The 55645-nt window shown below is 65.5% G+C and carries 57 protein-coding genes and 1 tRNA gene (2 of these 58 running past the window's edge); 32 read left to right on the forward strand and 26 right to left on the reverse strand.

All coding sequences use genetic code 11. From position 1 onward, the window contains the following. From LC083_RS06850 to LC083_RS06860, 3 genes are all read right to left on the reverse strand, one after another. Positions 1-1505, reverse strand: the 5' portion of a protein-coding gene (locus LC083_RS06850) for an alpha/beta hydrolase family protein (RefSeq protein ID WP_226699728.1). Its footprint begins 523 nt before the window's first position; only the first 1505 of its 2028 coding nucleotides appear in the window; its start codon is at positions 1503-1505; its stop codon lies off the left edge, out of view. 74 nt (positions 1506-1579) lie between these two features. Then, on the reverse strand, positions 1580-3961 hold the full coding sequence (gene clpA, locus LC083_RS06855; protein ID WP_226699729.1) for an ATP-dependent Clp protease ATP-binding subunit ClpA: 2382 nt from the start codon (positions 3959-3961) through the stop codon (positions 1580-1582). Positions 3962-4103: 142 nt separating this feature from the next. Beyond that, on the reverse strand, positions 4104-4304 hold the full coding sequence (locus LC083_RS06860) for a DUF1192 domain-containing protein (RefSeq protein WP_160608639.1): 201 nt from the start codon (positions 4302-4304) through the stop codon (positions 4104-4106). Positions 4305-4428: 124 nt separating this feature from the next. Here LC083_RS06860 and LC083_RS06865 point away from each other — a divergent pair, with 124 nt between their 5' ends. From LC083_RS06865 to LC083_RS06890, 6 genes are all read left to right on the forward strand, one after another. Next, a complete protein-coding gene (locus tag LC083_RS06865) occupies positions 4429-5415 on the forward strand; it encodes an NAD(P)H-quinone oxidoreductase (protein ID WP_226700027.1) in 987 nt (328 codons plus the stop codon). Continuing rightward, positions 5408-6022 carry a glutathione S-transferase family protein gene (locus LC083_RS06870; protein ID WP_226699730.1) on the forward strand — a complete coding sequence of 205 codons (615 nt, stop codon included), beginning with the start codon at positions 5408-5410 and terminating at the stop codon, positions 6020-6022. The genes LC083_RS06865 and LC083_RS06870 overlap by 8 nt, the downstream gene beginning before the upstream one ends. A gap of 96 nt (positions 6023-6118) precedes the next feature. Beyond that, positions 6119-7024, forward strand: coding sequence for a UDP-2,3-diacylglucosamine diphosphatase (locus LC083_RS06875; RefSeq protein WP_226699731.1), 906 nt, complete (start codon positions 6119-6121; stop codon positions 7022-7024). Between the two features lie 50 nt (positions 7025-7074). Then, positions 7075-8100 (forward strand): glycosyltransferase family 1 protein, encoded by a 1026-nt coding sequence (locus LC083_RS06880; RefSeq protein WP_319003427.1) that lies wholly within the window; start codon positions 7075-7077, stop codon positions 8098-8100. A 117-nt stretch (positions 8101-8217) separates the two neighbouring features. Continuing rightward, positions 8218-8934: a DUF1013 domain-containing protein gene (locus LC083_RS06885; RefSeq protein ID WP_160608642.1), complete on the forward strand. Its 717-nt coding sequence runs from the start codon at positions 8218-8220 to the stop codon at positions 8932-8934. Between the two features lie 97 nt (positions 8935-9031). Then, complete coding sequence (locus tag LC083_RS06890) at positions 9032-10705, forward strand: AMP-binding protein (protein WP_226699732.1); 1674 nt, start codon at positions 9032-9034, stop codon at positions 10703-10705. A 78-nt stretch (positions 10706-10783) separates the two neighbouring features. On the opposite strand, the gene LC083_RS06895 is transcribed toward LC083_RS06890, so the two are convergent. Then, the gene (locus LC083_RS06895) at positions 10784-11173 is read right to left on the reverse strand and encodes a bactofilin family protein (RefSeq protein WP_226699733.1); all 390 of its coding nucleotides are present in this window, start codon (positions 11171-11173) and stop codon (positions 10784-10786) included. Positions 11174-11192: 19 nt separating this feature from the next. Further along, the gene (locus LC083_RS06900) at positions 11193-12278 is read right to left on the reverse strand and encodes a M23 family metallopeptidase (RefSeq protein ID WP_413469451.1); all 1086 of its coding nucleotides are present in this window, start codon (positions 12276-12278) and stop codon (positions 11193-11195) included. Positions 12279-12593: 315 nt separating this feature from the next. Between LC083_RS06900 and LC083_RS06905 the strand changes: the two genes are divergently transcribed. From LC083_RS06905 to wecC, 10 genes are all read left to right on the forward strand, one after another. Beyond that, positions 12594-13265 (forward strand): nicotinate-nucleotide adenylyltransferase, encoded by a 672-nt coding sequence (locus LC083_RS06905; RefSeq protein ID WP_226699735.1) that lies wholly within the window; start codon positions 12594-12596, stop codon positions 13263-13265. Positions 13266-13322: 57 nt separating this feature from the next. Continuing rightward, positions 13323-13739: a ribosome silencing factor gene (gene rsfS, locus LC083_RS06910; protein WP_160608647.1), complete on the forward strand. Its 417-nt coding sequence runs from the start codon at positions 13323-13325 to the stop codon at positions 13737-13739. A 133-nt stretch (positions 13740-13872) separates the two neighbouring features. Then, positions 13873-14295: a 23S rRNA (pseudouridine(1915)-N(3))-methyltransferase RlmH gene (locus LC083_RS06915; protein WP_160609200.1), complete on the forward strand. Its 423-nt coding sequence runs from the start codon at positions 13873-13875 to the stop codon at positions 14293-14295. A gap of 18 nt (positions 14296-14313) precedes the next feature. After that, complete coding sequence (locus LC083_RS06920) at positions 14314-15537, forward strand: murein hydrolase activator EnvC family protein (protein WP_226699736.1); 1224 nt, start codon at positions 14314-14316, stop codon at positions 15535-15537. A 103-nt stretch (positions 15538-15640) separates the two neighbouring features. Next, positions 15641-16981: a S41 family peptidase gene (locus LC083_RS06925; RefSeq protein WP_226699737.1), complete on the forward strand. Its 1341-nt coding sequence runs from the start codon at positions 15641-15643 to the stop codon at positions 16979-16981. A gap of 18 nt (positions 16982-16999) precedes the next feature. After that, positions 17000-17479: a disulfide bond formation protein B gene (locus LC083_RS06930; RefSeq protein WP_226699738.1), complete on the forward strand. Its 480-nt coding sequence runs from the start codon at positions 17000-17002 to the stop codon at positions 17477-17479. Continuing rightward, the gene (locus LC083_RS06935; RefSeq protein ID WP_160608651.1) at positions 17476-18003 is read left to right on the forward strand and encodes a demethoxyubiquinone hydroxylase family protein; all 528 of its coding nucleotides are present in this window, start codon (positions 17476-17478) and stop codon (positions 18001-18003) included. Before LC083_RS06930 ends, LC083_RS06935 begins: the two co-directional genes overlap by 4 nt. 88 nt (positions 18004-18091) lie before the next feature. Continuing rightward, a complete protein-coding gene (locus LC083_RS06940; RefSeq protein WP_226699739.1) occupies positions 18092-18685 on the forward strand; it encodes a hypothetical protein in 594 nt (197 codons plus the stop codon). Between the two features lie 42 nt (positions 18686-18727). Beyond that, positions 18728-19852, forward strand: a complete 1125-nt coding sequence (gene wecB, locus LC083_RS06945; RefSeq protein ID WP_226699740.1) for a non-hydrolyzing UDP-N-acetylglucosamine 2-epimerase — start codon at positions 18728-18730, stop codon at positions 19850-19852. 73 nt (positions 19853-19925) lie between these two features. Continuing rightward, positions 19926-21191, forward strand: a complete 1266-nt coding sequence (gene wecC / locus LC083_RS06950) for a UDP-N-acetyl-D-mannosamine dehydrogenase (RefSeq protein WP_226699741.1) — start codon at positions 19926-19928, stop codon at positions 21189-21191. Between the two features lie 16 nt (positions 21192-21207). Here wecC and fabI read toward each other — a convergent pair whose 3' ends face one another. The 3 genes from fabI to LC083_RS06965 are packed head-to-tail and all read right to left on the reverse strand — an operon-like array spanning position 21208 to position 23980. Beyond that, the gene (gene fabI, locus LC083_RS06955) at positions 21208-22017 is read right to left on the reverse strand and encodes an enoyl-ACP reductase FabI (RefSeq protein ID WP_226699742.1); all 810 of its coding nucleotides are present in this window, start codon (positions 22015-22017) and stop codon (positions 21208-21210) included. 22 nt (positions 22018-22039) lie between these two features. Beyond that, positions 22040-23035: a YihY/virulence factor BrkB family protein gene (locus LC083_RS06960; RefSeq protein WP_224831626.1), complete on the reverse strand. Its 996-nt coding sequence runs from the start codon at positions 23033-23035 to the stop codon at positions 22040-22042. A gap of 6 nt (positions 23036-23041) precedes the next feature. Beyond that, positions 23042-23980 carry a DnaJ C-terminal domain-containing protein gene (locus LC083_RS06965; protein WP_222554810.1) on the reverse strand — a complete coding sequence of 313 codons (939 nt, stop codon included), beginning with the start codon at positions 23978-23980 and terminating at the stop codon, positions 23042-23044. 205 nt (positions 23981-24185) lie between these two features. On the opposite strand from LC083_RS06965, the gene pdxH reads away from it, so the two are divergent. From pdxH to LC083_RS06980, 3 genes are read left to right on the forward strand one after another with little or no spacing between them, the layout of a single operon-like run. Then, positions 24186-24809 (forward strand): pyridoxamine 5'-phosphate oxidase, encoded by a 624-nt coding sequence (gene pdxH, locus LC083_RS06970; protein WP_226699743.1) that lies wholly within the window; start codon positions 24186-24188, stop codon positions 24807-24809. Then, positions 24782-25741: a cation diffusion facilitator family transporter gene (locus LC083_RS06975; protein WP_226699744.1), complete on the forward strand. Its 960-nt coding sequence runs from the start codon at positions 24782-24784 to the stop codon at positions 25739-25741. The genes pdxH and LC083_RS06975 overlap by 28 nt, the downstream gene beginning before the upstream one ends. After that, positions 25738-26541: a PhzF family phenazine biosynthesis protein gene (locus tag LC083_RS06980; protein ID WP_226699745.1), complete on the forward strand. Its 804-nt coding sequence runs from the start codon at positions 25738-25740 to the stop codon at positions 26539-26541. The genes LC083_RS06975 and LC083_RS06980 overlap by 4 nt, the downstream gene beginning before the upstream one ends. On the opposite strand, the gene LC083_RS06985 is transcribed toward LC083_RS06980, so the two are convergent. Beyond that, a complete protein-coding gene (locus LC083_RS06985) occupies positions 26520-27653 on the reverse strand; it encodes a serine hydrolase domain-containing protein (RefSeq protein ID WP_226699746.1) in 1134 nt (377 codons plus the stop codon). The two genes, LC083_RS06980 and LC083_RS06985, sit on opposite strands and share 22 nt — an antisense overlap. Positions 27654-27687: 34 nt before the next feature. Here LC083_RS06985 and LC083_RS06990 point away from each other — a divergent pair, with 34 nt between their 5' ends. Continuing rightward, positions 27688-28026, forward strand: a complete 339-nt coding sequence (locus tag LC083_RS06990) for a hypothetical protein (protein ID WP_226699747.1) — start codon at positions 27688-27690, stop codon at positions 28024-28026. Here LC083_RS06990 and mnmA read toward each other — a convergent pair whose 3' ends face one another. Further along, complete coding sequence (gene mnmA, locus LC083_RS06995; RefSeq protein ID WP_226699748.1) at positions 28027-29181, reverse strand: tRNA 2-thiouridine(34) synthase MnmA; 1155 nt, start codon at positions 29179-29181, stop codon at positions 28027-28029. Positions 29182-29286: 105 nt separating this feature from the next. Between mnmA and LC083_RS07000 the strand changes: the two genes are divergently transcribed. The 6 genes from LC083_RS07000 (at position 29287) to LC083_RS07025 (ending at position 36497) form a co-directional block, all read left to right on the forward strand. After that, a complete protein-coding gene (locus LC083_RS07000; protein ID WP_226699749.1) occupies positions 29287-29580 on the forward strand; it encodes a hypothetical protein in 294 nt (97 codons plus the stop codon). Then, positions 29581-29880, forward strand: coding sequence for a DUF1153 domain-containing protein (locus LC083_RS07005; RefSeq protein ID WP_160608664.1), 300 nt, complete (start codon positions 29581-29583; stop codon positions 29878-29880). It abuts the gene before it with no gap. A gap of 139 nt (positions 29881-30019) precedes the next feature. Then, positions 30020-30286 (forward strand): GlsB/YeaQ/YmgE family stress response membrane protein, encoded by a 267-nt coding sequence (locus tag LC083_RS07010; RefSeq protein ID WP_226699750.1) that lies wholly within the window; start codon positions 30020-30022, stop codon positions 30284-30286. A gap of 215 nt (positions 30287-30501) precedes the next feature. Continuing rightward, the gene (locus LC083_RS07015) at positions 30502-31686 is read left to right on the forward strand and encodes an efflux RND transporter periplasmic adaptor subunit (RefSeq protein WP_226699751.1); all 1185 of its coding nucleotides are present in this window, start codon (positions 30502-30504) and stop codon (positions 31684-31686) included. Positions 31687-31699: 13 nt separating this feature from the next. Beyond that, positions 31700-35203 carry an efflux RND transporter permease subunit gene (locus tag LC083_RS07020; protein ID WP_226699752.1) on the forward strand — a complete coding sequence of 1168 codons (3504 nt, stop codon included), beginning with the start codon at positions 31700-31702 and terminating at the stop codon, positions 35201-35203. A gap of 82 nt (positions 35204-35285) precedes the next feature. Further along, the gene (locus LC083_RS07025; protein WP_226700029.1) at positions 35286-36497 is read left to right on the forward strand and encodes a DUF445 domain-containing protein; all 1212 of its coding nucleotides are present in this window, start codon (positions 35286-35288) and stop codon (positions 36495-36497) included. Between the two features lie 10 nt (positions 36498-36507). Here the strand turns inward: LC083_RS07025 and LC083_RS07030 are convergent, their stop codons facing one another. From LC083_RS07030 to sucC, 5 genes are all read right to left on the reverse strand, one after another. Then, on the reverse strand, positions 36508-37404 hold the full coding sequence (locus LC083_RS07030) for an energy transducer TonB (RefSeq protein WP_226699753.1): 897 nt from the start codon (positions 37402-37404) through the stop codon (positions 36508-36510). A gap of 153 nt (positions 37405-37557) precedes the next feature. Further along, the gene (locus tag LC083_RS07035) at positions 37558-38439 is read right to left on the reverse strand and encodes a TonB family protein (protein ID WP_226699754.1); all 882 of its coding nucleotides are present in this window, start codon (positions 38437-38439) and stop codon (positions 37558-37560) included. A 96-nt stretch (positions 38440-38535) separates the two neighbouring features. Next, the gene (locus tag LC083_RS07040; RefSeq protein WP_226699755.1) at positions 38536-39465 is read right to left on the reverse strand and encodes an electron transfer flavoprotein subunit alpha/FixB family protein; all 930 of its coding nucleotides are present in this window, start codon (positions 39463-39465) and stop codon (positions 38536-38538) included. Positions 39466-39491: 26 nt separating this feature from the next. Further along, positions 39492-40238 carry an electron transfer flavoprotein subunit beta/FixA family protein gene (locus LC083_RS07045; RefSeq protein ID WP_226699756.1) on the reverse strand — a complete coding sequence of 249 codons (747 nt, stop codon included), beginning with the start codon at positions 40236-40238 and terminating at the stop codon, positions 39492-39494. A gap of 193 nt (positions 40239-40431) precedes the next feature. Continuing rightward, the gene (gene sucC, locus LC083_RS07050) at positions 40432-41631 is read right to left on the reverse strand and encodes an ADP-forming succinate--CoA ligase subunit beta (protein WP_226699757.1); all 1200 of its coding nucleotides are present in this window, start codon (positions 41629-41631) and stop codon (positions 40432-40434) included. A 121-nt stretch (positions 41632-41752) separates the two neighbouring features. Between sucC and LC083_RS07055 the strand changes: the two genes are divergently transcribed. Beyond that, positions 41753-42535, forward strand: coding sequence for a 3'(2'),5'-bisphosphate nucleotidase CysQ (locus tag LC083_RS07055; RefSeq protein WP_160608672.1), 783 nt, complete (start codon positions 41753-41755; stop codon positions 42533-42535). 73 nt (positions 42536-42608) lie between these two features. Here the strand turns inward: LC083_RS07055 and LC083_RS07060 are convergent, their stop codons facing one another. Next, the gene (locus tag LC083_RS07060; protein ID WP_226699758.1) at positions 42609-43301 is read right to left on the reverse strand and encodes an OmpA family protein; all 693 of its coding nucleotides are present in this window, start codon (positions 43299-43301) and stop codon (positions 42609-42611) included. A 167-nt stretch (positions 43302-43468) separates the two neighbouring features. On the opposite strand from LC083_RS07060, the gene LC083_RS07065 reads away from it, so the two are divergent. Continuing rightward, positions 43469-44794 carry a hemolysin family protein gene (locus LC083_RS07065; protein ID WP_226699759.1) on the forward strand — a complete coding sequence of 442 codons (1326 nt, stop codon included), beginning with the start codon at positions 43469-43471 and terminating at the stop codon, positions 44792-44794. Positions 44795-44836: 42 nt separating this feature from the next. Here LC083_RS07065 and LC083_RS07070 read toward each other — a convergent pair whose 3' ends face one another. From LC083_RS07070 to LC083_RS07115, 10 genes are read right to left on the reverse strand one after another with little or no spacing between them, the layout of a single operon-like run. Continuing rightward, positions 44837-45247 (reverse strand): DUF3035 domain-containing protein, encoded by a 411-nt coding sequence (locus tag LC083_RS07070; RefSeq protein ID WP_160608675.1) that lies wholly within the window; start codon positions 45245-45247, stop codon positions 44837-44839. Continuing rightward, a complete protein-coding gene (gene lspA / locus LC083_RS07075) occupies positions 45244-45786 on the reverse strand; it encodes a signal peptidase II (RefSeq protein ID WP_226699760.1) in 543 nt (180 codons plus the stop codon). The genes LC083_RS07070 and lspA overlap by 4 nt, the downstream gene beginning before the upstream one ends. Further along, positions 45783-48677, reverse strand: coding sequence for an isoleucine--tRNA ligase (ileS, locus tag LC083_RS07080; RefSeq protein ID WP_226699761.1), 2895 nt, complete (start codon positions 48675-48677; stop codon positions 45783-45785). Before ileS ends, lspA begins: the two co-directional genes overlap by 4 nt. 41 nt (positions 48678-48718) lie before the next feature. Beyond that, entirely contained in the window at positions 48719-49774 is a 1056-nt protein-coding gene (locus LC083_RS07085; RefSeq protein WP_226699762.1) for a glycerophosphodiester phosphodiesterase family protein, read from the reverse strand. Next, positions 49771-50697: a bifunctional riboflavin kinase/FAD synthetase gene (locus tag LC083_RS07090; protein ID WP_226699763.1), complete on the reverse strand. Its 927-nt coding sequence runs from the start codon at positions 50695-50697 to the stop codon at positions 49771-49773. Before LC083_RS07090 ends, LC083_RS07085 begins: the two co-directional genes overlap by 4 nt. Then, positions 50694-51173 (reverse strand): dihydrofolate reductase, encoded by a 480-nt coding sequence (locus tag LC083_RS07095; protein WP_226699764.1) that lies wholly within the window; start codon positions 51171-51173, stop codon positions 50694-50696. The genes LC083_RS07090 and LC083_RS07095 overlap by 4 nt, the downstream gene beginning before the upstream one ends. After that, complete coding sequence (locus LC083_RS07100) at positions 51170-52228, reverse strand: 5-(carboxyamino)imidazole ribonucleotide synthase (RefSeq protein WP_226699765.1); 1059 nt, start codon at positions 52226-52228, stop codon at positions 51170-51172. Before LC083_RS07100 ends, LC083_RS07095 begins: the two co-directional genes overlap by 4 nt. After that, the gene (gene purE, locus LC083_RS07105; protein WP_226699766.1) at positions 52228-52710 is read right to left on the reverse strand and encodes a 5-(carboxyamino)imidazole ribonucleotide mutase; all 483 of its coding nucleotides are present in this window, start codon (positions 52708-52710) and stop codon (positions 52228-52230) included. The genes LC083_RS07100 and purE overlap by 1 nt, the downstream gene beginning before the upstream one ends. 1 nt (position 52711) lies before the next feature. Next, complete coding sequence (gpmA, locus tag LC083_RS07110; protein WP_226699767.1) at positions 52712-53398, reverse strand: 2,3-diphosphoglycerate-dependent phosphoglycerate mutase; 687 nt, start codon at positions 53396-53398, stop codon at positions 52712-52714. 33 nt (positions 53399-53431) lie between these two features. After that, positions 53432-53575 carry a hypothetical protein gene (locus LC083_RS07115; RefSeq protein ID WP_170290017.1) on the reverse strand — a complete coding sequence of 48 codons (144 nt, stop codon included), beginning with the start codon at positions 53573-53575 and terminating at the stop codon, positions 53432-53434. Between the two features lie 112 nt (positions 53576-53687). Here LC083_RS07115 and LC083_RS07120 point away from each other — a divergent pair. The 4 genes from LC083_RS07120 to LC083_RS07135 all read left to right on the forward strand — a co-directional run. After that, a tRNA-Thr gene (locus LC083_RS07120) sits at positions 53688-53762 on the forward strand. Positions 53763-53938: 176 nt separating this feature from the next. Then, positions 53939-55108: an acyl-CoA dehydrogenase family protein gene (locus LC083_RS07125; RefSeq protein WP_226699768.1), complete on the forward strand. Its 1170-nt coding sequence runs from the start codon at positions 53939-53941 to the stop codon at positions 55106-55108. A 32-nt stretch (positions 55109-55140) separates the two neighbouring features. Further along, positions 55141-55608, forward strand: a complete 468-nt coding sequence (locus tag LC083_RS07130) for a PH domain-containing protein (RefSeq protein ID WP_226699769.1) — start codon at positions 55141-55143, stop codon at positions 55606-55608. Beyond that, positions 55608-55645 carry the start of a PH domain-containing protein gene (locus LC083_RS07135; RefSeq protein WP_226699770.1) on the forward strand. The gene runs 1492 nt beyond the window's last position, so 38 of the gene's 1530 nt are visible here — the first part of the coding sequence; the start codon lies at positions 55608-55610; its stop codon lies off the right edge, out of view. The genes LC083_RS07130 and LC083_RS07135 overlap by 1 nt, the downstream gene beginning before the upstream one ends.

The following is a 55645-nucleotide window of genomic DNA, read 5'->3' on the forward strand; positions in this document are numbered from 1 at the left end:
TTGCCCTCGATCCGGTCGGCAAAAGCCTGGCCGTAGCCGGTCGAACCGCCCGGATTGGTGTAGAGCGTGGCATAACCGGCTGAGGCGTAGATCTGGTAGTCCGAGGAGAAGCTCGGGCCGTAACCGGCATAGGGGCCGCCGTGGATTTCGAGGATCATCGGCAGCGGCTTGCCTTCCTGCCAGTCGGCGGGAAGCACGATCCAGCTGGGGATCTTCGTCCCGTCGGCCGCCGTTACCTGCAGTTCCCGCACCTGTGCGAGGCGCTTGCCCGACAGTTTCAGGTCGTTGAGCGAGGTCAGGCGCGTGGCCTTGCCGCCGCGCAGCACCGATACGTCGGAGGGCCTCAAAGTGCTGCCGCTGGTGTAGGCGAGCACGCCGCCATCGGACACGCTCCACTGCCCGCCCGCATAGGGGCGCGTGTAATAGGTATCGACCAGCTCCGCGCCGAGCGGGCTGACGCTGCCGCCCAGCGATACCTTGGCGACCTTGTAGGTGCCTTGGTCCTCGTAGCCTGCGAAGAGGCCTGCGGCGTTCCATTCGAGCGAGGTCACGTCGCGGTCGAAACCGCTGGCGATCCGGCGCTTGTTCGACCCGTCGCGGTCCATCACGTAGATGCCGTTCTGGACATAGGCCATCGCCTGGTCGTCATAGCCAAGGTAGGCGATCTGCCGTCCGTCGGGCGAAACTTGCGGATTGGCATCGGGACCGTCGCGGTCGGTCAGCGCGGTAATCGCGCCAGAGGTCACGTCGATCGCATAGACCTCGCTGTCGACGCCGCTCAGCTCCCAGTCCTCGTCGCGATTGCCGCTGATAAGGATGGTGCGCCCGTCGGGCGTCCATTCGAGGCCGCCGCCGTGATTGCGGTCGCCATGGGTCAGCTGGCGCGGCGCGCCGCCGACTGCATCGACGAGGAAGACCTGCGTGAAGCCCGGCGTGAGATAGCCGGCCCCGTCATAGCGATAGGTAACGCGGTCGATAATCTGCGGCCCCGGTTTCCACTTGGCGCCTTCGGGCGGCGAAAGCGGCGAGCCGAGCTTGAGCGGTTCGGACGGGATATCGGCCGAATAGGCGATGCGCTTGCCATCGGGCGACCATGCCAGCGATTGCGGCGCGCCGGGCAGGGCCGTGATGTTCGCGCTCTGCCCGCTGGCCATCCAGCGCACGTGCAGTTCAGGCCCGCCGCCGCTGTGGGTCGAGACATAGGCGAGGCGATCGCCGCCCGGTGACCAGCGCGGGCTGGAGTGCGAGCCTTCTCCCGTTACCAGCGGCGTTTCCGCCCCGCTCGCCACGTCGATCATCCAGATCGAGGAAACCGCGGCATCGGTCATGATATCGTTGGTCCGGCGCACATAGGCGATGCGCTTGCCATCCGGGCTGATCTGCGGATCGGCCGCCACGCTGAGGCCGAACAGGTCCTCTGCGGTAAAGGCCGGGCTGGGCGCATCCTGCGCATAGGCCGGTGCGGCTAGCGCGAGGCCGAGCGCGGCGAAACAGGCGTATCTCATGAAAAAACCTCCCCTGCGGCAACAGGGGAGGTTCAATCACACGGAAGCGATTCTGGCTAGAGCGGGCGGGCCGCTCAGCTTTCGCCCTTGGTTTCGCTGGCGTCGGCCTCGGGCTTCTTCTTGGGCGCGGCCTTCTTCTTGGCAGCAGGCTTGCGCTTGGGCTTGGCCTTGGCCTTGGGCGGTGCCGGGGTCAGTTCGAAGCTCGGCCTGCCTTCCTTCAGCGTCACCGCGACCTCGCCGCCGTCGGCCAGCTTGCCGAACAGCAGTTCCTCGGCCAGCGGCTGCTTGATCTTTTCCTGGATCAGGCGGCCCATCGGGCGCGCGCCGTAGAGCTTGTCGTAACCCTTGTCGGCGAGCCAGGCGCGGCTTTCCTTGTCGAACTGGATGTCGACGTTCTGTTCGGCCAGCTGCAGCTCGAGCTGGAGGATGAACTTGTCGACCACGCGCGCGACGGTCTGCTTGCCGAGATAGGCAAACGGCACGATCGCATCGAGACGGTTGCGGAATTCGGGGGTGAACATGCGTTTCACCGCCTCTTCGCTCGCATCTTCCTTGCTTACGTCGCCGAAGCCGATGCCCTGCCGTGCCATGTCGGACGCGCCGGCATTGGTCGTCATGATGAGCACCACGTTGCGGAAATCGACCGTCTTGCCGTGATGGTCGGTCAGGCGGCCGTTATCCATCACCTGCAGCAGGATGTTGAACAGGTCCGGATGTGCCTTCTCGATTTCGTCGAGCAGGAGGACGCAGTGCGGGTTCTGGTCAACCGCATCGGTTAAAAGACCGCCCTGGTCGTAACCAACATAGCCCGGAGGCGCACCGATCAGGCGGCTCACCGAGTGGCGTTCCATGTATTCCGACATGTCGAAGCGCTTGAGCTCGATGCCCATGATGCTGGCGAGCTGGCGGGCGACTTCGGTCTTGCCGACGCCGGTCGGGCCGGAGAACAGGAACGAGCCGATCGGCTTGTCCGGATCGCGCAGGCCCGCGCGGCTCAGCTTCATCGCCGTCGACAGCCTCTCGACCGCGGCATCCTGGCCGAAGACCACGTGCTTCAGGTCGCGCTCGAGGTTTTCGAGTGCCTTCTTGTCGTCGCTCGACACCGACTTGGGCGGGATGCGCGCCATGGTCGCGATCACGGCCTCGATTTCCTTGGCGGTGATCTTCTTCTTGCGGCGGCTGGGCGGCACCAGCATCTGCATCGCGCCGACCTCGTCGATCACGTCGATCGCCTTGTCGGGCAGCTTGCGGTCGTTGATGTAGCGCGCCGACAGCTCGACCGCGGTCTTGATCGCATCGGGCGTGTACTTGACCTTGTGGTGGTCTTCGAACGCGCTGCGCAGGCCCTGAAGGATCTTGATCGTATCCTCGATGGTGGGCTCGTTCACGTCGATCTTCTGGAACCGGCGCAGCAGCGCGCGATCCTTTTCGAAGTGGTTGCGGAATTCCTTGTAGGTGGTCGAACCAATGCAGCGGATCGCGCCGCTCGACAGCGCAGGCTTGAGGAGGTTCGAGGCGTCCATCGCCCCGCCGCTGGTCGCACCTGCGCCGATCACCGTGTGGATTTCGTCGATGAAGAGGATCGCGTCGGGCATGCCCTCGAGCTCGTTCACGACCTGCTTCAGCCGCTCCTCGAAATCGCCGCGATAGCGCGTGCCGGCCAGGAGCGCGCCCATGTCGAGCGAGTAGATCACTGCATCGAGCAGCACTTCGGGCACGTCGCCTTCGACGATCTTGCGTGCAAGACCTTCGGCAATGGCGGTCTTGCCGACGCCCGGATCGCCCACGTAGAGCGGGTTGTTCTTCGACCGGCGGCACAGGATCTGCACGGTGCGATCGACTTCCGGCCCGCGGCCGATCAGAGGATCGATGCGCCCGTCCTCGGCCTTCTTGTTGAGGTTGACGGTGAACTGGTCGAGCGCGGTTTCCTTCTTGTCGGCGGGCTTGGCCTGTTCGGCTGCCTCGTTGCCCTGCGCTTCTTCCGCGCCCTGCGGCGGGCGCGCCTCGACCTGCTTGCCGCCCTTGCCGATGCCGTGGCTGATAAAGCTCACCGCGTCGAGGCGGCTCATGTCCTGTTGCTGCAGGAAATAGACGGCATAGCTGTCGCGTTCGGAGAACAGCGCCACCAGCACGTTGGCGCCGGTCACCGTGTCCTTGCCCGAAGACTGGACGTGGAGGATGGCGCGCTGGATCACGCGCTGGAAACCGGCGGTCGGCTGCGGGTCGGCGCCGTCGTCGGACTTCAGCGACTGGTATTCCTGTTCCAGGTACTGGGTCACCACTGCCGTCAGCTCGCCCAGGTCGACACCGCAGGCGGTCATGACCTGCGCTGCGTCCTCGTCGCCGATCAGCGCCAGCAGCAGGTGTTCGAGCGTCGCATATTCATGGCGACGTTCGCCCGCATCGCTCAGCGCGGCGTGGAGGGTCTTTTCGAGATTGGCAGCGAAACTTGGCATTCGGATCCTACTTTCGAGGGACTCGCAGAAGGGCGAGACAGGGTGAGCCTAGGGTATCAAGCTTGACGAATGCTGACCGGACGGCAGCGTGGGAAAGCGATATGGGAAGCGGGCGGCGCAATTTCAGCCCCCCGCGCACGCCCTAGCCCTTTCGCCCGAACAGGGCGTCGGCCGCATCGCGGTGTGCGGCGGCTTTCAGGCGGTGTTTCTCGACGCGGGCGATTTCGTCCTCGAGCAGGCGGATCCGCTCTTCCAGTTCGTCGATCGAATAGGGGGACAGGTCCTCTGCGGCGAGCTTGCTCGCGGCGTCGCCCTTGGGGCGCGGACGGTCGTCGTCATCCATGCGGCCATGCTCTTCCTTTGGGCGGTTGCTGTCAACACGCCCAGACGGTAATGCACCGCCGCGTGGCGCAGGGGCCACGATTTTGCGACGGGGGCGATACTTGGCCGACAATCCGCCGGAAACGATGACCGCGATGGGTTTCGATGCACCCGGCGGGCCGGAGGTCTTCCGCCCCGAAACGCTGCCCGTACCGGTCCCCGGTCCGATGCAAGTGCTGATCAAGGTCGACCATGCCGGTGTGAACCGCCCCGACGTGATCCAGCGGCAGGGCTTCTACCCGCCGCCGCCGGGCGCCTCGCCCATTCCCGGGCTCGAGGTGTCGGGCACCGTCGTCGCCATCGGCGAGGGCGCTGCCCCCGAAATGCTCAACCGGCGCGTCTGCGCACTGGTGTCGGGAGGGGGCTATGCCGAATACTGCCTCGCCCATGCCGGCCACTGCCTCCATGTCCCGCACGGCATGGACATGGCCGCCGCGGCCGCCATTCCCGAAACGCTGTTCACCGTGTGGCACAATGTGTTCGAGCGCGGCTGGGCGCGCGATGGCGAGACCCTGCTGGTTCATGGCGGGACCAGCGGCATCGGCACCATGGCGATCCAGCTGGCCAAGGAATTCGGCCTCAGCGTAGTCACTACCGCCGGCAGCGAGGACAAGTGCGAGGCTGCCCGCCGGATCGGAGCGGACCTTGCGATCAATTACAAGACCGAGGATTTCGTCGAGCAGGTCAATGCCTTTACCGACGGGCGCGGTGCCGACGTGGTGCTCGACATGGTTTCGGGCGACTACGTGCAGCGCAATCTCGACTGCCTCGCAGTGGACGGGCGGCACGTGACCATCGCTGTGCTCCGCGGGCTCAAGGCCGAAATCAACATGGCCAAGCTGATGAGCAAGCGGCAGACCATGACCGGCTCGACGCTGCGCCCGCGTTCGGACGAGTTCAAGGCGCTTCTCGCCGACGAGATCTACAACCACGCCTGGCCGCTGTTCGAGGACGGAACCATCGCGCCGGTGATGGACGAGATTTTCCCGCTGGCCGAGGTCTCCGCTGCCCATGCGCGGATGGAAGCGGGCGATCACATCGGCAAGATCGTCCTCAAGGTCGGCAATGGCTGAGTACACGCTCCACGAGGATCCGCGCAGCGGCAATTGCTACAAGATCAAGCTGACCGCCGCGCTGGTGGGCGTGCCGCTGGCCCTGCGCCAATACGACATCATGGCAGGCGAAACGCGCACCGCTGAATTCCTCGAACAGGTCAATCCCAACGGGCGCATCCCGGTGCTCCAGGTGGACGATCGCTTCCTGCCCGAAAGCAATGCCGCCTGCTGGTACCTCGCCGAAGGCAGCGCGCTGGTTCCCGAAACGCGGTTCGAACGTGCCGACATGCTGCGCTGGATGTTCTTCGAACAGTACAGCCACGAACCCAATATCGCGACCTTGCGCTTCTGGCTTCATTTCGTGGGCGAGGACAAGCTGACCGAACAGCAGGATGCGCAAATCATGGCCAAGCGTATCGCCGGATGCGAGGCGCTGGCGCTGATGGACGCACATCTCGCCGCGCGCGACTGGTTCGTGGGCGACAGCGTCACGCTCGCCGACATCGCGCTCTATGCCTATACCCATGTCGCGGGCGACGGCGGCTTCAAGCTGGACGAATACCCGGCGATCCGCGCATGGCTGGCACGGGTAGAGGGTTTGCCCGGCTACATCGCGATGGCCTGACTCCGAACGGTAGCAAAGACGCGCAAGTGTAACCGCGCTGCGATGCCGGTGTCATAATGGAATGGCATGGAGCTTCCCGAACAGGGGAGGCCTTGCATGACCGAACTGACGCCCGATCTCACCGCTTTTGCCAATGTTTCCAGCTTCCTGCCCGTCCGGCCGAAGGTGCCCGAGCGCACCAGCCTCGACGAGCGGCGGCGCTTCCGCACGATCTGGATCAGCGACATCCACCTCGGCACCAAGGGCTGCAATGCAGAGCTGCTGATCGACTTCCTCGACCACACCGACAGCGACACACTCTACCTCGTCGGCGACATCATCGACGGCTGGCGGCTGAAGAAGAAGTTCTACTGGCCGGCTGAGCACAACGACATCGTCTGGCGCATCCTCAAGCGCGCGCATCGCGGCACGCGGATCGTCTATATCCCGGGCAATCACGACGAGATGGTCCGCCCCTTTGCGGGGATGAATTTCGGCGGAGTGGAGATTGCGCGTGCCGCGTTCCACGACACGGCCGACGGGCGCCGCCTGATGGTGCTGCACGGGGACGAGTTCGACACGATCATGCTGGCGCACCGCTGGCTCGCCTTCGTGGGCGACGCGCTCTACCACGCGATGATGCGGCTCAACACATGGGTCGCCTCGGTCCGCAAGCTGTTCGGCCTACCCTACTGGTCGATTTCCAAGGCAGCCAAGCACAAGGTCAAGAACGCCGTCGAGTTCATCTCGAAATTCGAAGCGATCGTCGCCCGCGCGGCTGGCGAGCGCGGGGTGGACGGCGTCGTGTGCGGCCACATCCACACTGCCGATATCCGCGACTTCGACCACGGCGGGACTTCGATCGCCTATTATAACGACGGCGACTGGGTCGAAGGCTGCACCGCGCTGGTCGAGCATTTCGACGGCAGCATGGAAATCCTCCACTGGCCGGAAGAGATCGCGAAACGCGAGGCGGAAAAGGCGGCCGTGATGGAGGCCGGGACCGCGCTGGAGGCTGCGTGAACGCGCACATCGCTCTCGATCCCTTGGCGGCGACCGGCACGGGCAAGGCCTTGCGCATTGCCATCGTGACCGATGCCTGGCTGCCGCAGATGAACGGGGTCGTGCGCACGCTGACCACGACCTGCGACCTGCTGCGCGCAAGCGGGCACGAGGTGATGGTGATCTCGCCTGACCTGTTCGCCAGCATTCCGTGCCCGACCTATCCGGAAATCCGCCTGGCGCTCGCAAGGCCCGGCGTGGTTGCGCGGATGCTGCGCGAGTTTTCCCCCGGGGCCATCCATGTCGCGACCGAAGGCCCGCTGGGGCTTGCCGCACGCCGCTATTGCGCGTCTGCAGGAGTGAGCTTCACCACCGCCTATCACACGCAGTTTCCCGATTACGTCGCCCGGCGGACCAGCCTGCCGAGCGAATGGTTCTGGCGCTACATCAGCTGGTTCCACCGCCCCGCCAGCAGGGTGCTGGTCGCGACCGGCAGCATCCGCGAGGAACTGCGCGCTCATGGCCTCGAAAAGCTGCACCACTGGAGCCGCGGCGTGGACCTTGCTTGCTTCACGCCCGACGCGCCCGTTCCTGCCGAATTCGCCCACCTGCCGCGGCCGGTCCAGCTTTACGTCGGCCGGGTCGCAGTGGAGAAAAATCTCGAGGCGTTCCTCGATTGCGCGCATCCGGGCAGCAAGGTCGTGGTGGGCGACGGGCCTGCGCTGGCAGGTTTGCGCGCCCGCTATCCCGATGCCCTTTTCCTCGGCCGCAAGAGCGGGCGCGAGCTGGCTGGATGCTATGCCGGCGCAGACGTGTTCGTCTTTCCCAGCCTCACCGACACTTTCGGACTGGTCATGATCGAGGCGCTGGCCTGCGGCACGCCCGTCGCCGCTTTCCCGGTTGCGGGCCCGCGCGATATCGTGACGGACGAGGTGGGTGCGCTCTCTTTCCAGCTCGACCGGGCGATCGACGCGGCGCTCTATTGCGAGAGCGCGGCCTGCGTGGCACTCGCCCGGCGGTATTCGTGGGAAGCGGCGACCGCGCAATTCCTCGACGGGCTCGCCGCACTGCCGCCCGACGCGCTGCCTGCCGCCTGAGCCGGCGGGCGCGCGTTGCGCCTTGCCGAATCCGCGCCTCTCGCCTACATGGGCGGGGCAATGGCCGCTCCGCGAGGGGCGGCCCTTCTATTTTCAAGTCTGAGAAAAGGCGCTTTCATGGCCGACCAACCCACTCCGCTGATGCCGCACGCGACCGCCACCTGGCTGGTCGACAACACCGGCCTCTCGTTCGAGCAGATCGCCGAATTCTGCGGCCTCCACATCCTCGAAGTGCAGGCCATGGCCGACGACCTGGCAGGCAGCAAGTACACCGGCCGCGACCCGCTCCACTCGGGCGAACTGACGCAGGCCGAAATCGACCGCGGCCAGGCCGATCCGGAATACCGCCTCAAGATGCAGCGCGCACCCGTCGCCGTCAGCCGCACCAAGGGCCCGCGCTACACGCCGGTGTCCAAGCGCCAGGACAAGCCGGACGGCATCGCCTGGATCCTGCGCAACCACCCCGAAGTCTCGGACGCGCAGGTGTCCAAGCTGATCGGTACCACGCGCAACACGATCACCGCGATCCGCGAGCGTAGCCACTGGAACATCCAGAACATCAATCCCAAGGACCCGGTCACGCTGGGACTGTGTTCGCAGCGCGAACTCGACGCCGTTGTCGCCAAGGCCGCCAAGAAGGCCGGCATCGAAGGCGCTGCAGCCGTGGCGGATTCGGGCAGCGACCGCGAAAAGCTGATCGAGGAACTGCGTGCCGAACGCGACGCCAATGAAAAGGCCGCCGCCGAAGCCGCACAGGAAGCCGAGGCCGAGGAATGGCTCCGCGCCAAGCGTGCCGCCGAGGAAGAAGGCGAAGCACCCGCCGAAGAAGCCTGACGGCACAAGGCATAGCCAATTCGAAGGGCGGGCGAGGCAGATGGCTTCGCCCGCCCTTTTTGCTTGCGTTTAGGGGCAGATAGGCCATGCTACTGACATGGATGTAAGCAAGCTGCCCAATTACCATCCCGTCCCCTGGGACACGCGTTTCGAAGCCATCGCGCTGCCCGACATGTTCGCGCGCACGGCGACCGCCGCGCCGGATGCCCCGCTGCTGCATTTCCTCGGCCGCACCTATCCCTATTCCGAACTGCACGAGCAGGCCCGCCGGTTCGCGCTCGGCCTGATCGCCCGCGGCATTGCGCCCGGCGACCGGGTCGGCCTGTTCCTGCCCAACGTGCCGAGCTACGTCGCCGCCTATTACGGCGCGATGCTGGCAGGCGCCGTCGTGGTGAATTTCTCGCCGCTCTACTCGGTCGACGAACTCAGCACGCAGGTCGCCGACAGCGGCACGCGCCTGCTGGTGACGGTGGACGTGCCCGAACTCTACGGCACGGCGGAAAAGGTGCTCCACGCCTCGCAGCTCGAAACGCTGGTGGTGAGCTCGCTTTCGGGCATGCTGCCGAAGCTCAAGGGCCTCGCGCTCAAGCTGTTCGCGCGCAGCAAGATCGCGAAGGTCGCTTATGGCGACGGGGTGATCGCGTGGGACGATCTCCTTTCGCAAGGTGCTGCCAGCAAGGCCGCATTGCCTCCGCTCGATCCGCAAGGCCTCGCCCTGCTGCAATATACCGGCGGGACCACGGGCACGCCCAAGGGCGCGATGCTGACCCATGCGAACTTGTCGATCAATGCGCAGCAGACCGCGGGCCTCAACCCCTTCGGCGACCCCGCGGGCGAGGTCTTCATGGGTGCGCTGCCGTTCTTCCATGTCTTCGCCAACACCGCGCTGCTCAATCACGCGGTGGTGACCGGCGCATCGATCGCCATGGTCCCGCGCTTCGATACGAAGCAGGTGCTGCAGACGATCGAGAAATACGGGGCCACCGGCTTCCCAGGCGTGCCGACCATGTTCCAGGCGCTGCTCGACCATCCCGATCTTGCGAAGACCGACCTCTCGACGCTCAAGGTCTGTATTTCGGGCGGAGCGCCGCTGCCCGGCCCCTTGCGCGAGAAGTTCGAGGCAGCCACCGGCGTGCGATTGGTAGAGGGCTACGGCCTCACCGAAAGTTCGGGCGTGGTCTCGGCCAACCCCTACGAAGGCAAGCGCAAGCCCGGCACCATCGGGCAGGTCGTCATGGGGACCGAAGTCCTGCTGCTCGACAAGGAGAATCCCGAGGTGATCGCCCCGGGCGGCGAACCGGGCGAACTGGCGCTGCACGGCCCGCAGGTCATGCAGGGCTACTGGAACAGGCCCGACGCGGCGAAGGACGTGTTCTTCGAACATTTCGGCAAGCGCTGGCTGCGCACCGGCGACGTTGCCACGGTGGACGAGGAAGGCTTCCTCGCCATCGTCGACCGGATCAAGGACATGATCGCGGTGGGCGGGTTCAAGGTCTTCCCCAGCCAGGTGGAAGACGTGCTGCTCGAACACGAGGCGGTCAAGGAAGCGCTCGTGATCGGCGTTCCGGATGAATACCTCGGCGAATGCCCCAAGGCCTATGTCACGCTGAACGCCGGTGAAGGCGCCACCGGCGATGCCCTGCGCGAATGGCTCAACGCCCGCATCGGCAAGCACGAGCGCGTGTGCGACGTCGTCATCCGCGAAGAGCTGCCCAAGACCATGATCGGCAAGCTCGACCGTAAGGCCCTGCGCGCCGAAGTCCTCGACTGAGGCGCACACAAGAAGAAGGCCGCCCTGCGCCATGCGCAGGACGACCTTCGTCCTCTCCTAGCTTGTCAGACGCGCCGCTCAGTTGGCGACGGTAAGCTCCGGCTGCTTGGCCTGCTGCGCGGGGGCGGCGGCCTTCACCGACTTGTCGCGGTGGGCGAAGCGGCCTTCGACCTGTGCGCCCTGTTCGATGGTCAGCGCGTCGTAATAGACGTCGCCGGTAATCTTCGCGCTCTTCAGGATGACCAGTTCGCGGGCCGTGATCGAGCCGTTGACCGTGCCGGCCAGGCGAGCGGTTTCTGCCTTCACGCCGCCGGTGATCGTGCTGGTTTCGCCCTGCACGAGGCTGGAGCAGGCGATGTCGCCTTCCACGCTGCCGTCGATGTGCAGGTCGGCCGAAGCCTTGATATCGCCCTTGATGGCGAGATCGGAACCGAGAACGGAGAAGGTCGAGTTGCTCTTGCTGGCCATGGGAATGCTGCGTCCGGAATTAGTTGGCGTCGGCGAGCTCAGGGGCTCGGCGGATTTCTTCGAGAACATGGGGGGCGGTCTCCAGGAAAGTACGCGGGTTGACCGCGCGATTGTTGATCCGGACCTCGAAGTGGAGGTGCGGACCGGTCGAGCGACCCGTGCTGCCGATGGCACCGATGGTCTGGCCCGGCAAAACCTGCTGGCCGACCTTGGCATTGAACTTCGACATGTGCGCATAGCGCGTCATCAGGCCGTTGCCGTGGGTGATTTCGACCGTGTTGCCGTAGCCGCCCTTGCGGCCGACGAAAGTGACGCGGCCCTTGGCGGCGGCGTAGATCGGGGTGCCGGTGGCGCCCTTGAAGTCGAGGCCGCTGTGCATTGCGGCGCGGCCGTTGAACGGGTCGCGGCGATAGCCGAAGCCCGACGAGATCAGGTCCTTGCGGGCCGGGGCGAACTGCGGGACGCCTTCGAGCGCCTGTTCGAGCGCGGCCATGCGCGCCATCGACAGGCCGAGGCGTTCGAAGCGCGGATCGATCGAGCCGTCGGCATCGGTGGCAAGCCCTTCGAGCGGACCACCCATCGCCTGGTTGCGGCTGGAACGGATGACCTGGGCGGGATTGAGCTGGAGCTGCTTGAGCGCTTCGGCGGCACGCTGGGCGCGCCAGTCGGCATAGCGGGTGAGGCCTTCGACCACGGCCAGCTGGCGGGCTTCGATGCGGGCGAGTTCTGCGGCCTGCGGGAAGGCGGCGCTGACCTTCTCGACCGTGGCGGCGGCTTCGCCGGTGCTGTCGGACACGGCGGTGTCGACCTTCATTTCCTCGGGCAGCAGTTCGGCCACGCCCTCGATGAATTCCATGCGGCGGTCGAGGTCGGCGCTGACTTCCTCGAGATTGTCGCCATAGGCGGCGAGGCGTTCTTCCGAGGTCGCGACCTTGGCTTCGCGGTCGAGCAGCGAGAGGCGGTCCGAAGCGGCACGGTACTGCGCCCAGCCGGCGACCGCCATCGACACCGCCCACACGAACAGCACCGCCACGGCGATTGCCGCAGCGGTCATCTGCACACGCGAGGAGATGGTGATGAAGCGGACCTGGCCTTCGGAGCGCATGAAGAACTCGCGATCCGGGAACCAGCTCTTGATACGGGCGATGCGACCGCCCTGTGCGATGTTGTTATCCAAAACGACCCGTCCCTTGGTCTTTGACCCTTGGGTGGGATCGCTAACAACAGTTCCCGGCAAAGGCGAATCCTGACCCCACCGAATCCACGAGTCGAAGAGTAAGCGGGACGAGTCGTTTCATCTGCGCGAAATTTCCGAACTTTTGCGGGAACCATTCCCTAAGTCGTTGTTTACCATGCGTCCACCGATTCGGCCCGATTCCGTCCCAATGACAAGGGTTTATGCGCCTGCTAGGGCCGATTCATGAGCGGCTCGGGAACAGCGTGGCGAATCGGTCTGTTGGGTGGCAGTTTCAACCCGGCCCATGGCGGGCACCGGCGCATCTCGCTGTTCGCGCTCGAAGCGCTCGGCCTCGACGAGGTGTGGTGGCTGGTTTCGCCGGGTAACCCGTTGAAACCCAAGGCGGGCATGGCCCCGCTCTCCGCGCGGCTCGCCTCTGCGGCGCAGCAGGCGAGGCGCGCCCCGATCCGCGCCACCGCGATCGAGCGCGAGCTTGGCACGCGCTACACGGTGGACACGCTGGGCGCGATCCAGCGGCGCTATCCCAAGTTCGAATTCGTCTGGCTGATGGGGTCGGACAATCTCGCCCAGTTCCACCTGTGGCGCGACTGGCGGCGAATTGCACGCAGGATGCCGATTGCGGTGATCGCGCGGCCCGGCTATGATGCGGATGCTGTCGCGAGCCCCGCGATGGCCTGGCTGAGGCGCTACCGCGTCCCGCTCGCCAGCTTTGCAAATGGGGGCGAATGGAGCGCACCGGCACTGGTGACATTGCGTTTCGATCCCGACCCGCGTTCGGCAACGGCCATCCGCCGCGCCGACCCCGACTGGGCATCGCACCACGCCGGTTTTTCCCCGCGAGACCAGGTGACACACCGCCTCATTCCTCACGAGGAGGAAACGACTGCGCCATGATGCGCGTTGTCCTTTCCATGGCCTCAGCCCCTGCATCTTGGAGTACAGTGCACGCCTATGACACAGGCGCATACCGACCCGGCGCGTACCGGGACCGACACGGCGAAGGTCGTCCGCATGGCTGATGCCGGCGACGCCCTGCTTTCGCTCGTGCTCAAGCAGCTCGACGACGACCAGGCCCAGGAGGTCGTGACCATCGACCTCGAGGGGAAGACCTCGATTGCCGATCACATGGTGATCGCATCGGGCCGTTCGACCCGCCAGGTGGCCTCGATGGCGCAGAAGCTGGCTGAAGAGATCAAGAAAAACGGCTTCGGCCCGGTGAAGCTCGAAGGGCTTCCGGCCGCGGACTGGGTCCTGATCGATGCCGGCGATGTCGTGGTGCATCTCTTCCGCCCCGAAGTCCGCAGCTTCTACAACTTGGAGCGCATGTGGGCCTTCGGTGACGCGCCGCCGGTAGCCGGTACGGCCTGACGGTTTCGCGCAGCCGCATCCGCGGCTGCGTCCTCGGCGCTGTTCCTCCGCTGCGCTTCGGGCGCCTGCGGGCGGGCGGTCGCCCTTGCCGGGCCTGCAGCCCGGTCTGTCACTGTCTGTCGAGGTTCGCGCTTTGCTGCTCCACGTCATTGCTCGCGGAAAGATTGCCCGCTCGCCCGAGGCGGAGCTGGTTGCGCGCTATGAGAAGCGGCTCACGTGGCCGGTGAAATTCACCGAGCTGCCCGATACGGGCGGGCGGATTCCCGAACCCCAGACCCCGTGCAAGACCGTCCTGCTCGACGAGCGGGGCAGGGACCTTCCGTCCGAGGAACTGGCCGCGATTCTCGAACGCTGGCGCGACGACGGGATGCGCGAATGCCGCTTCGTGCTCGGCGCGGCGGACGGGCATTCGGAAGAGGAGCGGCGCGAGGCGGACCTGCTGCTTGCTTTCGGCAAGGCGACCTGGCCGCACCTGCTTGCCCGCGCGATGCTGGCCGAACAACTCTACCGTGCGACGACGATCATCGCCGGACACCCCTATCATCGCAGCGGCTGATGCGGCAGGAGTGACGCCATGATCCGTGTCGCCCTCTCGCTCATGGCCGCGTCGCTGGCGCTTGCTGTCGCGCTGCCCGGCATCGCCATGCCCGGAAGCAGCGATGCGGCGCGCTTCGCCGATGCCGCCGATGCGCGCGAGGCGCTGGAAGCCGCCCGCCAGCAGCAGCGCAATGCCCGTGCCCGCGCCGAGCGGCTGGAGCGCCAGTCCGTCCGCTCGGAAGCTACGGCGGAAAAAGCGCAGGCCGATGCCGCCGCGCTGGCCGCGCGCGTGCAGCAGTCCGAAGCGGCTATCACTGCCGCCGAGGCGGAGCTGGCGCTGGTGGAAGGCCAGCGGCTCGCACTCGACCGCCAGCTGGCCCGCAAGCGCGAACCGCTGATGCGCCTGACCGCCGCGCTCCAGACCATGGCGCGCCGTCCGCTGGCGCTGGCGGCCTTGCAGCCCGGTTCCCTCGAGGACGTCGTCCACACCCGCGCCGCGCTGGCGTCTGCCATGCCGGTGGTGAGGGAGCGGACCCGCGCGCTGCGGGGCGATCTCGACCGGGCCCGCGCGCTCGAGAAAAGCCGCGCCGACACGCTCGGCAGCCTCCGTTCGGCGCAGGCAAACCTGACGTCACGCCGCAAGGAACTCGTGGCGCTGGCGGAGAAAGAGCGCGTGCTGGCCCGACGCGCTGCTGGCGGCGCATCGCGCGAGGCGGAACGCGCGCTGGTCCTTTCGGAAGAAGCGCGCGATCTCGACGCGCTGGTCGGCGAGCTCGAACTGGCGGGCGCCCTGCGCGTACGCCTCGCGGCGCTTCCCGGTCCTGTCCTGCGCCCCGAAGAGGGCAAAGTCGCTGCGCCGCAGCCCGTCGCCGTGCCCAGTCCCGATTCGACCGAAGCGCCCTCGCGCTACCTCCTGCCGGTGGCAGGCCGCGTGGTGGCAGGTTTCGGCGAAGCGAGCGTCGCCGGCTCGCGCACCTCGGGCATCGCCATCGCCCCGCGTCCGCGCGCGCAGATCGTGTCGCCGGGTGCCGGGCGCGTCGCTTTTGCGGGGCCCTATCGCGGCTTCGGCTCGATCGTGATCGTCGAGCACGGCAATGGCTGGACCAGCCTCGTCACCGGCCTCGGCAATGTGGCGGTCGAGGTGGGCCAGCAGGTCACAGCCGGTTCGCCATTGGGGCAGGCACCGCTGCGCAGGCCCGAAATCGCGCTGGAATTGCGGCGCGAGGGGGAGCCGGTCAATCCGCTCGACCACCTGCGCTAGGCCGTCGGTCGAAAACCGTGCCTTGAAGCGACACAAAACGGCTCATCTTTCATTCACGCCCCGCGCGCTATAGAATGGTCGCAGCTTGCAAGGATTTGGTTTGATGAAGATTGCCGAACTGGCCCGTTCCGCCGCCCTCGTGACCGCCGTCGCGCTCATTCCCGCGACGACCGCCGGTCTCGCGCAGGTCGATGGCAAGGCAGGCCCCGAATTCGGCAAGCTGTTCGCAGTCTACCAGCGCATCAAGGCAAGCTATGTCGAGCCGGTATCCGACGACGTGCTGATCAACGGCGCGATCGACGGCATGCTCGCCGCGCTCGACCCGCATTCGGCCTATCTCGACGGTTCCGACCTCCAGCGGCTGGAGACGATGATCGACGGCAATTATTCCGGTCTCGGCCTGTCGGTCGTGAGCGAGGATGGTGCGGTCAAGGTCATCTCGCCCTTCCGCGGCAGCCCGGCCGACCAGATGGGCGTGAAGGCGGGCGACTACATCACCCACCTCGACGGCGAGCTGATCTACGGCCTCGAACTCGACGAGGCAGTGGCGCGCATGCGCGGCAAGGCCGGCACCGCGATCAAGCTAACCATCTTCCGCCCGGGCCGCGAAGAGCCGTTCGACGTCAGCGTGACGCGCGGCGTGATCGAGCTCGAACCGGTCACCTGGGAGCTGGAAGACGGCCGGATCGGCCACATCATGGTCAACGAATTCTCGCGCGATGTCGGCGCCGACGTCTACGGCGCGTGGAAGGATTTGCAGAAGCAGGCCGCCGGCCGCCTCAACGGCCTCGTGCTCGACCTGCGTTCGAATCCCGGCGGCTCGCTCGACGAAGCGGTGGCGCTGTCCGACCTGTTCCTCTCGCAGGGGCAGATCGTGTCGCAGCGCGGCCGTGCCCGCGGCGAATCGATCAGCTATGACGCGGAAACCGTGTTCCGCGGCGATATCGCGGAAGGCATCCCGATCGTGGTGCTTATCGACGCAGGCTCGGCCTCGGCCAGCGAAATCGTCGCCGGCGCGCTGCAGGACCATCGCCGCGCGGTGGTCATGGGCGAACGCAGCTTCGGCAAGGGCAGCGTCCAGTCGCTGCTCCCGCTCGGCCGCGAAGCCGCGCTGAAGCTGACGACGGCGCGCTATTACACGCCCAAGGGCCATTCGGTGCAGGAAGGCGGCATCAACCCCGACATCACCGTGCCCCAGCTGTCCGATCCCGACCTTGCCAAGCGCAACAAGTTCATCATGCGCGAAAGCGATTTGCGCGGCCACCTGATCAACGAGCTCGGCCTCAAGGACGAGGACCTGGAAAGCGACAAGCGCGCCGATCCGCGCTTCCAGCAGACCGCTGCCGAGCTTGAAGAGCAGGGCATCAAGGACTTCCAGCTGCACTATGCGCTGCAGACGCTGCGCCGGACCTCGCCGAGCTCGGTTGCCGTGCGCAAGAAGTAGGGCTAGCACCCGCCCGGTATGACCGACACGTCCCCGACGCAGCTGGCCCAGCGGCTGGCGCTGGCGATCCCCGCAGCCCTGCTGGCAGGCGCCTATATCTCGCAATACGGCTTCGGCCTGTTCCCGTGCGAAATGTGCTGGTGGCAGCGCTGGCCGCACTTCGCCGCGCTCGCGCTGGCGCTGGTGTCCTTTGTCGCCCCGCCGAAGAAGCTCTGGATCGCGCTGGCGGCAGGCGGCATCCTCACCTCGGGCGCCATCGGCTTCTTCCATGCCGGCGTCGAATACGGCTGGTGGGAAGGGGTGACGTCCTGCGCCGCGATCCCGCTACCGGATTCGGGCGAAAGCGCGCTCGATGCGATCATGAATACGCCGATGGTCCGCTGCGACGAGGCACCGTGGACGCTGCTGGGCGTTAGCCTTGCAGGTTTCAACTTCCTCTTCTCGGTACTGGGCGGGCTGTTCATCTTCCGCCTGCTGGCAAAGGACAAGGCGGCATGAGCAAGACACCCGACCACATCGCCCGGATGATCCGCGTCGACCAGGCGGGTGAATTCGGCGCTACCCGCATCTATGCCGGCCAGCTTGCCGTCATGGGCGACCGCGGCCCGCACTCGGCGGAAATCGCCGGAATGGCGGAACAGGAAGCCGGGCACCGCGCGAAGTTCGATGCGCTGATGGCGCGCCGCGGCGTGCGCCCGACCGCGCTGCAGCCGTTCTGGGATCGCGCGGGTTTCGCGCTTGGTGCAGTAACCGCGCTGATCGGTCCGGAAGCGGCGATGGCCTGCACCGCCGCCGTCGAGACGGAAATCGACAAGCATTATTCCGACCAGCTCGACCAGCTCGCCGAAACCAACGAGGATCCCGAACTCGCCGCGATGATCGAGGAATTCCGCGAGGACGAGCGCGAGCATCGCGATGCCGCCCTGGCCGCAGGGGCGGAGCGTGCGCCCGCCTATCCGGTGCTCTCGGGCCTTATCCGGATGGGGTGCCGCGCGGCGATCCGGATTTCGGAACGTATCTGACGCGGTGCGGGCCCGCTCGTGGCCCGCTTCATTGACTATTCACGCGAAGACGCGCCTAATCGCGCCATCCGCATTCCACGAGGTTCCCATGTCGAAGCCCCTTATCGCCCTTGCCGCCACCGCAGCCGCATTCGCCGCGACGCCCGTCGCCGCGCAGCAGCCGGTCGACACCGGTGACGAGCGCTACAACATGGTCGTGGTCTATGGCGACGATGCCTGCCCGCCCAGCGAAGGCGACACGATCATCGTTTGCGCACGCAAGGCGGAAGCCGAACGCTACCGCATCCCCGAGGCTCTGCGCACTTCGGGCAGCCCGGCGAACGAAAGCTGGGCCTCGCGCGTGGAAAGCCTCGAGATGGTCGGCGCATCGGGCATCATGTCCTGCACCCCGACCGGCCCGGCAAACTTCACCGGTTGTACCGAGCAATTCATCAACCAGGCCTATGCCGAAAAGCGCGAAGGCAGCGATGTGCGCTTCTCGCAGATCATCGCCGAACAGCGCGAGGAACGCCTCTCGACCATCGATGCCGATGCCGAACGCACCCAGCGCGACGTCGAGATGATCGAGCGCGAATACATGGAACGCCTCGCCCGCGAACGCGGCGAGCCGCTTCCGGGCGACGAGCCTGCCCCGACCACCGAGCCAACCGTGGTTGCCGAGGTTCCCGACCAGCCCGAATAAGGTCTATGGCCTGTTAACCGTTTCCGGTTACAGCGCAGCCTCATGACTGCGCGTCCCAAGATCCTCACCGTTTTCGGCACCCGTCCCGAAGCGATCAAGCTGTTCCCGCTGGTCCATGCGCTGGAAGCGGACGACCGCTTCGACAGCCGGGTCTGCGTGTCCGCACAGCATCGCGGGATGCTCGACCAGGTGCTCTCGATTGCGGGAGTCGCGCCGGACCACGATCTCGACCTGATGACGCCGGGCCAGTCGCTCGACGAACTGACCGCCCGCGCGCTCACCGGCATCGGCAAGGTGCTGGACGCCGAACAGCCCGACTGGGTGGTGGTGCAGGGCGATACGACCACAGTGATGGCCGGCGGGCTCGCGGCCTATTACCGCCAGATCCGCGTCTGCCATGTCGAGGCGGGCCTGCGCAGCGGCAATATCTACCATCCCTGGCCCGAAGAGGTGAACCGCCGCGTGGTGGGCACCTTTGCCGCGCTCCACTGCGCGCCGACCGAAACCAGCGCTGCGGCCCTGCTGAAAGAGAATGTCGACGCTGCCACCGTCCATGTGACCGGCAATACGGTGATCGACGCGCTCAAATGGGTGACACGGCGGATCGAGGAGCAGCCCGAACTCGCCTCCGGCCTTGCGGGCCTTGAGGCACGCTTTGCGGGCAAGCGGATCATCGGCATGACCAGCCACCGTCGCGAGAATTTCGGCGACGGGATGCAGAATATCGCCGATGCGGTTAAGCGTATTGCCGCTCGTGATGACGTTGCGGTTATTTTTCCGGTCCATCTGAACCCCAACGTGCGCGCCGTGATGAACGAGCAGCTGGCGGGTCTCGACAATGTCGCGCTGATCGAGCCGCTCGACTATCCGCACTTCGCGCGCCTGCTCGACATCAGCACGTTGATGCTGACCGACAGCGGCGGCGTGCAGGAAGAAGCGCCCGCGCTGGGCAAGCCGGTGCTCGTCATGCGCGAGACGACCGAACGGCCCGAAGGCGTGGAAGCAGGCACCGCCAAGCTGGTCGGCACCGATGCCGACACGATCGTGCGCGAGACCACCCGATTGCTCGACGATGCGGAGGCCTACGCCGCCATGGCGCGCGCGCACAATCCGTTCGGTGACGGGCATTCCGCGCAGCGCATCTGCGACCTGCTGGCAAGCGCCTGATTCACCATTACTGGTAAATTTACCTTCGCGCGCTAGGACTGCGGGCGAACTTCTGACGGGACTTTTTCAAGACATGCGTGGCGACATCAAACCCGACGTCTGCGTCATCGGCCTCGGTTACATCGGCCTGCCCACGGCGGCGATCATCGCGCGTGCAGGTTGCCGCGTGCACGGCGTCGATGTGACGCAGACCGTGGTCGACACGATCAATCGCGGCGAAATCCATATCGAGGAAGTCGATCTCGACGGCCTGGTGCAGGCGGTGGTCCAGCGCGGCTTGCTCAAGGCCTCGACCGAGATCGCGCCCGCCGATGTCTTCGTGATTGCTGTGCCGACGCCGTTCGCCAAGGACGGCAACCACACGCCTGACACGTCATATGTCATGGCCGCGGCGGAAAACGTAGCGTCGGTGCTCAAGAAGGGGGACGTGGTGATCCTCGAATCAACCTCGCCTGTCGGCACGACCGAGGCGATGCGCGATGCGATCGCTGCCAAGCGGCCCGATCTCGCCATGCCCGGCCTCACCGACGGCCAGCCGGACATCAGCCTCGCCTATTGTCCCGAGCGCGTGCTGCCCGGCAAGATCCTCGAGGAACTGACACATAACGATCGCTCGATCGGCGGCATCACCCCGCGCTGTGCACGCAAGGCGCTCGCCTTCTACAAGCGCTTCGTGAAGGGCGAGTGCGTCACCACCGATGCCCGCAGCGCGGAAATGACCAAGCTGGTCGAGAACAGCTTCCGCGACGTGAACATCGCCTTCGCCAACGAATTGTCGATGATTGCCGACAAGCAGGGTCTCGACGTGTGGGAGGTGATCCGCCTCGCCAACCGGCACCCGCGCGTGAATATCCTCACGCCCGGCCCCGGCGTCGGCGGCCACTGCATCGCGGTCGACCCGTGGTTCATCGTCCACGGCGCGCCCGAAGAAGCCAAAATCATCCGCCAGGCGCGCGAGACCAACGATGCCAAGATGCACCACGTGCTCGCCCGTGCGAAATCACTGGTGGAGGGCAATCCGGGCGCGAAAATCGCCTGCCTCGGCCTCGCCTTCAAGGCCAACATCGACGACTTCCGCGAAAGCCCGGCACGCTATGTCGCGGCCAGCATCGCCCGAGAATATGGCGAGCGCGTGCAGGTCGTCGAGCCCTATGCCGGCGAACTGCCTAAGGAATTCGACGGTACCGGCGCGGAGCTGGTCGACATCGACACCGCGCTGGAAGAGAGCGACGTGATCATCGTCCTCGTCGATCACGACGTCTTCAAGGTCATTCCGCCCGAAGAGCGCGAGAACAAGGCTGTCTACGACACGCGCGGTATCTGGCCGGACGCCGCCTAGGCCCCCGGCCGGGACATCACGCCTTGTCGAGCGCGATGTCGGGCGCGTCTTCCTGCTTCATGCCGACGACGTGGTAGCCTGCATCGACATGATGCGTTTCGCCGGTCACGCCCGATGAGAGGTCGGACAGGAAATAAAGGCCCGATCCGCCTACGTCCTCGATCGTGACATTGCGGCGCAGGGGCGAATTGTATTCGTTCCACTTCAGGATGTAGCGGAAATCGCCGATGCCGCTGGCTGCGAGCGTCTTGATGGGGCCGGCGCTGATCGCGTTCACGCGGATGTTCTGCGGGCCGAGATCGTTGGCGAGGTACTGGACGCTGGTTTCCAGCGCGGCCTTGGCGACACCCATCACGTTGTAGTGCGGGATGACCTTTTCCGCGCCGTAATAGGTCAGCGTCAGGATGCTGCCGCCATCAGGCATCATCTCTTTCGCTCGCTTCGCCACCGCGACCAGCGAATAGGCCGAGATGTTCATCGTCATCAGGAAGTTGTCGAGGCTGGTGTCGACATACTGCCCGCGCAGCTCGCTCTTGTCGGAGAAGCCGATCGCGTGGACGACGAAATCGATCGTTTCCCAGCGTTCCTTCAGCGTGTCGAAGGCGCGGTCGAGCGCGTCCATGTCCGACACGTCGCATTCGAACACAAAATCGCTGCCGAGCTGTTCGGCCAGCGGGCCGACGCGCTTCTTCAGCGCCTCGCCCTGGTAGGAGAAGGCCATTTCCGCACCCTGTTCGTGCAGCTTCTTGGCAATGCCCCAGGCCAGCGACTTGTCGTTGGCGAGCCCCATGATGAGCCCCCGCTTGCCTGCCATCAGTCCGCCCATCAGTGCATTCCTTCCTTCAGCGTCATTGCGTGTCAGAGACCGCGTCTTCCGTAACGTCCGGCGCCTCGCCCGCCCCCTCTTCTTCCGGGGTTTCGGCCAGCGCCGCGTTGAGTTCCGCGCCGATAACCACACCGAGGCCGACAAGCCAGAAAAAGAACAGCGCGATCATGATCCCGGCAAGGCTGCCGTAGGTGAGGTTATAAGTGAAGAAGCTGCGCAGCACGACCGGCAGCCAGGTGGTGACGAGGATCCACCACAGCGTAGTGAACAACACGCCCGGCCATTTCGGATAGCGCCTGTGGCGATAGCGCGAGGGCGTGAGCGAATAGAACAGCATGTAGAGCGAGCCGAACAGGCCGAGCGCTGGCAGGATGCGCGAGAGCTGCAAATCCACCATGCGGTTCATCAGCTGCGGGAAATAGGCCTCGATCACCTGCTGCGCGGCGCCGATGACGACCTGCGCGAGCAGCGAGAGCATCAGCAGCATCACCGCCGCAAGGATCACGCCGCTGGAGAAGATGCGGTATTTCCAGAAAGCCTTGGTCATGCGTGTACCGTAGGCGCGGCGCAGGATGTCGCGGATCGTCTCGACGAGGCTGCCGACCGTCCACAATCCGACGGCCGCGCCTGCCCAGAGCAGCCAGCCGCTGCGCGCCTCGATCACGTCGCGCGCGACCGGCTCGATCACATTGCCGACCACGGGCGGCAGGGCGACCAGCACGGCGTTGATGGTGGCGGCGCGTTCCGCCTCTTCCCCGAACAGCGAGAACAGCGCCGAGCCGAGGATGAAGAAAGGGAAGATCGACAGCATCGCCAGATAGGCAAGGTTGCCGGCATGGATGAAGCCGTCGTTGAACGTGCCGACGACCGTGCGCTTCACCACTTCGAAGGCCCGCGTGCCCGGACCGACCCTGCGGGCGACTTCCCCGCGCAGCGTCTGGGCTTCCCGCCGCCGCGCCTCGGGTGAGAGCGAGTGGATCTCGCGCTCTTCGGGCTGGGGAAGCGTCGGATGTCTCAAGCGGCCTTACACCCCGAGTTTGCTGCGTGGGTCGCTTTCGTCCTTCCACCCGTCGAGCCGCTTGGCAAGCTCGTCCATGTCGGCAGGCAGCTGGATTTCCAGCGTGACGAGCTGGTCGCCGCGCGTCCCGTCCTTCCTGGTGAAGCCCTTGCCCTTGAGGCGCAGCACGGTGCCGCCGCTGGTCCCGGGCTTGATCGTCATCATCACCGGGCCATCGACCGTGGGCACGCGCACCTTGCCGCCGCCGACCGCCTCGTCGAGCGTGATCGGCAGGTCGAAGCGCACGTCGAAGCCCTCGCGGCGGTAGAGCTTGTGGCTGTCGATGCGGATGGTGACGAGCCCGTCGCCCGCGCCGCCCGGACCCGGTTCACCCTTGCCCTTGAGCCGCATCTGCGTGCCGTCTTCCAACCCCTTGGGCAGCTTCAGGTCGATCGTCTTGCCATCGGCCAGCGTGATGCGTTGGTCGCGCAGCGAAGCCGCGTCGGTGAAGGGTACGCGCAGCGTATAGGCGATGTCGGCGCCCTTGCGCGGCGGCGGGGGCCGCCGTCCGCCGAAGGGATCGGCGCGTCCGCGTGCGCCGGCCCGGCCGCCGCCGAACAGCCCGTCGAAAATATCGCCGAGATCGACGCCGTCATTGCCGAAGCCCTGGAAATCCTCTGCCCGGAAGCCGCGCTGGCCGCCGCCCGGATGGCCGCCGAAGCCGCCGCCGAAGGGATTGGTCGGATTGCCGTCCGCGTCGATTTCGCCGCGGTCGAAACGGGCGCGCTTGTCCTTGTCGGACAGGAGGTCATAGGCATTGGTGACTTCCGAGAACCGCTCGGCAGCCTTGGGATTGTCCTTGTTGCGGTCGGGATGCAGCTCCTTGGCGAGCTTGCGATAGGCGCTCTTGATGTCCTGTTCGGACGCGGAGCGGGTGACGCCAAGGATGGAGTATGGATCGGCCATTGCGTGTTAGCTAGGTGCAACACTCGCGCGGCGCAAGCGGCGAGGCTTTCCTACGCGCGGCACTGGGGTTAGGGAGCAGGTCATGCATGGTCCCAACCCCTTCGCGATGCACGACGTTCCGCCATTTTGCGGGCGAAATGCCGGGGCGGGGCTTTTTGTGCCAGGACCGTGTTCCATCTGTTCCAAGCTGTAGGATTGCCGCCCGATGAGTGAAGCGACCAGCGCCATCCCCGTAACCGACCCCTTCGCCCTGTTCGAGGAATGGTTCGGCGAGGCCAAGGCGAGCGAGCCGAACGATCCCAACGCCATGGCGCTGGCCACGGCGAATGCGGACGGCATGCCATCGGTGCGCATGGTGCTGCTGAAGGGCCACGGCAGCCAGTGGGGTGAAGGCGGCGGCTTCGTGTTCTACACCAATGCCGAAAGCCGCAAGGGCGAGGAAATCCGCGCCAACATGCGCGCCTCGCTGCTGTTCCACTGGAAGAGCCTGCGCCGCCAGATCCGCATCGAAGGCCCGCTGACCGAAGTGACCAGCGAGCAGGCCGATGCCTACTTCCATTCGCGTCCGCGCGTCTCGCAGATCGGTTCGGCCGCCAGCGACCAGTCGCGCCCGCTGGCAGACCGGCAGGTCTATCTCGACCGCGTCGCCGCGCTGGAGGAACGCTATCCCGAAGGCGACATCCCGCGCCCGCCGCACTGGACCGGCTTCCTGCTGACGCCGCTCGCCATCGAGTTCTGGCGCGACCGCGAGTTCCGCCTGCACGACCGCCGCCGCTTCACCCGCGCATCGGCAGGCGAAGCGTGGTCGAACACGCTGCTCTACCCGTGAGCGAGGACCGCGCCCGCCTTGCCCGTTCGGCCGCGCTGGCCTCGATCAGCGTTGCCGTGGTGCTGGTTGCGCTCAAGACCTGGGCGAGCTGGAAGACCGGCTCGACCGCCATGCTCGGCAGCCTTGCCGATTCGGCGCTCGACCTCATCGCCAGCTTCGCCACGCTGACCGGCGTGTGGATCGCCTCGCAGCCGGCGGACGAGGACCACCGCTTTGGGCACGGCAAGGCAGAGGCGCTCGCCGCCATCTTCCAGGTCATGCTGATCGCGCTGTCGGCCTTCGGCATCGCGATCCGGGCGATCATGCAGTTCGCCGGCGGGCAGGGGACCGAGGCCGCGGCAGAGGGTATCGGCGTGTCGCTGGTCGCCATTGCGCTGACCTTCGCGCTGCTCGGCTGGCAGCGCTACGTCATGCGCCGCACGCGCAGCCTCGCGATCCAGACCGACCACCTGCACTACAAGTCCGACCTGTTCCTGAACCTCGCCGTGATCGCGGCCCTGCTGCTCGACCAGATGGCCGGGCTGACGGGTGCGGACCCCGCCTTCGGCCTCGCAATTGCCGCTTGGCTCGGCTGGGGCGCCTTCACTGCCGCTCGCGCCGCGGTGGACGATCTGATGGACCGCGAATGGCCGGAGGAGAAACGCCTCGCCTTCGTGGAGGCGGCGGCTCGGCATCCGGAGCTGTCCAAGCTCCACGATCTGCGCACCCGCACCAGCGGGCACCGCGACTTTGTCCAGTTCCATGTCGACTTGCCGGGCGAGATGACGGTGGAAGAAGCGCACGACATCATCGAGCGGGTGGAAGCGGATCTGTGCCGCCAGTTCCCCGACATGGAGCTGCTCATCCACATCGATCCCGAAGGCCATGTCGACGAGCCGGGCAACCCGCTGGCCGAGGAAAACGAGTTCAAGCGGCTGGAGAACGGCAAGTGACCACCATCCCCTACTGGCATGTCGACGCCTTTGCCGATGCGCCCTTTCGCGGCAACCAGGCCGCGGTGATGCCGCTGGACCAATGGCTGCCCGACGATGTGCTGCAGGCTATCGGCGAAGAGAACGCTTTCGCCGAAACCGCTTTCATCATCCCCGATGCGAGCGGGGCAGCGGATTACGAGCTGCGCTGGTTCACTCCGACGGAAGAGGTCCGCCTGTGCGGCCATGCGACACTCGCCAGCGGTCATGTCGTGCTGTCGCAAAGCGGCGGCGAGCGGGTGACCTTTCGCACGCGCCATGCCGGTATTCTCGAAGTACGCCGGGCAGGGGGCGGTTACGAGCTAGCCTTGCCGCTCATCCGCACCGAGCCCGGCGAATGGGCGGAGGCGGTAGCCTTTCTGGGCGTAGAGCCTGCCGAGGTCTGGCTCAGCCCGGACCGTTACGGCGTCTACCGCTTCGACAGCGAAGAGGCGGTGCGCGCGCTCGATCCCGACATGCGCGGGCTTCGCGCACTGGGGAACGACCAGTTCATCTGCACGGCGCGTGGAGGCGATACCGACATCGTCAGCCGCGTCTTCGTGCCGGGCGGCGGAGTGGACGAGGACAGCTTCACCGGCTCGGCCCATGCGGCGCTGACCTATTACTGGAGCGAGCAGTTGGGCCGCGACAGCTTCACCGCCTTCCAGGCCTCGCAGCGCGGGGGCCATGCGACCTGCCGGCGCGAGGGCGAGCAGGCGTGGCTCGGCGGGACCTGCGTGACAGTGGTGAAGGGCGAGTTCTACCTGCCTTCTGCGGGGTAGAGTTCGATTACGTCGGCCAGCTGCTGCAGCATGGCCTTGCGCTCTTCGGCATTGGAGTGGCCGAGGCGCACCACGGTCAACCCCTGTGCGGGCGACACGAAGACGTATTGGCCCATGTGCCCGATCATCGAAAAGGCGCTGTGCGGCGCGCGGTCGGGGAAGAGCGGGTGCTCCGGCTCGCCATTGGGGCGGTTGAGCCAGGTCTGGAGGCCGTAATGCGGGCTCTTGGGGCTGGGCTTCACCATCTCGGCGACCCAGCTGCGCGGCAGGAGCTGTTCGCCCCGGTGCGAGCCCTTGAGGCGCATCAGCTCGCCCAGCTTGGCCCAGTCGCGGGCCGTCGCGTGCATCAGGCTGCCGCCGATCAGCGTGCCCGAGCGGTCGAATTCGAGGGTCATGGAATCCATGCCCAGCTGGTCGAACAGGCGGGCATGGAGATAGTCGCTGACTGCGCGGCGGCGCGCTTCGGGATCGCTGCTTTCGGTCAGCGTGCGCGCGGCGATGTCGGCGAGGATGACCGTGGTGTTCGAGGAATACTCGAACTTCGCCCCGGGCTCCGCCTCGGGCGGCTGCGCGGTGGCATAGTCCGCCATGTCGTCGCGCCCGTCGAGGAAGAGCATGCGCACCTCGCCGCTCTCGTAGGGCGGGTCGCCGGCCTCGGTATGCTCCAGCCCGCTGCGCATCTGGAGGAGGTGGCGCAGGGTGATGTCGGCGCGCGGGTCGCCGCTGCGCTGCCAGCGCGGGACCGGAGCAGGCGCGTCGAGGCGCAGCAGGCCGTCGCCGACCAGCTGGCCGATCATCATGGCGGTGACCGTCTTGGCCATCGACCAGCTGACGAACCGGGTGTCGGCATCGTAGCCCTCGCCATAGCGTTCGGCCGCGATCTTGCCGTCCTTCATGACGATCAGCGCGCGCGTTTCGCCAAGGCCTTCCATGGTGAAAAGATCGTCCACCTCGCGCGCCAGCGCCTTCGCCGGAGCGCCGGCATTCTCGGTCACGGCGGCCACCGCTTCCTCGCTCAGCGGCGGTTCCTCGGCAGGACCGGGCGAACCGCATGCGGCAAGGCTTGTGGCGGCAAGGGTAAGGACGATAAGGGGGCGCGACCGCAAATTCATGGGTCTGCACTCGCACGGGGAAACCGCTGTCGCAATGGCGAATAAACGCACTTTCATGTCCAGCCGCTGGCTGTGGCTCTTTGTCCTCGTCCTCGCGCTTGGCGGGGCCGCTTGGTTCGCCTGGGGCGAGGGCCTGCGACGCACTTCGGAGGCAGGCACGGCCTATGGCGCGCATGTCGCCTGTTCGTGCCGCTACGTCTCGGGGCGCAGCCTGTCGGACTGCTCCAAGGACAAGTTGGAAGGCATGGAACTGGTCATGCTGAGCGAGGATCCCGCCGAAAAGAGCGTGACCGCGAGCATTCCGCTGATCGCGTCGGACACCGCCACTTACCGCGAAGGCTATGGCTGCGTGCTGAAGGAATGGGAGGGCTGATCAGCCCTCGAAGCCGGTCGTCCCGTCGATCCAGCCGCCGCCGACCACGCGTTCGCCGGCATAGATGACCGCCGCCTGTCCGGGCGCGACGCCGTATTCGGGCTGGGCGAAACGGATGGTCGTCGCCGCCCCGCCGCCAAGCGTGCCTTCGAGCGTGACCGGAACGGGTTTGGCCAGGCTGCGCACCTTGGCCGTCAGCCCGGCGTCGGGCAGCGGGCCGATCCGGTTGGTCTCGATCAGGCGGGCGGCCGAGACGGCCAGCATGGGGCGGGGGCCGACCAGCACCTGCGCCTTGTCCGCATCGATCCCGACCACGTAGAGCGGTTCCGGCTGGCCGCCGATCTCGAGCCCGCGACGCTGGCCGACGGTGTAGTGGATCACGCCCTGGTGGCGGCCGAGCACTTCACCGCTCTGCGCATGGACGATATCGCCCGCGCGCCCGCCCTCGGGCCGCAGCTTCTTTACGATCTTGGCATAGTCGCCATCGGGCACGAAGCAGATGTCCTGGCTATCGGGCTTGGCGGCATTGCGCAGGCCCGCAGCCTCGGCCAGGTCGCGCACCTCGGCCTTGGGCAGCCCGCCGAGCGGGAAGCGCAGATAGTCGAGCTGGTCCTCGGTCGTCGCATAGAGGAAGTAGGACTGGTCGCGCGCCGGATCGAGCGCGCGGTGCAGTTCCACTCCGGCAGGACCCTCGACGCGGCGCACATAGTGGCCGGTGGCAAGGCAGTCGGCACCCAATTCGCGCGCCATGGCGAACAGGTCGGTGAACTTGGGGCCCATGTTGCAGCGGATACAGGGCACAGGGGTGCGGCCGGCGAGGTATTCGTCGGCAAAGGCTTCGACCACGTCCTCGCGGAAGGCGCTTTCATGGTCGTAGACGTAATGCGCGATGCCCAGCCGGTCGGCGACGGCGCGCGCATCGGCGATATCGTCGCCCGCGCAGCAGGCCCCCTTGCGCCCGGTGGCTGCGCCGTAGTCGTAAAGCTGCAGCGTGATGCCGATCACTTCGGCACCACTTTTCGCGGCCAGTGCGGCGACCACGGAGGAATCCACCCCGCCCGACATCGCGACGACGATGCGGCATTCACTTGCCGGGCGCGGCAGGTCGAACAGGCCGGCGGCGGACGCCGGTTCGAGAAGGCGGGATTCGGGCATGGCGCGCCCCATACACGGCTTGGGGGCTTGCCTCCACCATTTACCGATTTGTGCCGCAGGCGATGCTTCACGGGTTCTTTACCATGTAGGCTTATCCACAGAGGCATGTTTGAGGGGCACATCAATCGTCAGGCTTTCGTCGACGGACGTGAAAGCGAGGTTTTGCAGCGGTTTCGCTGGACCGAGCTGGTTGCGCGGCTGGAAGCGACTCGCGAACTGCGCGCGGAACTCGCACGGTCCTCGGCCGGCGGGTTCGAGGCTTTCGGGGAAGTACGCCGCGAAACCTGCGACAAAGGTAAATGCGTCGGTAACCATACTGATTTAGCGCATGGCAAAGGCGAGCCGCTAAACGGGGCAGATGCCGCAGATGGTGCGGCGCATGGCGACGAAGAGAATTAGATGATCGAGAACCAGGACATCCGCCCTGCACAGGTAATCGGCCCGCTCGGCGAGCCGCTGACCCTCAAGGACTTGCCGTCGCCCTCGACGAAGCGCTGGGTCGTGCGTCGCAAGGCCGAGGTCGTGGCTGCCGTCAACGGCGGACTGCTGACGATCGACGAGGTCCTCGAGCGCTATGGCCTTACGCTGGAAGAGTTCGCCTCGTGGCAGCGTGCCGTCGACCGCTCGGGCATGCAAGGCCTTCGCGTCACACGTATCCAGCACTACCGCGACCTGTACGAACGCCAGTTCAAGTACTGAGCCGTAGCCCGGGCCTGCGGGAACCAATCGAGAATCCAGCCGCTTGCTATCTAACCCCGGGGCAGTAGTATCCCGGGTGTTCTCCGTCACTTTGCCTCTGTTTCAGGGGAGGACGACGGCAAAAGCAGGAGGATTATCAATGGGTTGGATTATTGCACTTATCGTTGGCGGTATCGCTGGCTGGCTCGCGAGCCTGGTCATGAACCGCGACGCGTCCATGGGCATTTTCTGGAATATCGTCGTCGGCTGTATCGGCTCGGTGATCGGCAATCTCATCGCCGGTCCGCTGCTCGGCATTTCCGGCAGTGTCCAAGAATTCTCGCTGACCGGTCTCGTCATCGCCATCGTCGGCGCCGTGGTGCTGCTGGGCATCGCGAACCTCGTACAGCGCGGCCGCGTCCGCTAAGCGAGAAGCCGATACGAAATGCGAAGGGGCGGCGGGGCAACCTGCCGCCCTTTTTCGTCCGGCCCATTCGTCAGGTGAGATAGCCCCTTCATAGAGAGCGCCATTGCTCTCGCTCACAGGCAGTTCTAGGGCCGACATGCGCAGTCTTGCGGATTGTGCTTTACTCGACTAATACAGTGGTCGAGAACAGGGCTGCGACCATTCGGGGCAAAACGATGAATTACGAGGCAGGCATCAAATCCAAGATCGACGACGCGTCGACCGTAGAATTCGACGAAGGAGGTAGCGTGTCGCGCCTTGCACGAAACAAGAAGCCCCTGATTATCGGCGCGATTATCCTTCTCGCGGCCGCAATCGGCGCGTACTTCATGCTTTCCTCGGCGCCTGCCGATCCGAACGCCGGCCAGGCGCAGGCCCCTGCCGTCAGCGTCGTCGCGCCCGGGCGCACCACGATTGCAGGTGAAATCACCGCTACCGGCACGCTTGCTGCCCGCCGCGAAATGCCCGTGGGCGTTGTTGGCGAAGGTGGCCGCGTGGTCTCCGTTCCTGTCGAGCAGGGCAGCTGGGTCCAGGCCGGACAGGTTCTCGCCGTGATCGACCGTTCGGTCCAGACGCAGCAAGCGCAGAGCGCTGCTGCCCAGATTCAGGTCGCGCAGGCCGACGCCAATCTCGCGCAGGCCAATCTCGACCGCGCGCTCCAGCTGGTCGAGCGCGGCTTCGTATCCAAGGCCGATGTCGATCGCCTGACCGCGACCCGCGATGCAGCCGTCGCCCGCGTGCGCGTGGCGCAGGCATCGCTCCGCGAACTGCAGGCCCGTAACGCGCGCCTCAACATCGTCGCGCCGGCTGCCGGTCTCGTGCTCGAACGCAATGTCGAACCGGGCCAGACGGTCAGCGGCGGATCGCAGCCGCTGTTCCGCATCGCCAAGGGCGGCGAGATGGAAATGCTCGCCCGCCTCGGCGAAATCGAGCTTTCGCGTCTCACGGCTGGCGAAAGCGCCGAAGTGACGCCGGTGGGTTCGGAAAAGAGCTTCACCGGCCAGATCTGGCAGGTCGCCCCGACCATCAATGCGCAGGACCGCCAGGGTACGGCGCGTATCGCACTGCCCTATGCGCCTGAACTGCGCCCCGGCGGCTTCGCCACGGCTCTGATCAAGAGCGGCACGATCGTCGCCCCGATCCTGCCCGAAAGCGCGATCATGTCGGACGACAGCGAAAGCTATGTCTACATCGTTGGCGACGACAACAAGGTTGCCCGCCGCCCGATCAAGCTGGGCAATGTCACGCCCAACGGCATCGTCATCCGCGAAGGCCTGACCGGCCAGGAACGCGTCGTGCTGCGTGCCGGCGGCTTCCTCAACGAAGGCGAGACGGTGAAGCCGGTCGTCGAAAAGAACTGACGGGGGCCGGCTGGTGAATTTCCGCAACATCTCCGCATGGTCGATCCGGAACCCGATCATTCCGATTATCCTGTTCATCGGGCTGATGCTGGCCGGCATCATGAGCTTTTCGGATATGGAGGTGCAGCAGCAGCCGGACATCGAATTCCCCGGGGTGACCGTGGGCATTTCGCAGCCTGGCGCCGCTCCGACGGAAATCGAGAACCAGATCACCCAGCGCGTGGAATCTGCCGTGCGCGGCGTGGAAGGCGTGAAGAATCTCAACTCCACCGCCAGCGAAGGCTTCTCCTCGACCTTCATCGAATTCGAGATCGGCCACGATATCGGCCAGGCGGTGAACGAGGTCGAAACCGCCATCGGCCAGATCCGCGGCGAATTGCCGGACGGCATTCTCGAACCGCGCGTCCAGCGCGTGCAGACCTCGTCCGAACCGATCGGCTATTTCGCCATCAGCGCGCCCGACATGACGCTCGAGCAGCTCAGCTGGTTCGTCGACGATACGGTCGCCAAGCGGCTGCTCGGCATCGAGGGCATGGCCGAAGTGAGCCGCGGCGGCGGGGTGGAGCGCGAGATCCTCGTGATCCTCGATCCTGCCCGGATGCAGTCGCTCGGCGTGACTGCCAGCCAGGTCAACGGCGCGCTGCGGCAGAACAATCTCAACGCTGCCGGCGGCCAGGCGGAAATCGCCGGATCACGCCAGTCGGTCCGCGTGCTCGGCAATGCCGATACCGCATATGCGCTCTCGCAGGTCCAGGTCGCCATCGGCGGTGGCCGCACGGTCAAGCTCTCCGATGTCGCCGAAGTGCGCGACAGCTTCGGCGAGGTCCGCTCGCTCGGCAAGATCGACGGTCGCCAGGTCGTGACCTTCAGCCTCACCCGCGCCCGCGGCGCATCGGACGTCAGCGTCTATGACAATGCGGTCGAGGAGCTGGAGAAGATCAAGGAAGAGAACCCGGGCATCGAGTTCACCCGCCTGTTCACTTCGGTCGACTACACCAAGGCGCAGTACGACAGCTCGATCGCGGCGATGATCGAAGGCGCGATCCTGGCGGTCGTCGTGGTGTTCTTCTTCCTGCGCGACTGGCGCGCGACCTTCATTTCCGCGCTGGCCATCCCGCTCTCGGCCATCCCGACCTTCTGGGTCATGGACCTGCTCGGCTTCACCCTGAACCAGCTTTCGCTGCTGGCGCTCGGCCTCGTGGCGGGCGTGCTGGTCGACGATGCGATCGTGGAGATCGAGAACATCGTCAGACACATGCGAATGGGCAAGACGGCCTACCAGGCCTCGATCGACGCTGCCGACGAAATCGGCCTGCCGGTGGTCGCCACCACCGCCTCGATCGTCGCTGTCTTCCTGCCGGTCGGCCTGATGCCGGGCGTGTCGGGCCAGTTCTTCAAGAACTTCGGCCTCACCGTCGTCGCATCGGTGACCATGTCGCTGCTCGTCGCGCGTATGATCACGCCGATGGTCGCGGCTTACTTCCTCAAGGCCAAAGGCCACGCCTCGCACGGCGAAGGCCCGATGATGGACCGGTACGAGCGGCTGCTGCGCTGGACGCTCGACCGCAGCGGCGCCGACCGCGCTCGTGCCGGCATCCAGCCCGCCAGCTTCCACTGGTACTATGCATTCGGCGGCCTCGTAATGTTCGGCATTATCGCCGTCGCCTGGCTCGGCGGCCTATTCGGCACGGTCATGGCACTCAATTCCGTGCTCGGCGGGATGACCGACATCGCATTCTGGAAGGGCCATCTCTCGATGCTGCCCGAATGGATCTCGCAGGCGATCGGCTTCTTCATCGCCTTCCCGACCATGCTGTTGTTCCTCGCGCTGGGCTTCTTCATCGGCTTCATTGCCGCAAAGGTCAGTGCGTTGATGCTGGGTTTTGCTTCGCGGCTGTTCGGCAGCGAATATCGCCAGTGGTTCAACATGAGGCTGGACCGCTTCGCGGCGCGCATGCGCGACCACCGTGTGTGGATGCTCGGCGTCGGCTTTGCGGCGCTGATCCTCACCGGCCTCGTCGGTGCGGCGCTGCCCGCCCAGTTCTTCCCCGATTCAGACGGCGACTTCAGCCGCGTGCGTATCGAGATGGTGCCCGGCACCACGCTCGAACAGACCGAGCGCGTGGCCGACCGTGTCGCTGCGATCGTCAACGAAGACTCGGACGTGGAAGCCGCGCTCCAACGCGTGAACGAAGGCAATGCCCGCCTCTTCATCACGCTGAAGGACGACCGCAAGAAAACCCAGCAGGAGTTCGAACGGAACCTGACGCCCGTCTTCCAGGACATCCCGGACGCCCGCGTGACGTTCCAGTCCAACCAGGGCGGCGGCGGTACGGGCCGGCCGATCTCGGTCATGCTCTCGGGTAGCGATCCCAAGACGCTGGATGCGACTGCAGCCACGCTGGTGGAACAGATGAAGGGTGTGAAGGGCCTCGTCGCCCCGCGCATCGAGGCGGACATGCGTCGCCCCGAAATCCTCATCAAGCCGCGCCTCGACCTTGCCGCGCAGCTCGGCGTTACCACCGCCGCGCTCAGCCAGACGATCCGCATCGCGACGCTGGGCGACATCGACCAGAACGCCGCCAAGTTCTCGCTGTCCGACCGCCAGGTGCCGATCCGCGTGCGCCTGCCCGAGGAATCGCGCCAGGACATCGCGACGATCCAGAACCTGCCCGTGCCGACCTCGACCGGCGGTTCGGTGCCGCTCAGCCGCGTTGCCGAAATCAGCTTCGGTTCGGGTCCGACCTCGATCCAGCGTTACAACCAGAACCGCCGCATTTTCGTCGGCGCCGACCTCGAGCCGGACATGGCGAAGGGCGATGCGATGCAGGCCATCAACGCCTTGCCGATCATGGAAGACCTGCCTTCGGGCGTGTCCAACGCGCCGTTCGGCGAGGATGAATGGCAGCAGGAAATGATGGTCAATTTCCAGATCGCCTTGCTCTCGGGCATGCTGCTGGTCTTCGCCGTGCTGGTGCTGCTCTACCACCGCTTCGTGTCGCCGCTGGTCAACATGACCTCGCTGCTGCTCGCGCCGCTGGGCGGGTTGCTCCTGATCTGGGCGATCGGCCAGCCGCTCTCCATGCCAGTCTTCATCGGCATCCTGATGCTGTTCGGCATCGTTGCGAAGAACTCGATCCTCTTGATCGACTTCGCGGTCGAGGAAATGGAACGCGGGGTCGAGAAGTTCGAGGCCATCGTGGATGCCGGCCGCAAGCGCGCACAGCCGATCGTCATGACCACGGTCGCCATGACCGCGGGCATGGTGCCCACCGCGCTCAGCCTTGCCGGTGACGGTGCATGGCGCGCGCCGATGGGCTGGGTCGTGATCGGTGGCCTGATCCTTTCGACGCTGCTGACCCTGCTGATCGTGCCGGCCGGCTTCAGCCTTGCCGACGGCTTCGAAAAGCGCCTTGGTCCGTGGTTGCGCCAGCGGTTCCTGACCTACAAGCCGGGTGACGAGCACAAGCGCTTGCAGCCCCTTGGCGGGGAAGCCGGGATCGATCCGGCCGAGTGATCGTCGCCTGATCATGGCGGGACTTTCCACCAGGACGACCGGCGCGGGAGTGGCTCCACTCCCGCCCGACCGCGCACGCTCCATGCGCCGTGCTGCAACCGGCATGCTGGTGCTGATGGCCGCGATCTTCATTGCATCAAGCCGCTATCTCGATGTGCATCCGGCATGGGGTTACGTCCACGCCTTCGCCGAGGCCGCCATGGTCGGCGGCCTTGCCGACTGGTTTGCCGTGACGGCGCTGTTCCGCCGCCCGCTGGGCCTGCCGATCCCGCACACGGCGATCATTCCAGAGAACAAGGACCGCATCGCCGATACGATGGCGGACTTCCTGCGCAGCAATTTCCTTACCCCCCAGGTCGTCGCGCGGCGCATGGGATCGATGAATCTGGCCGGGGCAGTCGGAAGCTATCTTGCCGATCCCAAGGCCGCACAGGACACGCGTATCAGGGCGGGTGCGGGCGAACTCGCGGTCGAGGTGCTCGAATCGCTCGATCCCGACCGGCTCGGCACGCAGGTGCGCAGCGGTATCGCCGCGCAGCTGGAAAAGCTCGAGATCGCGCCGCTGCTCGGCGGCATGCTGGACGCGATGATTGCCGATGGGCGGCACAAGCCGCTGATCGACAAGATCATCCGTTGGGCGGGGCTGGTGCTGGAGGATAACGAGGCGCTGGTGCGCGACATGGTCCACCGCCGCGCCAATGCCGTGCTGCGCTTTACCGGCCTCGACGAGCGGCTGGCCAATTCGGTCATCGACGGCCTCTACAAGCTGCTGGCCGAAGTGCTGGTGGATCCGCAGCACCCGCTGCGCGACAAGATCGAGGAAGGCCTGCAGGAACTCGCCAAGGGCCTGCGCGAAGATCCCGAAATGCAGGAGCGGGTCGAGCGCATGAAGCGCGAGCTGCTGCACAACCCGGCCATTGCCGACTGGTGGCAAGGCGTGTGGGAGCGCATTCGGGCTCGCCTGATCCGCTCGATCCGCGATTCGGGCGGGACGGGCCCGGGTTATCTGGGCGAAACGCTGGCAGAGCTTGGCGCAGCCCTGCGCGATGACGAGCGGCTACAGATGCAGGTCAACCGCTTCGCCCGCCGCACCGCCGTCGGCATCTCCACCCGCTATGGCGACCAGATCGTGCAGCTGGTTTCGGAAACGGTGCGCCGCTGGGATGCGACCACGCTGACCGACCGGGTGGAAGGCGCCGTGGGCCGCGACCTCCAGTTCATCCGCATCAACGGTACGCTGGTCGGCGGCCTCGTAGGCGTGACGCTTCACTTCCTGCTCGAAACGCTGGGTTAGATTAGCGCTCTCAGTTGAGCCGGTAGGAAATGATGCCTGCGTGATACGATGGGACTTTCGATCCCGCTTGGTCCAATGCGGGCGAGAAACGCGCGAACTCCATGATCACCATGCATGGCTTGTCGTCGAAATTTTCCGCGGCCGTCAGATTGGTCAGTTTGCAGTCGGTCACCTTGCCTTCGGCATCGACCATTACCCGAAAGTGCATGTTGGTCTGTTCGCTATTGGCTATTGCCGACCTCGGATAATGCCGCTGTATCCTTTGTGCGACCGAGACGATGTTTTCGAATTTGGGCATGGTTGCAACAGTCCGCTGGACGGCGGGGTCGACTCCCCAATGCCTGATCAGGTCGTCCATGCACTTGTTCATCCCGCGATAGATTTGCTCGAGGCTGCCCGTCTCCAGCCGGACAATCTTGCCCCCTCTCGAAACATCGATCCACTTGATTGCCGCCCCCTCGGCCGGGTCGAGATCAAAATGGCGCGCCAGGAAATCCGGTTCGGCGGCTTGCTCCGATCTTTCCGCCTTCCGCACGCCGGAGCCGCGGAAAGCCTTGCCATAGCGTTCCATCTTGAGGATCAGGCCGGCGTCGAGCATGAATTCCTCGTTGTCTTCGCCGAAACGGATCAACAGTCTCTTGTTTGATCCGACGTCCTCCAGCGCCTCTCCCGCGATCAGCCACGAAAAGAAGGATGCCGGGTTATGCTGGTCCAGCAGCAAGAGGGTGGGCTTTTCTTCCGTACCGAAGATACGTCCCGCACGGCAGCGTGTGTCGCCATATTCCAGCATCCATTCCGTTGCGGGTTCATAGACGAGCGAGGGCTCCTCACCAGCCATAGCCGCGGTGGAAAGCCCGGCAGCCGAAACCACGGCCAAACCAGCCAGTGCCCGATGTAGTAAACGCATAGAAAAAGACCCCTTGCGCACACTTATGTGCAGAAGGGGTCCATAAAACAAGCCGTTATCATTGGAGTTATTGGAACAGTTCCGGCACGATCTTGTTCAGATCGCCGAAGAGGCAGAACCTAAGGCGGTCTGGTCGCTCTCCAGCCTTGCTCCTTATCCGGTCACGAACAGAACCGTGTTGGCCCAATAGCTGGCGACAGGTTCGCCCGCCGCATTGCGCGCGGGTGTGAAACGGCCCTTGCGGGTGAATTCCTTGCAGACGGTTTCGGGGAAGGCCGGGTCCGAATAGGAGGACTGGATGGTACAGTCGGTAATCTGGCCGGTTTCGTCGATGTCCAGCCTGAAGCGCACCGCGCCCGACAAGTCCTTGCGCAAGGCTTCGGACGGATAGTCGTTGGTATTGAACCACTGCGTGATGCGCCCGACCGGTTCAGGCCCCTGAGCGATCGTGGCGATAATTTCGGGGTCGTAGCCCCAGCTCTTCACCAGGCTCGCAAGGCAATCGTCCATCGCCTTTTTCCCTGCGGCCAGACGACCGGTTTCGAGCTTCACCTTTTTCGAGCTGCCGAGCTTCATGGTGAAACTGTCGGCCGCAGCTGCCGCGTTTTCTTCAGCTGTACGGTATGCACTCGTATCCGCCTCCGCGTGTTCGAGCGCCTTCTGCGTGTCAGGCGGCAGGATACTGCCCGACCACTGCCAGACCCTCTCGCCGTTCTCCAGATCACCGAACAGCGGCCGCTCGACCTCGACTTCGTTTCCTTCGCCAAAGCTGTAATGCAGAGACCTGACGCGCCTGTCGTAAAGAAGCTTGCCCGACGCGATGATCTCGATGTTTGGCCCTGGAGCATATTTGGCCATTACGAGGAGGACCTGGTTCTCGCCTTCGCCGAACTTGCGTCCCAGGCGGCAGGCCTCCTTGCTGTAGTCCAGGTTCCAATTGCTCGCAGGCTTCAGGACGACCGGTTCCGCAGCGGAAACGGGAGTGGCTGCAAGTTGCAGTGCGGCAAGGACAAATAATGGCGTAACGAATTTCATGGATGCGACCCCTCCTGCAAACGCTGGTGGACGCATCATAAGAAAAGGGCGGCAATTCGCAATGGAATTGCCGCCCTTTTTTCGATCGCGTTCTTGTCAGAGCTTCTGGGTCAGCTCGGGCACGATCTTGAACAGGTCGCCGACGAGACCGATGTCCGCGACCTGGAAGATCGGGGCGTCCTCGTCCTTGTTGATTGCGATGATGGTCTTGGAATCCTTCATCCCGGCGAGGTGCTGGATCGCACCCGAAATGCCGATGGCGATGTAGACTTCCGGTGCCACGATCTTGCCGGTCTGGCCGACCTGGTAATCGTTGGGGACATAGCCCGCATCGACCGCGGCGCGCGAGGCGCCGATGCCTGCGCCGAGCTTGTCGGCCAGCGGGGTGATGACTTCCTCGAAGGTCGCCGCGTCCTTGAGCGCGCGGCCACCTGAAACGATGACCTTGGCGCTGGTAAGTTCGGGACGATCGCTTTCGGCGATTTCGGCCGACACGAAGCTCGACAGGCCGGCATCGCCGGGGCCTGCAACGTCTTCGATCGCGGCCGAGCCGCCTTCGGCAGCAGCCTTTTCGAAGGCGGTGCCGCGCACGGTAACGACCAGCTTGGGATCCGAGGATTCGACCGTTGCGATGGCGTTGCCGGCGTAGATCGGGCGGGTGAAGGTCTTAGGACCTTCGACTGAGAGGATGTCCGACACCTGCATCACGTCGAGCAGGGCGGCGACGCGCGGGGCGACGTTCTTTCCGGTGGTGGTGGCCGGAGCGACGAAGGCGTCGTGATGGCCCATGAGGTCGGCCACGAGCGGCGCGACGTTTTCTGCCAGCGCGTGTTCGTAGGCGGCGTTGTCCGCAAGGTGGACCTTGCCGACGCCGGCGACCTTGGCAGCCTGTTCGGCCACTGCGCGGCAGCCCGAGCCTGCAACCAGCAGGTGCACTTCACCCAGCTTGCCGGCAGCGGTGACAGCGGCCAGCGTTGCGTCCTTCATCTCGGCATTGTCGTGTTCGACCCAGACGAGAGTTTTCATAAGTCTATTCCTTTCCTGTCCGGGGTTCAGGCGATGCCGAGGGCTTTGATCTTGGCGACCAGCGCATCGACGTCCTCGACCTTTTCGCCTGCCTGGCGAACCGGCGGTTCGGAGACGTTGGTGGTCTTGAGACGCGGCGCGGTGTCGACGCCGTAATCACCCGGGGTCTTGGTATCGAGCGGCTTCTTCTTGGCCTTCATGATGTTCGGCAGCGAAGCATAGCGCGGCTCGTTCAGGCGCAGGTCGGTGGTGACGATCGCGGGAAGCGTAAGCTTCACGGTCTCGAGGCCGCCATCGACTTCGCGCTTCACGGTGACGCTATCGCCTTCGACTGCGACGGTGTTGGCGAAGGTGCCCTGCGGACGGCCCATCAGGGCGGCGAGCATCTGGCCGGTCTGGTTCGAATCGTCGTCGATCGCCTGCTTGCCGAGCATCACGATGCCGGGCTGTTCTTCCTCGGCGATGGCCTTGAGGATCTTGGCGACGGCAAGCGGTTCGACTTCGTCGTCGGTTTCGACGAGGATCGCGCGGTCCGCACCCATGGCGAGAGCGGTGCGCAGCGTTTCCTGTGCCTTGGCCGGGCCGACGGACACGGCGATGATTTCTTCCGCCTTGCCTGCTTCCTTGATGCGGATGGCCTCTTCGACGGCGATTTCGTCGAAGGGGTTCATGCTCATCTTGACGTTGGCGAGGTCGACGCCCGACCCGTCCGCCTTCACGCGCGGCTTCACATTGTAGTCGATCACCCGCTTGACGGGCACGAGGATTTTCATGGGTATTCCTTCCTCTGGATGTGTCTGGCGCCCACCTACCTTGCGTTTACGTAAACGTCAAGCTGCGACGGGGTCAGTCCTTGCTTAGACAAGACGGGCGGAGAGCGAGTGTTCCCCGCGCCCTAAACTTGAAGGGCGGACCCTGTCGCCAGAGCCCGCCCTTGGTAATGTTCCAGTGCCTTCAGGCAGACCCTCAGGCGGCCTTCTTCACTTCCGCGACGATCTTCTTCGCCGCGTCGCCGAGGTCGTCGGCGCTCACAATCGGCAGGCCCGAATTCTCGAGGATGTCCTTGCCCTGCTGGACATTGGTGCCTTCGAGGCGGACCACCAGCGGAACCGACAGGTTCACGTCCTTCGCCGCCTGGACGATGCCGTTGGCGATGACGTCGCACTTCATGATGCCGCCGAAGATGTTGACGAGGATGCCCTCGACCGCCGGGTCCTTGAGGATGATCTTGAACGCCGCGGTGACCTTCTCAGTGGTGGCGCCGCCGCCCACGTCGAGGAAGTTGGCCGGGAAGGCGCCGTTCAGCTTGATGATGTCCATCGTCGCCATGGCGAGGCCTGCACCGTTGACCATGCAGCCGATGTTGCCGTCGAGCTTGATGTAGGCGAGGTCGTATTCGCTCGCTTCGACTTCGGCCGGGTCTTCCTCGGTCTCGTCGCGCATCGCTTCCACGTCCTTGTGACGATAGAGCGCGTTGCCGTCGAAGCTCATCTTGGTGTCGAGCACCAGCAGGTCGCCCTTGTCGGTTTCGACCAGCGGGTTGATCTCGAGCATTTCCATGTCGAGGTCCATGAAGGCGGTGTAGAGCTGCTTGGCCAGCTTCTGGCACTGCTTGTTCGTTTCGCCCGTCAGCTTGAGAGCGAAGGCGACCGCGCGGCCGTGGTGGGGCATGAAGCCCTGCGCCGGGTCGATCGTGATGGTGGTGATCTTCTCGGGCGTGTTGTGGGCCACGTCCTCGATGTCCATGCCGCCTTCGGTCGATGCGATCATCGCGACCTGGCCGCTGGCCCGGTCGACCAGCATAGAAAGGTAGTATTCCTTGGCGATGTCGACGCCGTCGGTGACGTAGAGTCGGTTGACCTGCTTGCCTTCTGCGCCGGTCTGGATGGTGACCAGCGTGTTGCCGAGCATTTCCTTCGCGTTGGCTTCGACTTCCTCGATGCTCTTCGACAGGCGGACGCCGCCCTTCGCATCGGGGCCGAGTTCCTTGAACTTGCCCTTGCCGCGGCCACCGGCGTGGATCTGGGCCTTCACCACGTAGAGCGGGCCGGGCAGCTGTTTCGCACCTGCGACCGCTTCTTCGACGGTGAGGGCGGCGTGACCGGCGGGAATCGCAATGCCGTACTTCGCCAGCAGTTCCTTGGCCTGGTATTCGTGAATGTTCATGTCGGGCTTTCGTCCTTCGCGTAATGGCGCGGCTGGAGGGATAGAGAGTCGCGTGGGCGCATAAGCATGTCTGGCGGCGCTTGAAAAGTGCGACTTTCGGGTGCAGGGGCGCACGCCATCCATGATCGACGACAAGCGACTCGAATCGATCGTCTCCGAAGCGGGGCGGATCGCACTCGACCTCTGGCCGGGGGCGGGTGCCGACGTGCGCATCTGGGAGAAGACTCCCGGCAGCCCCGTGTGCGAGGCGGACCTCGCCGTCGACACCTTCCTGAAGCGCGAACTGGGCGCTTTGCTGCCCTCGGCAGGCTGGCTGTCCGAAGAGACGGCGGATGATCCTGCCCGGCTCGAACGCGATCTCATCTGGCTGGTCGACCCGATCGACGGGACCCGCGACTTCATCCGCGGCAGGCCCGGCTGGGCCGTGTCGGTCGCACTGATATCGAACGGCAGGCCGCTGATCGGCTCGCTCTGCGCGCCCGCCCGGGGCGAGGTGTGGCAGGCCGTCGCAGGCAAGGGCGCGACGCGCAATGGCGCGAAGCTGGAAGCATCGAACCGGCTCGAGTTTGCAGGCGCGCGCGTGCCTGCTGCCGACCTGATGAAGCAGGACCGGATACTGACCAAGGTGGACCAGCCCAATTCCATCGCCCTGCGCATCGCCATGGTCGCCGCCGACGAGGCGGATCTCGTGGCGACCCTGCGCTGGGGCTTCGAATGGGACATCGCCGCTGCTGCGCTCGTCGCGCGAGAGGCAGGTGCAGCCGTGTCTGATGCGTTCGGCCGCAAGCTCGATTACAATAAGCGCGACCCGCGCGCCTTCGGTCTCATCGCCAGCGCTCCGGGCATTCACGGCGCCACGGTCGAGCACCTGTCGGACCGCGCCGCGACTTTCTCTCGCGCATAGAACGCGCATAGAAAAAGGGACCGGGTTCGACCCGGCCCCTTCCTCTGCGACACTATCCGAAGGGCTCGGCTCTTCAGTTGCCCTGCTGGGCGGCTTCGACGTCTTGCTGGTCGAAGGGGATGATCTTGATTTCGACGCGGCGGTTCAGCGGCTCGTTGACATTGTCGCCGGTCTGCACCGCGAGGCGCGTTTCGCCGAAACCCATCCAGCGGATGCGCGACGAGCTGACACCGCGCGAGGTCAGGTAGTTGGCAACGGCCTGCGCACGCTGTTCCGAAAGGCGCTGGTTGAAGTCCGAAGCGCCGACCGTGTCGGTATAGCCGTAAACGTCGATCAGGCTGTTGGGATACTGGACCAGGTTCGCTGCGACATTGTCGAGCGTACGGCGGAAGGTCTCGTTGATGTTGGAGCTGCCGGTGGCGAAAGTGACGCCGTTCGGCAGGTTGACGAGAATCGCCTCGCCGCCATCGGTTTCGGTCACGTCCACGCCCGAACCGGCGGTCTGTTCCTTCAGTTCCTTGATCTGCTGGTCCATACGGTAGCCGACGTAACCGCCAGCTGCGCCGCCTGCGACCGCGCCGACGATACGGCCGGTCTTGCCGCCGATAACGCCGCCCAGGAGGCCGCCGGCAACCGCGCCGCCGAGACCGCCGAGGACGGTGCGCGAAACCTTCTGCTCACCCGTGTTCGGGTCGGTAACGCAGGCCGAGGTGCCCATCAGGGCCATTGCCGAGAAACCTGCGAGGAAAATGCGTGATTTTTTCATATGTCGTTCCCCTTGTCAGAGTGCGGCACCGGCCTCTTGTTCTTTCCTGCCGGAACCGCGCATGGCGGGACGCGCCCACCAGCGCCTCTGAAAGCTTCTAACAAGCGAAGCGCCCACGTGTTCCGCGAAGCGCTGGCATGAGCACATATTTGTGCTAGCGCAGCAGCGTGACACCTTTCCCCTGGACCGACCTACTCATTATCGCCGGGCTGATTTTGCTCAACGGCGTCTTTGCCATGAGCGAGCTCGCCATCGTTTCGGCACGCACCGCGCGGCTGCGTTCGGCCGCCCAGCAGGGCAGCGCCGGCGCGAAGGCCGCGCTGGCGCTCGCTGCCGACCCGGGCAAGTTCCTCTCGACCGTGCAGATCGGCATCACGCTGGTCGGCATCATCGCCGGTGCCTATTCGGGTGCGAGCCTGGGTGGGCCGGTCGGAGAACGGTTGGCTGCACTCGGCGTGCCGACCGATTGGGCCAGCGAAGCGGGCTTCGCGCTGGTCATCGCGCTGACCACCTATTTCAGCCTCGTCATCGGGGAACTCGTTCCCAAGCAGGTTGCCCTGCGCGCCGCCGTACCCATCGCGACCGCGATGTCGCTGCCCATGGCCTTGCTGGCGCGCGTGGCAGCGCCGCTGGTCTGGCTGCTCGACACCTCGTCGAGCGTGATCATCCGCGCGCTGGGCGTGCGCCCCGCAGGCCAGAGCTCGGTCACGGCGGAAGAGCTTCACATGCTGTTCGCCGAAGCCACCAAGACCGGCATCATCGAGCACGAACAGCATCAGATGCTGGCTGGCGTGGTTCGTCTCGCCCAGCGCCCCGTGCGCGAGGTGATGACGCCGCGGACCGATGTCGACTGGCTGGATATCTCGGCCGACGAGGAAGCGATTTCGGCTCTGCTGGCGGAAAGCCCGCATTCGGTCTGGCCGGTTGCCGACGGATCGCCGGACAAGGTCGTGGGCCTCGTGCGCGTGCGCGAAATCCTTGCCGCGCAGGTCGCGGGCAAGCCGGTGGTGCTTGCCGACTTGCTGCACCGGGCGGAGGTCGTGCCCGACCAGCTCGATGCGGTCGATGCGCTGCGCGTCCTGCAGCAGGCCGATGTCGCCATGGCCATGGTGCATGACGAATACGGCCATCTCGACGGGATCGTCACGCCGGTGGACCTGCTGACCGCGCTGGTCGGCGATTTCGCCAGCGACCAAGACCCCGGCGATGCGCCGGGCATCGTCGAGCGTGCGGACGGCTCGCTGCTGGTGGCAGGGTCGCTCAGCGCCGATGCGCTCGCCGACCGGCTCGGGCTCGACTACGGCGACGACCGCGAATTCGCGACCGTGGCGGGCTTCGTCCTCGCCGTGCTCAAGAAGCTGCCGGTGGAAGGGGAATGGTTCGAGGAACAGGGCTGGCGGTTCGAAGTGGTCGACCTCGACGAACGGCGGATCGACAAATTGCTCGTCACCTCGCTGGGACCGGCGAAACCGGTCGACCAGGACGACGGCTAGGTCTGCCGCACCCGCCGCCAAGCGGGTGCGCACATCACTGCATCAGCCGGGAATGACGGCCTGTGCCGAAGCGCCGTCGCCTTCGGGGGCGGCGACGATGTCGCGGACCACGGTGCCCTTGGCGACCGTGTTGGTGCCTGCGCTACCGACCGCGCTGCGGATGCCCGGTTCGGGCGTGCCGGCACGATCGAGGACCGAGGTTTCCACGCTGCTGCGCGGTGCCGGGCCGCCGAACAGTGCATCGAGTGCCTGCTCTGCGGCAGTGCCTTCGGCCGGGCGCGGTGCGCCGGGTGCCGGGGGCACGAGGTTGAAGTCCGGCGGCACGACCAGCGGGGCTGCACGCTGCACGGCGAATTCGTCGGGACGGTCGCGGTTTAGGAAACCGCCGCTGCCACAGGCGGCGAGCGTGCTCGCGGCTGCGCTCACGAGGGCGATGCGGGTGATAGTCTTCATGTATTGCTCTCCGCGGCGTCTGCCGGCTTGCCGTCCATCATGTCGTCGACGTCCTTGTCGCGCATGAAGAACGCGCGGGCAAGGATGATAACGACACCGATGGTGATAGCGGCATCGGCGATATTGAAAATGAGGAAGGGGCGGAATTCCCCGATATGGAAATCGGCGAAGTCGAGGACGTAGCCGAGTTCGTAGCGATCCTTGATGTTGCCGAGCGCGCCGCCGAGGATCAGCGACAGGCCGAGAATGTCCCCGAACAGCTTCTCGCGGAACATCCAGACGGTGACCAGCAGCGCGATCAGCCCGGTCACGCCGACCAGCGCCCAGCGCGTTTCGGGGCTGGTCGCCTCGAACATGCCCAGCGAGACGCCGTAATTGTGGACGCGGTAGAAATCGAAGAAGGGCAGGAGGTCGAGCTTGTCGCCTGGCACCTCGAGGCCCAGCGGGCCGTCGACCCACCATTTGGTGATCTGATCCGCGGCATAGATCGCAAAGGCGATGGCGACGCCGATCAGGCGATTGCGCAGGACGGGGGTCATTGGCCCGCACTCCCGGCTGCATCCATCTGTTCGATCACGTCCTCGCACCGGTCGCACAGTGCGCCGTCCTCGGGGACCGAGGGCAGCAGTCGCCAGCAGCGGCCGCATTTGTGTTCGCCGGTTCGCGTGACAGTCACGCTGTCGCTATCGCTGCGTGCGACTGACGCGGTGATGAACAGTTCGGCGAGGTCCTCGTCGCTGAAGCCTTCCGGCACGGCATCGGCGGGCACGACCACGTCGGCCTCGAGGCTCGAACGGATGGTCTTGTCGCGGCGCAGCGGTTCGATCGCTTCGGTGACCTTTTCGCGAAGCGCGCGCAGCTTGTCCCAGCGCGCGCCGTCGGCAGTGACGCCGGGGACCGCCGGCCAGTCGAGCAGGTGCACGCTGCCGCCATCGGGATAGCGCGTGGTCCAGGCCTCTTCCGCCGTGAACACCAGCACCGGCGCGGCATAGCGAACGAGCGCGTGGAACAAGAGGTCGAGCACGGTGCGATAGGCATTGCGCTTCACGCTATCCGGCCCGTCGCAATAGAGGCAGTCCTTGCGGATATCGAAATAGAAGGCCGACAGGTCCTCGTTGCAGAAATCGACCAGCAGGCGCGTGTAGGTGTTGTAGTCGTAGCTTTCGAGCGCGGCCTTCAGCTTGCCGTCGAGATCGGCCAGCAGCGCGAGCACGTAGCGCTCCAGCTCGGGGATTTCGCCCACATCGCCCATGTCGCCGACGAAGCCGTCGAGCGCGCCGAGCAGGTAGCGGAAGGTGTTGCGCAGGCGGCGGTACTGGTCGCCGACGCCCTTGAGGATTTCGTCGCCGATGCGGTGGTCTTCGGTGAAGTCGACGGAAAGCGCCCACAGGCGGATGATGTCCGCGCCGTACTGTTCCATGACCTTGAGCGGGTCGATGGTGTTGCCGAGGCTCTTCGACATCTTCTTGCCGGCCGAATCCATGGTGAAGCCATGGGTCAGCACCGCGTCATAGGGCGCGCGGCCGCGGGTGGCGGAGCTTTCGAGCAGGCTCGACTGGAACCAGCCGCGATGCTGGTCGCTGCCTTCGAGATAGAGGTCTGCGGGCCAGCGCTGGTCGGGCCAGCGGTCGCCTTCCAGCGTGAAAGCGTGGGTGCAGCCCGAATCGAACCATACGTCGAGAATGTCGGTGACCATCTCGAATTCATTGGCGTCGTAATCGGGTCCGAGGAATTCGGCCTTGCGGGCCTCGTCCCAGGCATCGACGCCCTTCTCGCGCACCGCCTCGACCACGCGGGCATTGACCGCAGGGTCCTGCAGATAGGTGCCGTCGCTACGCACGAAGAGCGTGATCGGCACGCCCCAAGCGCGCTGGCGGGACAGCACCCAGTCAGGGCGGCCTTCGACCATGGAGCCGATGCGGCGGCGGCCTTTTTCGGGATAGAACTTCACCCGCTCGATCTCGCGCATGGCGATTTCGCGCAGGGTGGAGTGGTCCTTGCTGGTGAACATCGCGACGGCGGCGCCGAAACCTTCGGGCGCGGCAACGTCGAAGTCGCCGGTGTCGAGCGGCTTGTCCATCGGCACGAACCACTGCGGCGTGCAGCGATAGATGACCTTGGCCTTCGAGCGCCAGCTATGCGGGTAGGAGTGCGCGTAGTCGTCGGAGGCCGAGAGCAGCGCGCCTGCTTCACGCAGGTCCGAACAGATCGGTCCGTCGGGCGCGTTGAAGGCCTTGTTGATGACCGCGCGGCGGCGTTCGTCATTCCCGCCCAGCCATCCCCAGTCGTCGCGATAGCGCCCGTCGCCCATGACTGCGAAGACCGGCTCGATGCCATGCTCGCGGCAGAGCAGGAAGTCGTCTTCGCCATGGTCGGGCGACATGTGGACGAGCCCCGTACCGCTGTCGGTGGTGACGAAATCGCCCGCGAGCAGCGGACGTGGCGCGGCGTAGAACCCTCCGAGATGGTGCATCGGATGGCGGGCAACGGTTCCGGCGAGTGCCGGGCCAAAATAGAACTCGATCGTCTCGTAATTTTGTTGGGGGGCACCTTGCGACCTTACGCGATCGCGGAACGCTTCGGAGAGGTCTCGAGCTACAAGAAACCGACGCCCCGTAGGCTCCGCCATTTCGTCTAGCTCGCCGAGCAGAACGTAATCCACCTCTTCGCCATAAGCCAAAGCCTGGTTCACCGGGATCGTCCAAGGCGTGGTGGTCCAGATCACCGCATGCGCGCCGACCAGTTCCGGAATCGGCGATTCCACGATCTCGAATGCCACGTCGATCTGGGTCGAGGTGATGTCCTCGTACTCGACCTCGGCCTCGGCCAGCGCGGTCTCCTCGACCGGCGACCACATCACCGGCTTCGACCCGCGATAGAGGTTTCCGGCTTCGGCAAACTTCATCAGCTCGGCAACGATGGTCGCCTCGCTGTCGAACTGCATGGTGAGGTACGGATTGTCGAAATCCGCCATCAGCCCCAGGCGCTTCAGCTGTTCGCGCTGCACGTCGACCCAGTGCTGCGCATAGGCGCGGCATTCGGCGCGGAATTCGCTGGCCGGGATTTCGTTCTTGTCGCGCTTCTTCTTGCGGAACTGTTCCTCGACCTTCCATTCGATCGGCAGGCCGTGGCAATCCCAGCCGGGCACGAAGGGCGCGTCCTTGCCGAGCAGCGTCTGCGAGCGCACCACCATGTCTTTCAGGATGCGGTTCAGCGCATGGCCGATATGCATGTCGCCATTGGCATACGGCGGGCCGTCGTGGAGGATGAACTTTTCGCGTCCCGCACGCGCTTCGCGCAGCTGGGCATAGAGGTTTTCTTCCTGCCAGCGCGCAAGGATCTGCGGCTCCTTCTGCGGGAGGCCGGCCTTCATGGGAAAATCGGTCTTGGGAAGGAAGACCGTGTCTTTGTAATCGCGCTGCTCGGACATAGGTGCTGGCCGTTAGGGGATTTGCGCCGCGCGATAAAGCGTCAATCGCGGTTCCTTGCCCGTCGCTGCTTGAGTGCTGCCTCGCTCGCTTCCCATTCCTCCACCGTGCGATCGTCGAAGCTCGGGTAGAGCGCAGGTGCGATGGTGAAGGCATCCTCCACCCAGACGTAGCCGTTGAAGCTGTCGGGGATCTCGGTCAGCTGTTCGGGCAGGGTAAGGCCGCGGAGGCGGTTCTTGCCGATGGGGCCGATCACGATGACCCGCCCGCCATGGGCTTCCATCCGCGCGATCAGGCGGTTGGGCCAGCCCGGAAAGGCCCATTGGTAGTTGAGCGGCACGAATAACGTCTCGCCCCGGCAGCTCTGCGGCAGGTAGCCGGTCCAGCCATAGGCGACATAGTCTTTCGAGCACTGCTTTGCGCGCTCCTGGCTCCACGCCCAGGCATCGGGATAGAATTCACGGATGCGGTCGATCGGGCCCGGATGGCCGTAGAAGCCGTCGCCGGCCTTCACGGGATCGCGCCCCGCCTTGCGCAGTTCAAGGGCGACCAGATCGGCTTCGGCCGGGTCCTTCGACTTGAAGTTGACCATCAGGCGCCCGCGCGGCGGCAGGGCGGCGAGGACTTCGGCGAAAGTGGGCATCGCGCCCTTGAACTTGCCGCGAAACGGATGGGTCTTGCCGCCGTCGGCGGTGTAGCCATGGCCGATGTCGAGTGCCTTCAGTTCGGCCAGCGTCGCATCGCGCACTTCGCCCGTGCCTTCGGTCCGGCAATCGAGCGTCCAGTCGTGGAAGACGACCAGCTCGTCCTCCTTCGTGGGCGCTATGTCGACTTCGACCAGCCACGCGCCCAGCTTCTGTGCGCGCAGCATGCTCTCGATCGTGTTCTCGAGATAGGGATGATAGGGCTCGAAGATCCGGTCTGCCGTGCAGGTGTCGCGCCCCACGCCTGCCTTGTCGTACAACTGGTAGAGCCCTCGATGGGCAATCAGCTTCGGCGCGCCGACGGGGTCGGGGGCCAGCCAGCTCGCATTGACTAGGCTGAGGACCAGCAGGGCAAGCGCGAAGGCGAGGCCGCCCCGCTTGAGGTATTTCCTCATCCGAGCAGGGCCTTCGCCCTCTCGCAGTCCTTGTCCATCTGCGCGACCAGTTCATCCAGGCTGTCGAACTTCGCCTCGCCGCGCAGGAAGTGGTGGAAAGCCACCTCGATTTCCTGCCCATAAAGGTCGCCGGAGAAGTCGAAGAAATAGGGTTCGAGCAATTCCTTGGGCGGTTCGAACTGCGGGCGCACGCCGATATTGGCAGCGCCCTTCAGCACCTCGCCGGTCGACAGGATGCGGCCCGTTACGGCGTAGATGCCGTATTTCGGGCGCAGGTAATGCTCGATCGACAGGTTCGCGGTGGGATAGCCGATCGTCCGCCCGCGCTTGTCGCCGTGCTCGACCACGCCGCGGATCGAGAAGGGGCGGGTGAGCAGGCGCGCGGCTTCCTGCGGGTCGCCATCACGCAAGGCGTCGCGCACACGGCTGGAGGATACGGGTGCGCCCTTGTCCAGGACGGCCGCTACCGCGCGGGCCTCGATACCGACTTCGCGGCCCAGCGTTTCGAGCACTTCGCGGTTGCCCCCGCGGCCCTTGCCGAAGGTGAAATCCTCGCCCGTCACCACGCCTGAGGCGCCGAGGTGTTCGGCCAGCAGGACTTTCACGAAATCCTCCGCCGTGGTGCCGGCAAGCTCCCCGTCGAAGTGGAACACCAGCATCGCGGTGGCCCCGGCGGCGAGGTAGAGCTCCTGCCGCTGTTCCAGCGTGGTCAGGCGAAAGGGCGGGGCATCGGGCCGGAAATGACGCACCGGATGCGGGTCGAACGTGGCGATGATCGAGGGGCGACCTTCTGCACGCGCCCAGTCGATCGCCTCCTGCGCCACGGCCTGATGGCCGAGGTGGAAACCGTCGAAATTGCCGAGCGCGATGATCGCACCGCGCAAGGACTGCGGCAGGGCCTCGCGGTGGTCGAGGAACCTCATTCGCCGGCCCTCCGGTACGTCAGGAAAGAGTAGGCAGGCGTTTCGCCCTCCGCCGCGAAATCCTCGCGTGCCGACAGGTCCCAGTCGGGGCCGAGCGGGGGCATGAAGACGTCGCCCTCGAAATTGCGATGGATCTCGGTCAGCTCGACGCGGGCCGAGTGCGGCAGGAAGACGTCGAAGATCGCCGCGCCGCCGATAACAGCCGCGTCCTCGCCTGCAGCGGCAATCGCTTCCTCGACCGAACGGACCACTTCCGCACCGGTCGAATCCCAGCGCTCGCGCCGGGTGAGGACGATATGGCGGCGGCCCGGCAAGAGGCCGGGCAGGCTCTCGAAGGTCTTGCGGCCCATGATCATCGGCCTGCCCATCGTCAGCGCCTTGAAGCGCTTCAGATCGGCGGGCAGGTGCCACGGCAGCTGGCCGCCCTTGCCGATCGCGCCATTGGCGGCGCGGGCATAGATACAGAACAGGCTCATGCGCGGGTCAGGCGGGTCAGATGGCCCATCTTGCGCCCTTCGCGCACCTCGGCCTTGCCGTAATCGTGGACGTGGCAATCGGGCTCGGCGAGGAAGGCATGTGCGCCCTCGATCTCCTTGCCGATGATGTTCCGCATCTCGATGCCCTCGGCGACCGTGCGCGTGTCGCCGAGCGGCAGGCCGGCGACGGCGCGGATGTGGTTCTCGAACTGGCTCGTCGCCGCGCCCTCGATGGTCCAGTGGCCGGAATTGTGCACGCGCGGCGCCATCTCGTTGAAGATCGGCCCTTCGCGCGTGGCGAAGAATTCGAGCGTCAGCACGCCGACATAGCCAAGCGCGTCGGCAACCTCTCCGGCAAGGCGGCGGGCTTCGGCCACATGCGGTTCGACGATATCGCCGGCAGGCAGCAGCGAGGCGGCAAGGATGCCGTCCTGGTGGACGTTACGGGCGCTGTCCCAGAAGCGGATCTCGCCGTCCTGCCCCCGCACGAGGATGACGGAGAATTCCGCGTCGAACTCGACGAAGCCTTCGTAGATCGCGGGCACGTCGGGCAGCTTGAGCCCTGCGGCATCGCGTCCCGACATGATGCGCCACTGGCCCTTGCCGTCATAGCCGTCGCGGCGGGTCTTGAGGATGCCGGGCGCGCCGAGCCGGTCGGCGGCAGCTTCGAGGTCGGATGGCGAATCGACCTTGGCATAAGCCGCCGGTCGCCCGCCGAGGCCTTCGACGAAGCGCTTCTCGTTCAACCGGTCCTGCGCGGTTTCGAGCGCGCGCGGATCGGGGAAGATGCGGCCAGCGGGAATGGCGCGTGCGGTTTCGACCGGCACGTTCTCGAATTCCCAGGTCACCACGTCGCAGCGGGCGGCGAAAGCGGCCAGCGCGGCCTTGTCGTCCCAGCGGTTGGTGAAGAAATCCTCGCACAGCTCGCCCGCAACATTGTCGCCTTCGGGGGCATAGCCGATGCACTTGTAACCGAGCTGGGTGGCGGCTGCTGCCATCATCCGGCCAAGCTGGCCCCCGCCGAGGATGCCGATGGTGGAGCCGCGTTTCAGCATCAGTCGTGCGGTCGCTCGGTCACGGCGGCGCTGCGTGCTGCGCGCCAGTCCTTGAGGCGGGACTTCAATCCCTCGTCGTGGCTGGCAAGGATCGCGGCGGCGAGCAGGCCCGCATTGGTCGCACCCGCCTCGCCGATGGCCAGCGTGCCGACGGGGATGCCGGCGGGCATCTGCACGATCGAGAGCAGGCTGTCCTCGCCCGAGAGGGCACGCGACTGGACCGGAACGCCGAGCACGGGGACATGGGTCAGGGCAGCGATCATGCCGGGCAGGTGCGCAGCGCCCCCGGCGCCGGCAATGATGACTTCGAAGCCGGCCGCTTCCGCGCCCTTGGCGAAATCGTACATGCGGTCGGGCGTGCGGTGGGCGGAGACGATCCGCACATCGGTTTCGACCCCCAGTTCTTCCAGCACCTGCGCGGCGCAGGTCATGGTCGTCCAGTCCGACTGGCTCCCCATGACGATTGCGACCTTTGCCCCCATATCAGCTGTCCTTCAGGTAATAGCGGTCCCCGACGACCGTGGTGCCGTCGAAGTCGTAGACGATCGGCTGGCCGGTCGGGATCTCCAGTTCGGTGATCTCGTCATCGGAAATGTTCGACAGGTGCTTCACCAGCGCGCGCAGCGAATTGCCGTGGGCGGAGATGATCACGTTCTCGCCCTTGGCCAGCTGCGGCAGGATCGCCTCTTCCCAATAGGGCAGCACGCGCTCGATCGTCAGCTTGAGGCTTTCGGTGCGCGGCACGTCGATCCCGGCGTAACGCGGATCGTCCGACAGGTCGAATTCGCTGCCCGGCTCGAGTTCGGGCGGGGGCACGTCGAAGCTGCGGCGCCAGATGTGCACCTGTTCGTCGCCGTGGCGTTCGCGGGTCTGCTGCTTGTCGAGACCGGTGAGGCCGCCATAGTGGCGCTCGTTGAGATGCCAGTCGCGCGTCACCGGGATCCACAGCCGGTCGCAGGCTTCGAGCGCGAGGTTCATGGTCTTGATCGCGCGCTTCTGCACGGAAGTGAAGGCGACCGTCGGCAGCACGCCCTTGGCTTTCATCAGCTCGCCCGCAGCGCGCGCCTCGGCCTCGCCCTTCTCGGTGAGGTCGACGTCCCACCAGCCGGTGAAGCGGTTGGCGAGGTTCCACTCGCTCTGGCCGTGGCGAACGAGGATCAGCTTGGACATGAAAGCTCCCGATTTCCCTAGGAGCACTGCGCGTTAGCGGTCCGCGTCCGGCTTGGAAACCCCGTCTGCGTCCGATTCGCGCATTTCGCGTCCCTGCGCCTTGCGGCGACGCAGGTTCTCGCGAAGTTTCGCGGCGAGGCGTTCCTCGCGGGTCATCTTTTCGTCTGCAGCGCTCATCGCGCAACCTTTTGCGAAAATCGCCTGCCTCCGCAAGCGAAGGTTGACTTTCCTGCCGGTCCTGCCAATAGCGCGCGCCTCCACCCCGCAAGGCGTCTTGCGGCGGACCAGTGCTGCTGTAGCTCAGTGGTAGAGCGCACCCTTGGTAAGGGTGAGGCCGGGAGTTCAATCCTCCCCAGCAGCACCATTTTTTTGAAAAAATGGTTTCCTATCTGCGCACCGACATCCTTCGGTGCGTCCTCGCTCTGCGTGCAGCAAGCTGCACCCGCTGCGGGCGGGCGGTTGCCCTTTGACTGTCGTGCCCAAGAACCGGGTTGCGTATAGCCACCTATCGCGGCACTCCCTATCGCAAGGGAGAATTTCATGGATTTCCGCCTGACCGAACAGCAGCGCGAACTGCAGGATGCGGCGCGCACGTTTGCGCGCAAGGAATTGCCCGACCTGGCGCGGGAGATGGAGGAGAAGGATTTCTCCGTCCCGGCAGACATGGTGCGCCGCTATGGCGAGATGGGCTTCCTCGGCGTCAACCTGCCGGAGGAATACGGCGGCCTCGGCCTCGGCCATCTCGAGGCGCTGCTGGTGCTCGAACAGTTTGCGATGATTTCGAACGCAGTCGCCTTTCCCGTGTTCGAGGCGCTGGTCGGTCCGGTGCGTACGGTGGAGCGCTTCGCCTCGGATGCGTTGAAGGCGCAGATCGTGCCGCAGGTCGTCTCGGGCGAGGCGACGGTCGCGGTGTCCATGTCGGAACCCGATGCCGGTACCGCGCTGACCGATCTGACGACGCGCGCGCAGGACGCGGGCGACCACTACGTTCTCGACGGCAACAAGCGCTGGACCAGCGGCGCGGGCCATGCCCGCTATTATGTCGTCTACACGCGCCTGTCGGACGAGCCTGGCGCACGCGGCATCGGTGCGCTGCTGGTGGACAAGGAAATGGAGGGCGTCGGCTTCGGCAAGCGGGAGAACCTGATGGGCTTCCGCGGCATCGAGACGCGCGACATCATCTTCGCCGGCGTGCGGGTGCCCAAGGAAAACCGGATCGTACCCGCCGGCGGCTTCGGCAAGCTGATGAGCGCTTTCGGCCTCGAACGCTGCGGCAATGCCACCCAGTCGCTGGGACTTGCGGCCGGCGCGCTGGAGCAGGCGACCGAATACGTCCAGGAACGCAAGGCCTTCGGAAAGCCCATCGTCGATTTCCAGGCGGTCCAGATGCGGCTTGCCGAAATGGCCATGCAGGTCGAGGCGGCGCGGCTGCTGATCTACCGCGCCGCCGCCAATGCCGAGCACTATGAGGGCGGCCTGCCGAGCGTCTATGAAAGTTCCACTGCCAAATGCTTTGCCAACGAGATCGTGCGCAGCGTGACGGCCAACGGCATGCAGGTCATGGGCGGCTACGGCTACCACAAGGACTACGGCATGGAGCAGCGCGTGCGCGACGGTTTCGCCTGGGGCATCGCCGGCGGGACGACCGATGTGCAGAAGACCAATATCGCTGCGGCGATCGTCGGGCGAAGGTTCGATCAAAGGCGTTGATAGGCAACGCTGTATTGCATAGATAGAACGGTATGGACGATACCGCAGACCTCACCCAGCTCGACCCGCGCTACAAGACGATGATGCGTCTCGTCGCGGCGATATTTGCCGCTTTCCTGTTCGTCGCGGCGAGCATTGCCGAAATGGCGATACCTGGCTGGACGGGCATCGTCTGGGTCCCGGCGCTGCTGGTCATCCTCTACGTCGTTATCTGGCTGCCGATGCGGCGTTTTGCGGCGCGCGGCTATTCACTCGCCGAGGAACGGTTGCGGGTAGTGCGCGGCGTACTGTTCCGGTCGGACACGGTCGTGCCCTTCGGCCGGGTCCAGCATATCGATGTCGACCAGGGACCGCTCGAACGCGCCTTTCAGCTCGCAACGCTGACCGTGCACACGGCCGGCAGTCACAATGCCTCCGTATCGCTTCCCGGCCTCGCGCACGAAGACGCCGTCGCCATGCGCGAAGAGATTCGCGCGGCCATCCGGCGCGACACGCGGTAATGCAGCCAGTGCAGTCCCCGCAGCGTACCGATCCGCG

Source organism: Qipengyuania gaetbuli (assembly GCF_020524765.1).
In the GTDB taxonomy this organism is placed as follows: domain Bacteria; phylum Pseudomonadota; class Alphaproteobacteria; order Sphingomonadales; family Sphingomonadaceae; genus Qipengyuania; species Qipengyuania gaetbuli_A.

Coding starts and splice junctions, on each gene's coding strand:
- sucC (WP_226699757.1), bottom strand. CDS start 41,631: ATGAACATTCACGAATACCAGGCCAAGGAACTGCTGGCGAAGTACGGC.
- wecC (WP_226699741.1), top strand. CDS start 19,926: ATGCGTGGCGACATCAAACCCGACGTCTGCGTCATCGGCCTCGGTTAC.
- LC083_RS07010 (WP_226699750.1), top strand. CDS start 30,020: ATGGGTTGGATTATTGCACTTATCGTTGGCGGTATCGCTGGCTGGCTC.
- LC083_RS06885 (WP_160608642.1), top strand. CDS start 8,218: ATGGCCGACCAACCCACTCCGCTGATGCCGCACGCGACCGCCACCTGG.
- LC083_RS07035 (WP_226699754.1), bottom strand. CDS start 38,439: ATGAAATTCGTTACGCCATTATTTGTCCTTGCCGCACTGCAACTTGCA.
- wecB (WP_226699740.1), top strand. CDS start 18,728: ATGACTGCGCGTCCCAAGATCCTCACCGTTTTCGGCACCCGTCCCGAA.
- LC083_RS06920 (WP_226699736.1), top strand. CDS start 14,314: ATGATCCGTGTCGCCCTCTCGCTCATGGCCGCGTCGCTGGCGCTTGCT.
- LC083_RS07070 (WP_160608675.1), bottom strand. CDS start 45,247: ATGAAGACTATCACCCGCATCGCCCTCGTGAGCGCAGCCGCGAGCACG.
- LC083_RS07100 (WP_226699765.1), bottom strand. CDS start 52,228: ATGCTGAAACGCGGCTCCACCATCGGCATCCTCGGCGGGGGCCAGCTT.
- LC083_RS06905 (WP_226699735.1), top strand. CDS start 12,594: ATGAGCGGCTCGGGAACAGCGTGGCGAATCGGTCTGTTGGGTGGCAGT.
- ileS (WP_226699761.1), bottom strand. CDS start 48,677: ATGTCCGAGCAGCGCGATTACAAAGACACGGTCTTCCTTCCCAAGACC.
- LC083_RS06930 (WP_226699738.1), top strand. CDS start 17,000: ATGACCGACACGTCCCCGACGCAGCTGGCCCAGCGGCTGGCGCTGGCG.
- LC083_RS06870 (WP_226699730.1), top strand. CDS start 5,408: ATGGCTGAGTACACGCTCCACGAGGATCCGCGCAGCGGCAATTGCTAC.
- clpA (WP_226699729.1), bottom strand. CDS start 3,961: ATGCCAAGTTTCGCTGCCAATCTCGAAAAGACCCTCCACGCCGCGCTG.
- LC083_RS07055 (WP_160608672.1), top strand. CDS start 41,753: ATGATCGACGACAAGCGACTCGAATCGATCGTCTCCGAAGCGGGGCGG.
- LC083_RS07030 (WP_226699753.1), bottom strand. CDS start 37,404: ATGCGTTTACTACATCGGGCACTGGCTGGTTTGGCCGTGGTTTCGGCT.
- LC083_RS06940 (WP_226699739.1), top strand. CDS start 18,092: ATGTCGAAGCCCCTTATCGCCCTTGCCGCCACCGCAGCCGCATTCGCC.
- LC083_RS06860 (WP_160608639.1), bottom strand. CDS start 4,304: ATGGATGACGACGACCGTCCGCGCCCCAAGGGCGACGCCGCGAGCAAG.
- LC083_RS07000 (WP_226699749.1), top strand. CDS start 29,287: ATGTTTGAGGGGCACATCAATCGTCAGGCTTTCGTCGACGGACGTGAA.
- mnmA (WP_226699748.1), bottom strand. CDS start 29,181: ATGCCCGAATCCCGCCTTCTCGAACCGGCGTCCGCCGCCGGCCTGTTC.
- LC083_RS06890 (WP_226699732.1), top strand. CDS start 9,032: ATGGATGTAAGCAAGCTGCCCAATTACCATCCCGTCCCCTGGGACACG.
- LC083_RS07130 (WP_226699769.1), top strand. CDS start 55,141: ATGGACGATACCGCAGACCTCACCCAGCTCGACCCGCGCTACAAGACG.
- LC083_RS06985 (WP_226699746.1), bottom strand. CDS start 27,653: ATGAATTTGCGGTCGCGCCCCCTTATCGTCCTTACCCTTGCCGCCACA.
- LC083_RS06865 (WP_226700027.1), top strand. CDS start 4,429: ATGACCGCGATGGGTTTCGATGCACCCGGCGGGCCGGAGGTCTTCCGC.
- LC083_RS07015 (WP_226699751.1), top strand. CDS start 30,502: ATGAATTACGAGGCAGGCATCAAATCCAAGATCGACGACGCGTCGACC.
- LC083_RS07060 (WP_226699758.1), bottom strand. CDS start 43,301: ATGAAAAAATCACGCATTTTCCTCGCAGGTTTCTCGGCAATGGCCCTG.
- rsfS (WP_160608647.1), top strand. CDS start 13,323: ATGACACAGGCGCATACCGACCCGGCGCGTACCGGGACCGACACGGCG.
- purE (WP_226699766.1), bottom strand. CDS start 52,710: ATGGGGGCAAAGGTCGCAATCGTCATGGGGAGCCAGTCGGACTGGACG.
- LC083_RS07040 (WP_226699755.1), bottom strand. CDS start 39,465: ATGAAAACTCTCGTCTGGGTCGAACACGACAATGCCGAGATGAAGGAC.
- LC083_RS06925 (WP_226699737.1), top strand. CDS start 15,641: ATGAAGATTGCCGAACTGGCCCGTTCCGCCGCCCTCGTGACCGCCGTC.
- fabI (WP_226699742.1), bottom strand. CDS start 22,017: ATGGGCGGACTGATGGCAGGCAAGCGGGGGCTCATCATGGGGCTCGCC.
- LC083_RS06895 (WP_226699733.1), bottom strand. CDS start 11,173: ATGGCCAGCAAGAGCAACTCGACCTTCTCCGTTCTCGGTTCCGATCTC.
- LC083_RS07090 (WP_226699763.1), bottom strand. CDS start 50,697: ATGAGGTTCCTCGACCACCGCGAGGCCCTGCCGCAGTCCTTGCGCGGT.
- LC083_RS07115 (WP_170290017.1), bottom strand. CDS start 53,575: ATGAGCGCTGCAGACGAAAAGATGACCCGCGAGGAACGCCTCGCCGCG.
- LC083_RS06900 (WP_413469451.1), bottom strand. CDS start 12,278: ATGCGCTCCGAAGGCCAGGTCCGCTTCATCACCATCTCCTCGCGTGTG.
- LC083_RS07025 (WP_226700029.1), top strand. CDS start 35,286: ATGCGCCGTGCTGCAACCGGCATGCTGGTGCTGATGGCCGCGATCTTC.
- LC083_RS07045 (WP_226699756.1), bottom strand. CDS start 40,238: ATGAAAATCCTCGTGCCCGTCAAGCGGGTGATCGACTACAATGTGAAG.
- pdxH (WP_226699743.1), top strand. CDS start 24,186: ATGAGTGAAGCGACCAGCGCCATCCCCGTAACCGACCCCTTCGCCCTG.
- gpmA (WP_226699767.1), bottom strand. CDS start 53,398: ATGTCCAAGCTGATCCTCGTTCGCCACGGCCAGAGCGAGTGGAACCTC.
- lspA (WP_226699760.1), bottom strand. CDS start 45,786: ATGACCCCCGTCCTGCGCAATCGCCTGATCGGCGTCGCCATCGCCTTT.
- LC083_RS07005 (WP_160608664.1), top strand. CDS start 29,581: ATGATCGAGAACCAGGACATCCGCCCTGCACAGGTAATCGGCCCGCTC.
- LC083_RS07095 (WP_226699764.1), bottom strand. CDS start 51,173: ATGAGCCTGTTCTGTATCTATGCCCGCGCCGCCAATGGCGCGATCGGC.
- LC083_RS06935 (WP_160608651.1), top strand. CDS start 17,476: ATGAGCAAGACACCCGACCACATCGCCCGGATGATCCGCGTCGACCAG.
- LC083_RS06990 (WP_226699747.1), top strand. CDS start 27,688: ATGGCGAATAAACGCACTTTCATGTCCAGCCGCTGGCTGTGGCTCTTT.
- LC083_RS07125 (WP_226699768.1), top strand. CDS start 53,939: ATGGATTTCCGCCTGACCGAACAGCAGCGCGAACTGCAGGATGCGGCG.
- LC083_RS06875 (WP_226699731.1), top strand. CDS start 6,119: ATGACCGAACTGACGCCCGATCTCACCGCTTTTGCCAATGTTTCCAGC.
- LC083_RS07085 (WP_226699762.1), bottom strand. CDS start 49,774: ATGAGGAAATACCTCAAGCGGGGCGGCCTCGCCTTCGCGCTTGCCCTG.
- LC083_RS06965 (WP_222554810.1), bottom strand. CDS start 23,980: ATGGCCGATCCATACTCCATCCTTGGCGTCACCCGCTCCGCGTCCGAA.